The organism is Methanoregula sp., assembly GCF_041645475.1.
Lineage (GTDB): Archaea > Halobacteriota > Methanomicrobia > Methanomicrobiales > Methanospirillaceae > Methanoregula.
In genome coordinates this window covers 115,343-171,647 of the sequence record NZ_JBAZQA010000001.1, presented here as the reverse complement: position 1 = coordinate 171,647, position 56,305 = coordinate 115,343, and the positions used below count along the sequence as shown (strand labels likewise).

Genomic DNA, 56,305 nt, shown 5'->3' with positions numbered 1-56,305 from the left:
CGTTCAACAGGAAACTTGCATCAGCTATCGTAAAACTTGCGCCATCGGATTTTTCCCTTACGATGGTGCAGATCGGCGACCTTCCCCTGTACAACCAGGATGACGATGAGAACCCGGCTGAGCCCGTACGGAGGATGAAGCAGGAGATCCAGGCCGCTGACGGCATTCTCATTGTGACACCGGAGTACAACCGTTCGATCCCCGGTGTGCTCAAGAATGCCCTGGATCAGGGGTCACGACCTCCCGGTCAGAGCGTGTGGGCGGGAAAACCGGCCGGCATCCTCGGCATTTCTCCCGGTGCAGCCGGCACCGCCATGGCCCAGCAGCACCTGCGCAATGTCCTCTCGTTCCTGGATGTTTCCGTGCTCCGCCAGCCGGAAGCCTATCTCCAGGTCCGTGAAGGGATGTTCGATGATGCCGGAAATATCGGTGAGGCAAGCAGAAAGTTCCTGCAGAACTGGATGGATCACTATATCGCGTGGATAGAGAAGCACGGGGAACAATGAGCCGGTAGGGTATATTGCAAAAGCAAGGAGTCCGAATTGGAGAACCAGATACTTCGTCTTTTCTACCAGAGCGCCTGTTCTGCCATCTTTCATGGGGGGATACCGGCGACAATGACAACGACGCCGATACCCGCAAACACATAAAAAAACCCTGCGAAAACAAAGAAACGCTTATCCCCGACTGCTCCCTAGGGTCAAAAAGAGTATGGTGCAGAAGAAACGGATCGCAATCACGACCGCTGTTGGAATCCTGACCGGCGCCTGGTGTGCCGGCAGCCTGCTCATCGCTGCACCCCAGGGAATCGTGCCGGAGACGTGGTTCATGCTGATGATCTTCTATTCCCGGGTCCTCCAGGGCATAGTTATCGGCTTTGCCGATGGGATTTGCTTGCACCCGGTTCTCCGGGGAGCCGGGCTCGGCGCATTGTTCAGCCTCCTGCTCTGCATTGTCCCGGCATTTGCCCACAATTATTTCGGTGCAATAATGCTCTTTGTCTTCGGCATTATCTACGGGATTCTTGCCGATGGCATTGCCAGCTGGGCAGTCCGGCGGGAAGAGCGTTCCGTTACAAAAACGTAGTGTTCCCGGGGAGTACTGGAAAACCGGATGCGTGCAGGGCCCGGAACAATTCCGGATTCGGGGGATTTTTGGCAGGGACTTAATGTTCTTTAGAAAAAATTATCCCCGGCGCCGGTTCCAGACAACAATTCCCATGATCAGAACAAGTGCTCCGACTGGAGCATACTGGAGCGGGGCCGACTGGGTCGGATGTTGAACCGGCGTGGTTGCGGCTGGCGATGTTACGGGTGTTGAAAAGCCAGCATCGACAACCCTGAACGGGATTACGGTATATGTGTCATCGCCCGTAGTGTGGTCACGGATCGCAGCAATGATAGCCTCTGCCGCGTCATTGCCCTGCAGGCTTCCTGTACCCCGGAACCTGAAGAGATTCGTGGCGTCCGTCAGATTTCCATCGGCGTGTCTGAGCATTTTTACCCAGTCCCCGCTGGTAAGGATATCAATCTGGGTATTCTGCATCGGGTGCTGGGCGATGAGATAGCATTGTCCTTCCGGAAGTTGCCCGGAGAGTCTGGTATCCCCATAATACATAAATGACGAATCCGGATTTGTCGAAACCATCGTATTATACAGGAAGTTGTCGCCGACAATCCAAACCTGGACCGTCCGCGGATTTCCTTCCGCAGATCCATTGACCCAAAACGGCTGTCCTTTTAAAACGGGTGAGGGTGAGATCGCTGCTGTTATGAAGGGTCTTTTGAGGATTAGGCTGGTCGTGCCATAGATTGTCAGATTATCGAACTGGTCTTTTGATTTTGGCTGGCTTGCGGCATAGATGGTATACATCCCGGCATCCAGCAGAACACCGGAAGTATACAGGGTGTATTCCCAGGTGTTACCCGGTTTTGTTTTCACCACGGTGAATGAACCGGGATCCCCGCCTACAGGATGTTGAAACGGAAGAGTCAGGTTTCCGCCGGCATCGGGAAGGTTGGGCCCGGTCATGAAGAGATACGTGGTGTCTGAAGCGTTGTTCATACCGGAGAAGACTACTTTTTCCCCCCAGTAATAGGATGGATTTCCACTCGTGGCAATAGTAACCTCTGCATTTGCCAAAACGGGAGCTACCAGAAATAATGCTGCACTGATAATGAAAAGCGGTAGGATGATCTTACCAATCCCGAACCGGTTGTCGTTTACTGGTTTTACCATATGTCAATTTATTTATGTTTACAATATAAAACTTTTGACATTTGTTTCCGGGCAGGTGGTTTTTGTTGCACCGGATAATACTGCCCCGACAACGCATCACGCCGGCTCCCGGCGAAACAGCGGCGGTGGAATCGTTCCGCGGAATGATCCCAAATGTATTGATGCCGAATGTGCCGGTGCAGGGTTTCTCGCACCAGATGATCGCCTTATCCTTTTTTCGTTGCACCGGAGCATACAGGTACCGGTCGAGAATCCGGTTATCGGGTTGAAGGGGGCAGAGCAAGTACCGGAATGTCCTGATGGGGGTAATTTTTCCGGCTGCGATCCGGATAGGCTGCCGGGCGATGCACGAAGAGGGGGTGGGAATCAGATGTATCTTTTACAACACGTGTCCGGACAATGCGAGGTTCTGCCACGATAGTCCACTCACCCTGAAAGACTAATACGATCCCGGGCTTGTAACTGCACGGTTTGGCAATCCGGACAATTGTTTTTGCTGTACAGGAAATAATGTCCACGTCCCTGCAGAAGCCCACGTTTTTACATATTTTCAAGAACGGGGTTTGTTATGGCTCTATCAAACCTGCAAAACAGCGGACGTCCGGCACCCCCCGGTTTTGGATCGTGCATAAGGCCCGACACATGAAATGAAGCCCTCTTTTGCGGGGCCCGTATCCGGGGTACTCCCGGGGGGGAAGGAAAAAACGATATCGGCATCAAGGCTCAGGAAAAATCAACCGCAAAAATGAATGCAACTCAAATCCTGCCAGTATAATTTATTTTATATCTCACATTTGCCATAATATATTTATACAACATATAGCAATTCCGTAACATGGAACTGACAGTCATCCAGAGTTCTGTTACGCTTTTTGAGATCCTCTGCGTGATTATCGTCTTTGCTTCTATTTTCATGAGAAGCAGGTTTTTTAATGAGGTTTTCGAGAAACATCCGGCGTGGACCACACAGATACTCCTCATGGTTTTTTTCGGCATCCTGTCGATCTTCGGAACACTCAGCGGGCTCTCAATCTATGGCGCTGTCGTGAATGTCCGGGATCTCGGCCCCATGGCCGCGGGTCTGGTCTGTGGGCCGTATATCGGGATTGGTGCCGGGATTATCGGGGGTCTGTTCCGGTTTGCGCAGGGCGGGGTGTACATGTGGACCGGGTTATCCGCCCCCATCCTCTCGGGCATTCTTGGTGGCATCATATATTGCCAACAAACGAAAGTTCGTTCCCACGTGGGTCGCCGTGCTCCTGATTGGACTTTCTGAGACGCTCGTCTCCTGCTACACCCTCATTCTCGTGACAAAACCGTCCGAATTTTTCAATGTCGTCACAACTGTTGCAATCCCCATGATTGTCTTCAATGTTATCGGCATGGCCATTTTTGCAATGGTTGTCAACAACATCCTTGACGAAAAAAACATCCAGAGGAAGATCCAGTTACTTGAAGTCGAAGTGGAATCCAAGAGGAACCTTTCAGCAATCATCAACACCATTTCTCACCCGGTCTACGTCCTCGACCGCGATCAAAGATTTGTTCTCGTAAACGACAGCTTCTGCAGGTTTATCGGCAGGTTAAGGGAAGACATTCTCAAAAAAACGCCTCGTGATTTTTTCCCTGAGGGGGATTTGCTGTTCTACCAGGATATGACTGATGAGGATATCCAAAACCAGACGAGCCGGGAAAGGGAGGTGACGATAACGATACCGGATGGGCAAAAATGCACTATCATCTCGACATCTACCGTTTTTACAGATGCACCATGCCCGGGTTTTGTTGTCGGCGTTATCCAGGATATAACCGAACGCAAACGAATTGAAATGGCGCTGCGGGAGACAAACGAGAATCTCAAGGAGGAAAATGCCCAACGCCTTGAAGCGGAAGGAAAACTCCAGAAGTCCTATGACGAGAAAGTAATCCTTTTGCAGGAGGTTCACCACAGGGTCAAGAACAATCTCCAGATAATTATCAGCCTCCTCAATCTCCAGTCACGGTACATCAAGGATGAACCAACGCTTGCAGCAATAAAGGACAGCCAGAACCGGGTCCGGGCCATGGCACTTGTCCATGAAAAACTGTACCGGTCGGAAGATATCTCCTTTATCAGCCTCGAGGACTACGTCAAATTTCTCGGTACGGGTCTCTTTCAGACCTATGATGCCAGGAGCCGGGGGATCCTGTTCACCATGGAAATCCACAATGTCGATGTTGATATCGATGTTGCCATCCCGCTCGGACTCCTCATCAACGAACTGATCGCAAACTCGCTCAAATATGCATTCCCGGATGACCGGAAAGGTGAGATCTTCGTTGGCGTGAAAAAGGAGGGCAATACGCTGACCATCCTGTTCCGGGATACCGGTATCGGCATACCAGCGGATCTTGACTGGAGAAACGTCCCGTCGCTTGGCCTGCGACTGGTCACGACACTTGTCGACCAGATGGACGGGACGGTGGAACTGGACCGGAGTGCCGGGACATCATTTACCATTGTTGTGAAGGAAAGGAAGTGAGCCGGACTCAACTGAGATCAGAGGGAACGGGGATTCTTTGGACTTCTGTTCCGGGGGTATCGACAAACGGTCAATGAAAAACGACAATCGCTGCCGCTCCGGATAAAAGCCCCCGCGGCGGAATAATGAACGGGAAAACCGGATAGGGTAATTTGCCCGGTGAGGATTTGCTGAGGTGCCCGGCTCCCCCGATGCGTTTGCGGAGAGTTGGAATCGGAAAAAATAGTGCTGGTTGTTATTTTTAATCATATTTCCGGAACAGTGACGGGTTCTGCTTCCGGATCCACCAGCGCCGGATCAGGAAACCGGCACCGATAAGCACCAGAATGACCAGCACACCTGCCGCGATAGCGGGAAGAGGAAGACCTGGTGCCGGCGTTGATGCCGGTACAGTTGTCATCTGCTGCACGGCATGTGCCGGGGTCGCGGGTGAGGAGATTTTTACCGGCGTTGAAACCGGTGCCGGATTCCCGATTGTTGCCGTTGAAGCGGATGCTGTCTGGTTCCCAGCGGTCCCGGGTTGTGCGCTGATTGCATACAGGGAAAACCCGGTACTCGTTGATGTGAAGGTAACCTGCCCCTGGGTTGTGATCCCGTAAGTTGTCGGCAGGGCAGTCCATGCACCACCGGTGTAATGGTACAACACGACATTCTGCGGAGACAGGTGGTGGTCCGCAAAGGAGTCGAAAGGTGGCAGTCACAGGCAGTTTTTTCACGTGTATTTCCCACATGTAAACCTCCACGCCCCGTCCGGCACGGTGATTATAAACCGGGCGCCGGAGCCCGGCCTGCTGTTCTCCGCGATCATAATCCCTGTTATAAGCAGGATCTCCCGGGACAGATACAATCCCAGACCGGTGTGTTTCCCAAATCCCCGCTGGAACAGACGTTTTTTATCAGCATCCGAAATCCCTGCGCCATCATCTTCGCAGTCGATCACAAGGCCGGCCTCAGACTCGTAAGAGATGATGCGGATTGCTGTCAGTTTGTCGCCGCCATACCTGAGAGCATTGTCGATAAGGTTGTAGAATACCTTGTCAAAGAGAGGATCTGCGTACACTTCCAGATCGGTCCGGTCGAGTGTGACCTCAACGGTCCCCAGGTTAAGTATCCCTTTTGCCCGGATGATACTTAAGTTCACATTCTGCCATGCCGGTGCTTTCACGCCGATGTCCTGGTATTCCCGGGTGAACAGGATCTGGTGTTCGATAGTGTCTGCATTCTTCTGTTCCTGTGCAATGTACTTCCGCAGGGTTTCAGGATCGTGAACCGCGTCTACTGATAGTTCAAGATAGCCTTTGAGTACCGTGAGCTGATTCAGGATATCATGCCGGGTGATCGAACTGAGCAGATTGAGTTTTGTATTTGCCTGCCGGTATGCATCCTGTGCCCGGCGGAGCTCGGCAGTCCGTTCCAGAACCCGTTGCTCCAGTTCGGTATAAAGCCGGTGCAGTTCCTCTTCGGAGGCTTTTCTTTCGGTTATATCCCAGAAGATTCCCTGGATGCCGGTGATAGTCCCGTCGATATCTTTTACCGGCGTTTTGATGACATTGACCCAGCGCACCACTCCCTTCACCAGGTTCTGCTCGACAAACTCTTCAGCCTGGCCGGTTGTCATCACCCGTTTATCGTCATTCTGGTATTTTTCTGCCAGTTCGCGGGGATAGAGATCAAAATCCGTCTTTCCGGTAATGTCTTCGGGCCTGAGGTCCAGGGAAGCGGCAAAATTCTCGTTGCAGGAGACGAACACGGAATTAAGATCCTTCCGGATAATATTCAGCGGGATATTCTCAAGAAGGGTCCGGTATTTGTGTTCTGATTTCTGCAGGGCGAAATCCCGCTCTTTGAGTTCATTCAGGTTCGTTTCAAGACCTTCAAGGGTCTGTCGCAGTTTTCCGGTCATGTCATTGAAGGCAGCTGCAAGGAGGCCGACTTCATCTTCCGTCAGAACCGGGGCCTGCCGGCTGAGATCCCCTGCAGTGACCCGGGCAGCAGTATCGGCAATTTCCAGGATTGGCCGGGTTATCTGGCGGGCCAGCAGGTACATTCCTGCTGCAAGGATTACGGACAGGATAATGCCGGCATACAGTATGGTCAGGGCAAGCTCGCGTGCAGACGCAAATGCCTCGTCCTGGCTCATCTCCGCAAGCAGGGCCATATCATGGTTATCCAGCCAGCGGTAGACCCCGACCACGGGAACACCGGCATAATTCCGGTAAAAGCCGGAACCATCTTTGCCCCGGAGGGCAGCATCGATCCCTTCAGACTGCACGGATAGCAAAGATGTCCCGTTCATCATGAGAGGAGTTTCTGCAACAATCCTGTGGGACGGGTCAACCAGATAGGTTTCCCCACTGGTTCCAAGACCGGTACGTTCAAGGATGATGCGATCGATATGGGCAAGGGAAAGCCGTGAAGCCATTACGCCGATGCGTTTTCCCTGCATATCGAATAACGGAGTTGCGATTATGATGACCGGTTTTTCGTCTGGATTTGAAGAATAGACGGTTATTGCAAGCGTTTTCGATCTGCCCTGCAGGAAATACGGATCCGTGGCAACCGACTGCCCTTCACGAGTCCGGTCACTTGAGACCGCTATCGTGCCATTCATGCCGATAATGGATATCTCATCTGTGTAGGTTGTCCGTGAAACCACCTGCGGGAGGAATCCTGAGAGCTCCGCATAGGCCTGTTTTCGTTCCGGAGAAGTACCTGGCGATGAGAAGAGGATGCCGGATTGTTTGCGGATTCCCGGGATCCCCGCTATCATGACCACATTCTGCGTCTGGTCGTCAACCCAGTTGTTCAGCACGTCAGCTTTTAAGGTGGCGACTGCATCGAGCCGGTCATCCACCGAACGGGCAAGGGACGCTGTGGCCTGGAAATAGGCGATGAGTCCTACAAGACTTACGATTAAGAGGGATAAGAAGAGAAATGAACAGACCAGCCTCGCTGTCAGATTCCGACGCCAGAACCAGGTGTTCTTCATAGAGAGTCCTAACCGGGGATCTGCCCGAGTTCACTGGTATTGAACCGGGCGGTCTCCGTGACAAAATCCCGCCCATAGTATTTTTGTGAGAACTCAAGCAGCGTGCCGTCCTGGTTCATCTTCTGGATAATACCGGTCACGTTCCTGACAAACGAAGCCGGATCCCTGCCGCACTTTTTATCGACGGCTGCTCCGTCATAGTCATAAAAAACGGGCCCGCCCAGTTGCCGGATGGACATACCGTTTTTCATTGCGTCCTCGCCAAGGGGCTGGTTGGTGAGAACGGCGTCCAGCTTCACACCATCCCCGAGAGCAAGATCACTCAGGGCAACTGCTTCATTCTCGTAGGCAACAATTGTCGCATTTTTGATAGCAAAATCAATCTTCTGGCCGGGCAGGTTGAGCGTTCCGTCCAGGTAATGCTCAAGAATGCAGCCGGCGCATACACCGACTTTCTTTCCGGACAGGTCGCCGGGGTTTACATAGGCCGTGTTGTTCCTGTTCACAAAAAGGCTGACCGGGCCGGCATAATACGGCGGGGTGAAGTACATCACCTTCATGCGTTCCGGGGTAATCGCGAGCGACCCGACATGGATATCCCACCGGTCGGACCAGCTTCCGCTGATGATCTCGGTCCTTGTCGGCGTGACAAAACAGGGTTCAACACCGAGCCTCCGGGCGATCTCCACCGCGACGGCTACATTGTAACCGCTGAATTCATCGGCAGTATATTCGTTCCGGGTGCATTTCGTACCCGCGGTGCGGAGGGCCCCGGGTTTTAATTCCGAGTTGGGTGGATAATTGATGTCCGTTGCGATAACAAGCGTACCGCGTGCCAGAATTTCAGCCAGCTTGTCATCGGGTGTGGCGGGTCCCGGGGTTGTCTGCCGGGGCTGGAGGTAGGAACCCACAAAGAGGACGAACAAAAACAGGGCAATGATTATTCCTGCAAGAGCGATGCGCCGGTAAGACATGATAATTCCATGAGGATTTTTCTTGCCCGGCTCCAGATCCTGTCCAGTAAATAAACCGGGAATTACTCAACCTCACGTATGACAGGTTATTATTTTATTATATCTATTTATGATCCGGGTGGATCGCTGCGTCGGCGATTGCAAAGAAGGGAAATAAAACCGCAGGGAATTTCCCAAAACCAATAAGGATGAGCGATGAACGATCATTGCCCCAAAGACTACCCCGGGGCCGGGACGTTTTTTTGCCCGGCCTGCCGTTCGAAGAGGTACTGGTTCCCGTCCCGCCCGGATAATTTGATCAGGTTTAAATCGCTGCTCGAAAAACAGGTGGAGATCATTATGAAGAAAATTATTGGAATCATTCTCGCCGGTATCGTCTGCGCCATGCTGCTCGCTGCCGGATGCACGAGCTCGCCTGCAACCACACCAACAACACCCGCTGTCACTACCACGGCAGCACAGATCACCCTTGCGCCAACGTCCGCTGCAGCCATTCCTGCCAACGAGACGCCGTCCTGGACCGGGACCTGGAACACGTCTTACAGCATGGCGGGATCCGCTGATGTGATCGAGAAGCTCGTACTCAACCAGTCCGGTTCGTCCGTAACCGGAACCTATGGCAAGAGCAACTACCCGATCACCGGCAGCGTCAAGGAAGGAACGATCACCGGCACCTGGAACGAGACCGACACAACCGGTGCCTATTCCGGGTTCTTCGTGTTCAGGACGTCTGCCGATGGCAAGTCTTTTGAGGGCAAGTGGGTATACACAGCCGACGGTGCAGATGCCTTAAAGAACACCACCCAGTACTGGAACGGCGTCCGGGCCTGATTTCCCGGCTATATTCGTATCTTTTTTTTGGCCCAATGCTCAGTGTTAACCAGGGAGACAATAGACAGGGGACTCTGTAGTATACCACGATTAATGGTCAGACCGGCTGGCAGGTTACGACAAGTGATCTCACGAAAGGAACGTCTTCCTTTTACTTCTCTAACTACCTCTCAACGAATACGAATCTGGAGATTGTAAACACGCTGGAACAGGCTCAGGGAACAAATTCCAATCCGTATAATATGTGCGGATATATCGTATTCAACAATGTCAATATTCCTGCGGTAACACTCTCTTCAGGAACTATTACGAACCCCTCAGACTGGGCCGGGTTATTCAGTGTATATTTCAGTCCGAACCCGACACAGGTGACAATTTACACCCCCTAATCGGTTCGAATTCAAAACATGAGGAGGAACAATCATTTATTCCTCCTTTATCTGATATAGACAAACGAGCATATATCCGTGAAGACGAAGAGTGGATTTGTGAAAAACCAAGACGAATCTTCATGAACGAAAGCGTGAATGAAATGAGCCCCCAAAAATTATTTTTCCGGAATTGTACCCTATTCTTGACAGCTGTACTGATAATCTCCGGGGTATCTGCAATAAACCCGGACATTTCACCTGCTGCAACCCCATTTATTGCAATTGATCCTTGCGGAATCCACACTACCGGTGAGGAATTCGTTATTAATGGAACAACGAATCTGGCTGTTTCGAACGAATCCCTTCTCCTCCAGATTGGCACTGCCGAATTCAATCCCGGGGGATTTGGATCGTCGTTTTACATGGCAAATGTTTCTGTACAGCGGGGAAATAATGGCGAAAATGTCTGGTCTGCCGAGGTTCTGCCATCCCGCTGGCAGATGTATACCAAACCGCCGAATTATTATCCGGCGCCCACATTTGAGCCCGCAGGACCGGGAAATTATCAGGTCGTGGTTTCTTCCAAAAATCCATTCGGACCGGATATTATCGCAACGCAACAGCTTATTCTCGTATCATCAGAGACCGGGAACAATTCTGACTTTGTTCAACCGGTAGTGCCGTCGAAAAATGTTACCGGTATACCAGAGTTTTCCGATACGACACCGCATCCGTCGACCGCACGATCAGCGTCTGATATAGTAGTTCCGGGGATCGCCATTTGCATCGGAGTTGTTGCAACTGCAGGTTTGCTGAAAAAGAAGGATCTTTGATTTTTTTTAAAACGGTGAAGAAAAAATGAACTGGAACGTAATAACCGGGATAATAATTCTGGGGATAATTCTTGGTCTTTGTATTCTGGTCCCTCCGTATATGAAACAAAACGGGGATCCGAAGATGACCAATAATAAGTCACAACCTCATGTGTCACCATCCCTGGAGGCACCACATGTTCCAGATGAATGGGTCATTGCATCATTCGGTCTGGACGAAAAAAATCCGGGGCGAACGGTTTTTTTGAAAAATCCGGCCCTAATGGATGTATTCATCAATGCGTCCAAAGCTGATACCGGATCCGATAAATACCCGAAAGGACTGGTTCTCGGCTTTGCAAAGGACCGGGACGGTTCAATCGTCGTCCTGATGAACCCGAATGAAAGGGTTAACCAAACCGTTGTCGATGAGGTATATAGCAATATATCAGCACTGGGAAGGACATTCAACATAACGAGTGTTCCCTGCAAATTTATCCGAATGGATATTGTTGATGTTGAAGTTCTTAAGGATACAACACCCTGATTGCACACAATTCTGATAACGGTCAAAGGAATGACGGTTATTATAATGATATATAGTGATCGGGAAAGACAAAAACTCAAACTTACCGTACTCGCAGTTCTCTTTGTCGTATATTTCGTTTCAATTCTGGCCAGAACCACGTTGTCGGGAAGGATGCCAGAATTGTACCCGGCAAGGGTGTTGCACTTCTCATACGTGGTGCCGACCGATTTGGCATCCCATCCTCGTAGAAGAACTTCGCCGTGTAGGATTCGCGGGTCTTCTCAACGGCCGGGTGGTTCTTGCCGCGGAATTCCATTGATTGATTTTTACAGTTTTCTCGATACGATTGTTCTCGTGCAACTACTGGACAATGTGCGAAATGAGAGCCCCGGTCAGGTAATTGTTGATAATCCGGGGATTTTATTGCGTGTGTAAACTGACCTGTTCTTTCCTGAGAACACAATACGCAATGTCCATACCGGCTGGTGCGATTCTTTTAAGTTTTTGATAAATGCTTATAAAAAATAGTCCTGGAAATTTTCAGGGCCTCACCGATAAAGACTGGGAATAGGTGAGACCCCGGAATACCACGTTGGTATTCTCTTTGTTTTTAGCGAACTCCAGATTTAGATTCTCTGTCCACATTTTCAAACTGCCAGTTTGATGATGTGGACATGAATAATAAATAATCCAATTATAAAACGATCAGTGTGGACAGCCGGAGGTTGTCCCGGAAAAAGAGGACAGGTTCACGAAGCAACGAAACTCTGTTGAACCCGGTTCCGCCCGTAGGCATGAGATTTTTATCTTTGGTCCATATGAAGATTTTCCCATGTCTTTCGAGCAGAGCGATGCAAAAACGCGAAAGGAGTTGAAAAAGAATGGAACTACCTAAAACCTGGTTTGTCCTGCTGGCATTCCTGTTGGCAGCGATGGTCATAGTGCCAATAGTGAGCGCTCAAAGCAGCGAGTCTGGAGTAGTAACGCGACAACTATCCCCGACAGAAGGGGCAGCATTTACTGGTGCTAATCCTGAAGAGGATATTGGTGTTGGTGGAATGCTGAAAATCAAAACTGCAGTCCAGACTATGCCGTCAACCTTTGCAGCAACTGATGATGCACCTCACTGGAGCGCATATACCGATCTCTGGGAACCGTTCTATCCCCCGGACAAGCATTGTGATTCGTATTCCCGGTCAAGAACCAGTTCCGGTTCAGCATATGATATTGACAAAATCGCCTTACGCCAACGCGTCTGGAGAGACGGCGCAATTTATAATGACCAGCCTGATACAAAGTACAATTCGGCAGATGCACAAGTGAATTATGTGTATTCGGCCTTTTACACTGGGGGCACCTGGACTGCCCAGTCTGATCATACCTTCGAACTTTCAGGATATACCTCATGGTATCCGGTTACAACCGATTCCCTGACCTAACCCTTTTTATTCCCGAGGAAAAACGCATGAATACTATGAAACTATTTTCCTTTTTGGCTTTTTTGGGTTTTCTTATCATCCTTATCATCATCAGTATCGCAGGTATTCCCCACACGGACCCCCCCCCCTTTGGGAAATGTCAATTAATCAATCAGACAATGGCACGACATATTCGACAACCTATGACAAGAACCGAGTCATGGAAAGTTTCGGTGTCAGTATTTACCCGGGGCCGGTAAAGCAGAAAGAAACGACACGTACTGCGTTAATGAGAACTGGTCCTGATAACTCATTTGAAGCATACCTGTGGGTAAATAACCAGATGACAAAAAATAGTGATTTTCTTATTATCGGCCTCCTGGATTATCAGCAGATCCCGTTTGAATTCAATAACTCAGGCAAAAACATCCATCATGTCATTCATATGGCCCCGTTCGAAGAGGCATTCTACCGGTTCAGGCTTCCGCCAATGCCTGATGGTAGCCATGACTTTGAACTATTCCTCATCATGAAGCCGGATGAACACACCCTGAACAATTCATTCAGATTCAGTACAGACCAGGCACTTCTCGGGAGCCGGCGGGTGAACATAATCGTGGGAAATGCTACAGAATTTTCAGCACCGCGTATAACGACATATAACGGGCCTACGTGGTCCTGTGGTTCCGATTATGTCCTCAATGACGGATTACTTGTTACAACAAAACCCTGTGATAACAGGGCGCTGCTTTCATCAAACGTCACGCCGGACAAATTATACGATTATTCCATAAATATTGCAGCGGACAGTAAATACCCGATCTCTGTTGCGATCGTTCCCCTTCTCGATTATTACCAGGTTCCTCTCACAAAAAATATGAACGAGAATGTAGCTTTCTTCAATCTCAGTGCTGGTGAAAAAATATCTGTTCCCGCAAATATTGGTATCCCGCACGATACCGGCGTTCACGAACTTATGGTACTCTGGATTCCCCGGCCGTATTATTCAATCGATGATGATACACAGAATGCCCGGCAATATCACCAGTGGCCATGGTCTGAACCAAGTATCCGTGTCGGCCTGAACGTAAAATCCGATCTTCAGGAAGGGAGTTCCGATTCATTATGAGCGGATTTTCAACATTAGCTGCTACAAGAATCCCTTTTATCAGTAACTCCCGTACACCCCCAAGCGGCGATGCATGTTTGTGAATGACCCCCATTTTATGAGGATAATCATGGTACGGAATCACCTTATCTTATTACTTATCGTTGGAATTATCATTGTCATTTACACTTTTTTGACAATGCAATGGATTTTGGGAATTATAATTGCTGCTATCATAATCATTGCAATCATGATTGCTCCCCCTGTTGAACAATGGATAAAAACCCATTGACCTTTTTTTTCTATTGAGTGCCGATCCCGCTGACATCAGGATTACCATCGACCATGCAGATTCAAAGAATGAACCCTGTATCCCGTCCGCCGATTTCATCATGGGAGCATTGCATTACTACAACCGGACCGATGACGATATATTTCTGTAATTGTTCCGGGAAAAATCGCAATGGCATTTGATTATTTCAGAGGCCCAAAAAAGTAAATAGTTAACCCTTCCCTGCGGGGAGTGGGGGGGTTTCGCCCCGTGGGGAGTGTTCTCCATTATTGCGTTGCTGGCAACTATCATCACCCCTGTTGCATACGGCTGGCCTGTGGGCCATCGCTTTTCTATCAGGAATTAACTAAATTATTTCCCGGAACAATCATTTTTCTGGAGCGAGCATCCGTGCTGAATACCTTTAAAGTATCGCGGGGTGGTTTTGCGACCCGGCACTTAATCTTTCTAGCCGAGTCGTCTACCGATTCAGAAAATCAGTAGATGAGTTGGCTAAAAGGTTTATAATTCCCGTAAATAATTCGATCCGTGTGGATGGCCGGAGGTTGTCCCGAAAAGAAGTGAACGGATTCACCAAGCGACGAACTTTGTGTTGAATCCGGTCCCACCCGTAGGCATGAGAATATTATCTTCTGTCCATATGAAGGTTTTCCTCATGCCTCCGAGTGTAACAACCGAAAGGAGGTACGAAAAAATGAAACAATTCAAATGGGGTATCGTCCTGTTGGCACTGCTGCTGGCAGGGATTGTGATACCGATGGTGAGTGCTTCGGGGAATATTGATTATTCCTCAATAAAAGATGTAAGAGAATTTCGAATAACCCCACCGGAAGTACTTTATCTTATAACTCCGAACCAACGGTATGGAATCTCTTGTTGACTTTGCGTTACAGGAGCGATACAAGCAGGTAAAAGATCTCGGAGATCGATTGGGAGACCTTGCAACCCTCATTGAATGGGAACCATTATGCTCAACAATGAATGAACAAAGATTTGTGAAAATGCATTGATAAAAAGGATATTTTTAATGCAGGAATGAAGGAGCGTGAAATTCGATGCAAAAAATAAAAATGAACGCTTATTATCTGGGGGTTCTGGTTTGCCTGGTTATCCTGGTAATTGCCGGAAGTTATGTTGTTTACGATACGTATCTCCCCCCATATCTTCTTAATCAGAACCAATCGCAAGACCCCGGACGTCCGCTTCTGCCAACACCCTTTAATACAGCACCGGTTCAGCCAGTAACTTCAGCCGTACCGGTCAGTCCTACGCAGGAAATGGGATCGGTATGCAATCCTCAGGCCGCTTTACGGTTTCCGGTACCGGTCGATACCTCCATTCCAATCCAGGACCCGATGCCCGGAATCCGGTACACTCTGAACGAGAGCGCATCCGGTAGGACTATTGTGCTCGGGAAGGGAGATATTTTTGAGATCAACCTCATGTTTGCTCCGGGACTCCCCTTTCACTGGATCTTTTCGGTCTCCGGGTGTGGGCTCGAGATGGTGAATGACGGCAAATATATCAGTGGTGACGATTATTGGAATGCCTCCGGTCATTACCGTGCCCGGTACCGGGCGGTCAGCCCCGGGAATTCGATCCTTAACGGAAAATTAGTCATCACTCCCGAGGAAGAATCCGGGTATCCCCGGTTCAATCTTACCGTGATCGTGAAGTAGACCGGGTAGAACAAAAGCCGGTCTGGATGGCCCCGATGATGTAATCCGGTTCCCCCGGATCTATGAGACCGGGTGCAGCAACGGGACAAAGGATCAGGAAAAAATCCTGGAGACAGACCCGGATAAAATCATCAAAAACATCATGGAGAAAGGGAAAAAGGTTCCTGCTCCATGAGGCCCGGGCGCTCAAGAGTAATCAGGGTGCAGATTCGGTAATGCTGATGTTCACCACGCATGATGTAAACCGTTCATATGCGGTAGGTCCCGATCAGGGATACGCGGACAATACGGCGATAGGATACTGGGGGGTTGGATCTGGAGGTGTCTATTATTTCTCACAGCCTTTTGACTATGAACATGAGGCACTGCACCTTTGCGGGGCCTGGATGAATATACAGGATCACGTTCATGCAATACAGTAAGTATTCTTGCAGTTGATCCGATGCAGCAGTTCTGCGTAAACACCAACCATCTGTCCTGGGGTCCCGGATCAACAACCAGCGTAATGCGGGATCCGGGCGAAACCGTGATAAGCCTGTCAACAAAACGATTCATTGGATGGGGAGATCATGACAATGATGGAACGCTTGATCCATTTGACAGTTCCCCATAATTTTATATTTTTTTCCCGGGATTTCAGGTGCCCGCTTCTGGTTCTTATCACATTAATGCTGATAATCACCGGAACCAGCGCTCAATCTGAGGGCGTCACTTCGACTACCCCGGCCAATGATTCCACCCTCATTATCAACATCATTACTCCCCAGGAAAATGAGTTCATCTTATTGGATGTCGTTCCACACCATGTCCGTGTGACCGGCGAGGTGAACCGTCCAGCATTATTACGATCAATAATTATCAGTTCCAGCGAGGGATCGGCCAGTTGTGGCAACCAATCCCCGTTCGGTTGTGACATTGTTGTAGCAAAAGGTTCGGAAATAATCGTTGTCACCGCCACGGACAGAGACGGGAACCGTGTTTTCCGTACACGGAGTATTAAAGTCGAAACCGGGATGCCCTCCCTCCCCCCGAGGATAACCATTTCCGGGAAGATTACAACACCGGATGGCCGACCGGTAGAAGGTGCAACAGTCCGAACGGAATTTCCCCGGGCTTATGATACAAAATCGGTTACCGTGCAATCAGAAACCGATGGCACGTATCGTATCAATAACGCACATGGATTCAGCCAGAAGATCAGTGTGGAAAAAAACGGGTATGCAAATGTTACAAAAGAGATGACCTTCAACCAGAATCTCAATACCGCTGATTTCATACTCGAACCAACAACAAAACCCGCACCCGGATTTACAACGGTCTTCTGCCTTGGTGCGATAACCGGAACTCTTCTGATCATTTCCCGGAAAAAACCGGACGGGTAAACACCTATCAGAGAAATCGTTTATTTTCAGGTATCACATCACCACCTGTGGATAATCCGGGGTTATCCCGAAAAGAAATGGATATGAAACAAAGGGTAGCCATATCGCACAGGCTCCCGCCGGGTATTGGCCCCCATCACAGACATTCTTTACAGAAACCGGCTCTTTATCCATTTATTATTTTTTTTGCGTTCATGTATTCCGGTTTCGATATATGTCCACATGGATTCGGTCATAAGCCTATGTGCCCGGGGAAACCGGAACGGGAATAAAAACCATATTCGATGTCATGAGATAGGCTGTCAGCAGAATGACGGGAATGAGCATGGTGATGATGGCAATCGTGACGGCAAGGACCGCGTTACGGGTGCTGATTTCCTGTAGCTCGCGGATTCCCAGTACACCCAGTACCAGTGACCAGAGTGTGAAGATGATCCCGATGAACGGTATCCACCCGAGCAGAAGATTTGGGGTATCCCCATAGAGAATCGCTTTGAAGGTCTGCATGATTCCCTTGCGCCCGCCAAAAAGATACACCCAGAGGTGAATCCATGCGGTGAGGAGGAGGATAAAAATTACACTGTACATCATAATAATGAAAAAACCCGTGAGCATGGCCGTAGATCCGAGGGACATTCCAGACGGCAACAGTATATTCCGAATCCCGAAAAATAATCCGATACGTGCTGACAGGATTGCATTGAGCAGGAAAAGTGCGCCAAAATAGAAGAAGAGGACACGCGAGTCATCATCACGGCTCTTCCGGAAGGTTTCAACAGGATCAAGAAGAAAACCCTTCAGTCGTGCAATCAGGAGATCGATCATCGTGATTAATGGTTGTTACAAGCGGAATAAAAAAGAAGGAGTCTGGCCGGTTGGTGATTCCCCGGGGTGTGCGTATCGCTCTGTTGTCAATCGCGGCGATGTAAGCCGGTAATTTCCGGGAGGAATCTTATTCGAAGAAGAGTACTCATTCCCGGGAGGCCGCACGAGAGGATACCCCCCACCCCACCTTCCCGGAGGGACACTACTCCCTCATCGTCCAGCACCCGATGCAGAATTTGAACTTTGACCTCTTCCCCCTCGGGGAATGGGTGCAGATTAATGTTTCCAGTAGCGGAAGTCCGGCTGGCATGAACCTCTTCAAAATCACGGGGCGGGAAGCCTTCAGGGTCGTAACGCAGCAGAAGCGCTCATCGCAGCCTTCAACTCCCCCGGTGTGGATGACACCTACATAGTGATTCCCGTCACCGTCAGTGAGGCGGGTATGAACCTCGGGGCAACGGGCAATGCATCGCCCACCTCGCCAACACTCCCGGCACAGTCACCAAAGGCCACGCCGGTCCAGCACCAGACCCCGGCATCCCCCCTCCTGTATGCTCCCATTGGAGCGCTTATCCTTGTAATGGGAATTTGTGTTTTGAACCGTCGTTAGAATTCACTTTTTTATTTAGAAAAAAATCCGGTGAAAATGTATTGCCGGGCATATGGTTTCATTACGAATTTTTTTTACTGGGATCTTTTTCCGTGAAAACAATCTTGTAAAAAAAACCGCATGAAGTCAAAGACTTCGCACCAAAGCGATGAAAATTTTGCTTGCTAAACTCAATTTCCATTTGTCAGATTTATCGTCGGAAGATTTCAAAATTTTCATGACAAAAATTGATAGTGTGAGGTTGGGTTAATTGAAAAATTTCTGAAAAGAAAATGATTGCGATCTTCATTGTGTTGGGTTTTGATCCGGATCGATGAACGACTGCCGGACCGATGGGCGCCCCACCGTGAAGAAATTGCCGGAAACCCGGATGAGGGTGATCGGCCAGAGGGAATGTCAGGAGAAGATCGGGCGACCCTCACGCGGGGAAGAGAGAATCGCAACAACATCATAACCATTTATAATCCATTCCCGCCAAAGAAAAAAGATATTTCAGATTTGCAGGGATGGTTTTTAAATGTCAAAGACACGATCGCCGCTTGCACGGCTCATGATCGTTATGATCTTCCTGGCACTTGCCGGAAGCATAACTGGAGGCCTGCATTATTATGCTGTGGATCTTCCGCACCAGAACACCATACAGCCTCCGACCAACAGCAAATCCTGCACTGATCCGGAGAGAGGGTGTGGTCAGGTATGTTATCCTCTGGCACTCAATAGCCGTGAGAGTTACTATGACTGCCTGAGAGACCTTGGTTGTTGCTGATCCGGCAACCAGGAGAACCACGAAAATGGGGGAGGAGCCGGTTGTATCTTCTGACTATCGTTTCGGAACAATGCCGGGTTCGGCTATCGTAATCCCCCCGGAAAGACCATTACTATTCCGGGCCCGTAAATTGCCCGGTTTGGCAATCCGGGCAATCGCATTTTTTCTGCACAGGAAATGATGTCCACGACCCTGCAAAAGTTCACGATTTTAACGTATTTTAAAGAAAGAAGGCCATTATGGCGAAATCAGACCTGCTAAACAGCGGGCTTCCGGCACCCGCCTGTTTTTGGCCGTACATAAGGTCCGGTAAATGAAAGGAGGGCCTGTTTTGGGATCTGGCCGAAGGGGGGGTACCCCCCACTCCCCCTTCCGGTTATTTCCGACCCGGGGGGTACCCCCCTGCCAGGATCAAAGTGACCGGGGGGTGCATCCCCGCCTGATTTTGGGAAAATACTGCGAGCAACTCATTTCTGATAACCCCCTTCTCCACCCGGCAGCCGGTGATAATCCCCCGCGAAACATCGATCACTCCCTTAAAAAAACCCGCACGTTACTCATGGTTGCGGAGGGGGGACTGCCCCCCACCCCCCCTGCCAATTATTTCTGATCAGGGGGCTACCCCCCTCGCGGGATCAAAGGGACCGGGGGGCAGGAGGGGTGCCGGGAGAATCGGGTTTACGCAACTGTACCGGTCATGGAATCAATAATGAATGCACGAAAAGTTATGGTTTGACAGACACTATGTCGTTGTATGTCCCCGGCATTCGTCCCTCCGTCCGGCCCGGTTACGCGGGAGTCCATCCTTGCCAGCACGAAGCCCCGGTCCCTCTGGCGAAAAATACGGCTGGCGCTCTTCGATCTGGGCATTGGCAGGAACGGACATGGATTTCCCTGGGTGATGTGGGTATGGAGTAAGAAATAGTGAGAAGTGCAGGATGCATATCGTCCCCGACGGCGCGATGCACGGCTGCCGCTCCCAAAGGGCAGCTCCGCGGCGGTATCAATACCTGGAGATAATGACCGCTGCCGGGTAAACCTTCCGTAAATCCCGTACCGATTCTCAAGGTTTATACCGTGCCGGATACCATGGAAGATCAAAACCGGATGGACCTTCCGGGCCGGAGTCTCGTATGTCTCAATCCACCCCATCAACGCTAGCACGACTTGTGCTGTTCATGGTCTGCTTATCGATTGCCGGTAGTATCCTTGCCGGGGTCTATTGGTATTCTGTGGATCTCCCGCAGCAGAAAACGGTGTTTGCGCCAAAAAATTACGCTGTCACTCAACACCGGGACAACCCCACGCAAATCCCTATCGGTACACCTCTTTGTATGATAAGTATCGGTACTTGCTCAATTTCAACACCGGGAATTGTGAAATGAGCTGACGGGTCCGGTCCATGAATCTCCCTCAACCAGGTGGGGCTATCTCCCACCCGGCCCCCTGTCATGCCCGGTAGGCGCCCCGCGACGGATCAATTTCACGATCACGGAGCCCCACCCGGTTCCGGAATTCGCAGGGTAACGATCCCAAACAATGTTTTCAAATCATTTTCACGCCGTGCAACGATAATATAAAAATCCAAATGTCCTGGTAGAAATAAAGGACAGTTACCAGGAAGATCGCATGAAAATCTACATGGATGTCTGTTGCCTGTGCAGGCCGTTTGATGATCTCCAGAACAGGAAAATCCGGCTGGAGGCAGCAGCAATCCTCACCATCCTTGACCGGTGCAGTCAGGACTGGGAACTATTTGGCAGTGTAGTTATTGATGATGAAATCTCACGTCTCGCAGATAGGGAAAAACGGCTGAAAGTTGAGCAGAAATGTGCGCTCATCAGCGAATACATCGAACTGGATGAAACAATTTTTTTGATGGTTCAGGATTACCAGAAAGCCGGACTTAAACTGTTCGACGCTCTCCATCTCGCATGTGCCGTGAGCAGAAAAACTATTTTCCTCACAACCGACAATAGAATTATTACCCTGGCAGGAAAAATCCCTGCAATAACCATAACGGTACAGAACCCGGTACACTGGCTCATGGAGGTGTCAGCCGATGAAAACAATCAGTGAAGTGCGAAAGGAAGGCATTCAGGCGCTCACAAAGACGCTCGGCCCGGTGGATATGGCCCGGTTTATCCAGAGCTTCGAGACCGGCTCTGGAGATTACACCAAAGAGCGGCAGGAATGGTTGCCGGATAATCTTGATGCGGTCAAGAGCGATCTGCTTGAACGGCAGAAAAAACCAAAGACAAAGAAACAGGATTAATCGTACCATTCCTATGACGTGCGTCATCTGCAAACACGGCAAGACCAGAGTGGGCACGACAACCGTCACCTTTGACAGGGACGGTCTGACCCTTGTCGTGAAAGATGGTCTCGCCAGGGTCTGCACAAACTGCGGCGAGGATTTTAGTGGACGAGCATATTGCCCACGAGAGATTCTTGTTATTGCCGAACGGATGGCGAAGAGCGGGGTACATGTCGATGTACGAAGGTACGCTTCCGGCACTGCCATGCCGTGTTGATTATCTCTCTTTTTTTCATTGCGATTACCGGAGATCTGCCCCGTGGGGATTTGGTGGAGAGGCAAGAGACACTGGTCGCAGGAGAATTGAAAACCGGTATAAGTACCAGTCAGCCATCGAAAAAGAGAAAGGAAATAATCAGGTAAATTATCCCGTTGCCAATCCACCGGATTCCTGCACATATTTTAAGAGACGATCCGTGTTTCCCCCGAAATTGGAGAACTGTTTCTCGCATATATCGGAGAACTTCGCCAGTGTTTTCCTGTTGATCTCTTCCTGGTCTTCAAAGATACCGATGGATCGGAATTTCAGGCCCCATTTTTCAAACATGAGAAGATTGATGGTTGCTTCTCTCACCCGGTCGTCATTTGCCAGAGCATAGATAAGAATCGGCCCGGAGGGGGTCTCGATCATGTAATCAGCCGTATACCGGCTGTCAGGATCATGTGATGGATCGTGCCATTCAACCTGAAACCGATTCCTGGGAATCTTCTCTTCAAAAAACTCCCGGACATCATCCATGAACGTTGTACGGACCCGCTCCCGCGAGAGGTAGGATACATCTGAAATTTTCAGCAAGGCCTGGATATAACTGTAGAGTGCATCCCCGTACTTTTCGTTGCTTATCGAAAGGATCAACTCTCCATTCCGGTCCTGAACTGAGAATGCAGAGAGAGCATTCGAGATGATCTTCTGCCGTCCCCCGTTTCGCAGATCCTTATCGTCAAGATCATATGTCAGGTGCATGAAGGTATGACCCTCATCGGACAAGAGCCAGTTTCCGTTTTCCTGTTTCAGGATAACAACAAGGTGATCGCCGTCTTCAAAGAGGAAGGGGGTGAATACATGGTATCGATCGACACCTTCGGCTTCTACGCGAACCTGATCGCATACTTTCTGCCGGAAATTCCGGGTGATTGATTTGATCGACATTACTTCAGCCCCCATTGGGAAAGGTTATGGTTTTTCGCAGAGAGGGTAAATCCGCAATCGTTCAACATGCATTCGATTGCCCCGCGATAATCTGCGTACCGGTCTGTCTCTTCAGCATAGGTATCTTCCCGGTAACCGGATTGCTGATAGCGCTCTGTTGCAGTATGTATATGAAATTCATAGAATTTGTTTTTCTCGATATGATTGCCATGTTCGTGGCTTTTTCCGTTATATCTGCGGAGACGAAACTGCTGGTTTGATCCTTTCGGGACATAGACAAGGATAACAGAAAAATCCAGTGGATTCAGATCACTTTGCCGGAAGATTAACCGGAAATCCGATCCATTTTCTCCGGTGATATCTCTCTCGTATTCTTTATGGCCGTGTTTGGTTTTTAGTTTCTGGGGTGAGAAAAAATCTTCAGGAAGTATTTTTTTCTCAGCCAGTAACGATCCGATTTTCTCATCAGTCAGCTGGATCGTCATAATTGTAAATTTAACTCCGGATATAATAATACTGATTGTAAATCATTGGGCTCATCATTTTGCTTATGAGGGAAAAACAAGAAGCAGAAGCGGAAAGAAAATTATCTTTCCTTTTTCACACCCTTAAACGGCGTCCCGTCTTGTTTTACATCCATAAATCGACCGGTGTTTGTATCGCGTTTCACACACGGGTCGATCCTTGGATTGAGAACCAGACTTCGATCATCTACTGCTCCTCTTCGAAAACCTTTGTCTCTTGTTCTTTGCCATTTCATTTCTCCGTGGCAACAATCTTTGTGAGAATTTCAGAAAAATGTTGTCGAAAGATAATTATTCGTGGATAAAATGAAGTGTCGGTATATGGTGTGAAAGTAGATACAATTGCAATAACAACTGCCGCCCCGAAGAAGGGTACCCCGCGGCGGATCAATTACCGGGAATTTCTCATCACGGAGTGCCACCCGGTTCCGGAATACAGCTGGTAACGATCCTGGACCGTGGTCTCAAATCATTTTCACACCGTGCAACGATAATATAAAAATCCGAATATCCTGATGTGAATAAAGGACCGTTACCAGGAAGAACACATGAAAATCTACATGGACGTCTGTTGCCTGTGCAGACCGTTTGATGACCAGACATCAGGACGAATCCGTCTGGAGGTAACTGCCGTCCAGGAGATAATCCGTCGTTGTGCAATGCAGGAATTCTCGATGGTTACGAGTGAAGTTATCGATGAAGAACTTTCAAAAATTCCGAATATCAGGAAACGGTTGCGTGTCGGGAAGATCCTCTCCGTGGCAGAAGAATCCATACTCATAGATGAGAGAATAATCTCACGGATGCACGGATTGATTACTCTTGGTGGAGACGCAATGGACTCGCTGCACATTGCCTGTGCCGAACGGGCCGGCGCGGTGCTCCTCACTACGGATGATGGTCTGATAACATTTTTTAAGTCAAACCGGGACATACAAGTACATATAGAAAACCCTGTCATCTGGTTAAAGGAGGGAAGACAATGAGCGCCAAAACATTGCATCAGGTTCAGCAGGAAGGCCTCGATGTACTGGTGGAGAAACTGGGTCCGGATGATGCGATCCGGTTCCTCCAGATCTATGAGACCGGGAGCGGCGACTGGACGGTGGACCGTAAAAAAATCCTGGAGAAGGACCCGGATAAAATCATCACGAGCATCATGGAGAAAAGGAAAAACGTTCCCGCTCCGTGAGGCCCGGACAACTTTTTTTTACGATAATTTTTTGGGATTCTTGGTTTTTTGATTGAATATCCAATGAATCAATCCCCATTCGCCTCCGGGAAAATACCGGGTCGGTAATCTGTACAACGAGACGGATCCGGCAAGTTGAGTAGGGGACTCTGATTGGGGTCCCCCGGAAAAAACGACCTTCATATTCGCGTTCTGTTCGCGTTTCTCAGCCCGGATTGGCAAAACCCAATACCCAAAAAACCCCCTGCCGGAACACCATTAAAGGCCATTGTATGAGGTATATTTTAGCTGATTTCCGGCAATCCGGGCATTTTCCTTGAGAATTCTCCCCGCGAAACAAATCCGGGCCCGATTTGCTGTCCACCACGGGCGCCGGAAATCACCGGAACGGAAACGGAGCCCGTATATGGCGTATTTCGGCAGGGGGGAGATGAGGTAGCAGAACGGGCGGGCGCCGGGGTATGATGGAGGGGGGGAACCCGGGACATACCCTCCCGCCACACCCGTTCTCCGTCGGAGACCCCCCTTGCTATCAGGGCCCGGATGCACCATACCAGCACTGTTTCGCGGAAAACCGACACTGTTTCTCCCAAATTTGTTATTTTTCACGCCGGAGATGCATGACAGCATTTAGCACTATTTGGCGGGGCGATCAGTTTCCGGATCGACCCCTGTTAGCGGAAAATGAAAGGAGGGGCGGTTTTGGGATCGGGTTTACACCCGCGAAGAGACATGCAATGTTGGAGAATCCGGATCCCATGAACCTGCCCGGGTGCGATATGGAGAGGCGTCACGCGGACTTCCTGCGGTGCAGAGTGGGGGTGGAGTTGACACCAGATCCTGATGGATGATAGTTGTTATACGAGCAGACCGGCCCACGATTAACATGACCGCACGTACGGTGACTGGCACAACCCGGGCGCAAATATCCACCACACAAATATCCTCGTGTACCTGAAACGGTACGATTAGTTTCACCCTGCACCGTTACATTATATGTGCCGGTAATTCCGGTATATCTATTGTAAAAAGTATATTCTCAAACATGGAACCACACCATGAAACCAGCGATTATCCAACGCCTTCACAAAAATTTTGAGGATTTCGTTCACGTACAGGATGGCGTTGAATTCTGGTTTGCCCGGGATTTGCAGAAACTTCTCGGTTATGAGGACTGGAGAAATTTTTTAAAAATTATTGAAAAAGCAAAAGAATCCTGTAAGATATCTGACAATAAGGTTCCGGACCATTTCGTTGACGCCAACAAAATGGTCCTTATCGGTTCGGGTGCGGAACGGAACATAGAGGATCTCCTCCTGACCCGCTATGCCTGTTATCTTATCGCCCAGAACGGGGATCCCCGGAAGGAAGAGATCGCATTTGCCCAGAGTTATTTTGCGGTGCAGACCCGGAAGCAGGAGATCATCGAAGATCATATCCGGCTTGCCGAGCGGCTGAAAGCGAGAAAACACCTAAAAGATTCCGAGAAAGAATTGTCCCGGAATATTTACGAGCGGGGCGTTGATGAACAGGGTTTTGCCCGTATCCGGAGCAAAGGGGACGTGGCACTTTTCGGGGGTTATTCCACCCATATGATGAAAGAACGTCTGGAAGTTCCGGACAGCCGGCCGCTCGCGGATTTTCTCCCCACCGTTACTATCACGGCCAAGAATCTCGCAACAGAGATCACGAACTTCAATGTTACCAAGGAAGATATGCAGGGTGAAGATCCGATCACGGTCGAACATGTCCAGAATAACCAGGACGTTCGCGACCTGCTCCTGAAGCGGGGAATCCGGCCCGAAACCCTTCCGCCCGAAGAAGATCTCATTAAACTTGAGCGGCGGGTAAAGACACAGGAGAAGGAGATCGCGGGGCGAGCGGGAAAGAGTACTCTGTCGCCAGGTGAGAGTAAGAAGAAGCGGGAAGATCCGCAATAATGATGACTCCTCCTACCCCCGCCATTCCCGGGGGAAGGAGATGCAGAGACATCCACTCACGCTCCATTGCATCCTTCACTTTATCGAGCAGGGCGATGTGGTGGTACCAGGTAATTTGTGCAAGCCGCTCTTGCACAATTGTTCTTTCGCGATACACGTCTGCGAATTTCCTCATATATTTCAGGTTCCGGACCGAGAACCCTTTCATATCCGGAAACTCTGGATTGAGATCATGGGAGAGGCGATCGATCACCTTCGCCCCCCCGAAGGGTTCCCCCATTTTCACCACCATTCCCCGGAAAAAACGACCTTCATATTCGCGTTCTGTTCGCAGTTCTCAGCCCGGATGGAGAAAACCCAATGCCCAAAAAAACCCCTGCCGGACCACCATTAAGGGCCATTGTATGAGGTGCATTTCAGCCGATTTCTGGCAATCCGGGCAATTTCCTTGCGAATTCCCCCCGCGAAACGAATCCGGGCCCGATTTGCTGTCCACCACGGGCGCCGGAAATCATTGGAAAGGAAACGGAGCCCTTATAGGGCGTATTTCGGCAGGGGGGAGATGAGCTCGCAGTACGGGCGGGCGCCGGGGAATGGTGGAGGGGGGAACCCGGGACATACTCTCCCGTTACATCAGTTCTCCGTCGGAGACCCCCTTGCCATCCGGACCCGGATGCACTATACCAGCACTGTTTCGCGGAAAACCGACACTGTTTCCCCCAAATTTGTCATTTTTCACGTCGGAGATTCATGACAGCATTTAGCACGATTTGGCGGGGCGATCTGTTTCCGGATCGACCATGAGTTGCGGAAAATGAAAGGAGGGGCGGTTTTGGGGGTCGTGTTCACATCGGAGAATGGGCAGACTCCGTCGGAGAGAACCTGCATTTTTGACTCGTACCGACGTGAGACTATCATCCGGACCCCCTGTTGGTGAAAATACTTCAGGACTTTTGCACAAAACAGGGGGTCGGCGGATCCAAATCCGGGCACGTATGGGGCTCCGTTCTGGAAAAATGGGGAATCGGGGCACGTCCAGGGGCCGGATTGGGATCGCTCTGAACCGCAAAAAAGGGAGGTCCGCAAGGGGGGTTTTGGGAGGGGTTTACGGCGTGAAAGGGGTGGCCGGATTTTTCTGAGAGGGCTTGAACTTTTTGCGGGAATTGTTCGTGAAAAGTTTTTATGAAAAGTTTTGTGCGAAGGAAATTATTTTGAAAAAATTCCGGTAAAATGTTTTGCCGGGCACATGGTTTCGTTATGGAATTTTTTGGCGGATATCGGTCTGATCGTTCTGGATTTTTTCTGTGAATGCGATTCTGCCCAAATAATTTGAGAGCGGGGCGTTGGGGGGTTTGAAAAATTTCTGAAATGAAAACGATTACGATCATATTGTGTTAGGCTTTGATCCGAAGCGATGGACGACTACCGGACCGTAGGACGCCACGCAGTGAGGCGAGTGTCGGGAAATCCTTTGTGCAGATGATGTGCCCAGCGGGGATGCGGGCGAGGGACCGCGTGCCGATTATCATAACTGGAATTATTACCGGGATATTGCTGTTACCATGTCTATTCATATTTTTTTTCTTGAATGAAAAATATCACTAAAATTCGATCTTGAATGAAATCGCACTGAAAAACATGAGTGATAGGGAAATAAATTAAATATTAATTTTTTTAGTTTATGTTTAAGAATGGCAATAAAGAAAATTACATTTATTTTGAATTTTGCTTTTTTAAATCTACAACAATTTCTTTTGGTATGTACATATTTGCAACCTCTTGTTTAATATCAGAATCCTCTGTTCCCCAAGGTGCTGTCTTGGCCGGAGGATTTTTTTGGGGGGTGTCATCATCGATCATTTTTCACTACTCCATTTCACAACACCCAGAAATTCGCACTCTGTTCTCATCATTTCCCCATTCATTAGTTTCTTTTTCATGATTATCTTCATTATTTTTTATTAAGGGATTAATTTTTCCAACTAATTCATCATTTACTGAATTATTTTTTCTGATCGCTTTCACGCAATTCCCTCTTTTTCTTTTCCGGTTCACTAAGACAAATTGTTTTTCGAAGAAGATTATCATTAGTTCCCCAAGAAGCAGTTTCTACTTTTTCTAGTGGTTTTGGCTCCTCTTGAATTGTCTTTTCTTTCTCTTTCTTCATATTCTCACCTCAAATGGTCAATAAACCGCAAATAAAAACAATGATCAAACCCATCCCCGCCCCGAATGCAATTTGACTGTATTTTATCCATTTAGCCTTATCATCATCGATATCTTTATTTTTTACGATGGTATTAGACATCTCTTGAGCAACGATTCTAAGAACCGTGAGATAATTTTCATCTTTTTTTGCGTAATTTTTGATCAAATGATCAGTTTCAGGAACAATTTCGTATTGTTTAATAAAAAAAGCTATCAAACTGCAAATAATAGATACTGTTAAAAAGATTATTCCGATAAGAAGAATGGCACGAAAGTTAGTGTAATATAAGAAAATCTTTGGATCTTTATAGATCTTGTCGAAAATAAATGAAATCGTGGTTCCAAGTAGGCCAATAATAATACCAACAAAACCGATTAGATTGCTGGCTTTATTATCAAGATTTGTACTTCTTTGAAACTCGGCTCCATTTCTATTTACAATCAATTCAAAAATTAATCGATCTCGCTCTTTTTCCCGCGCTTCCGAATAATCTGATTCTCCATTTGTCATGCTAGATAATTTTCTCCGAATTTACTTTGTAGATATAATAAATTAAAGACTATCAATCATTAAGTTTTACAAGGTAGCTTTTGACCGTCTAATCCGTTTATGCTAAAGAGAACGTGTTTGGCAGTTGCTCTATGAGTGTGTTTAGAAAATTGAACCGTCGGTGTTAATGTGCTGCTAGGGAGAATTGAACTATCAAAAAAAAGAAGCGTAGCGCCTTGAACTTCAAGGCAGTATGCGCCGAGCGACTTCCAGCAAAGGGGGGTAGACTCGCAATAGTGATATTTCCGAACCCGACCTCATCCCGCTGCGATGCTTGAGCAAATTTAGGTTAGTATTTTGCTCCAAAATTACTTGAACTCTCAATTTCCGATATACATTCTAAAATATCTTCACAAGTTGGATCCCTCTGAAAAGGAATTGGTTGTGATCGAACGTCAATAGCAAAGAATAGAGATAATATTGCAAAAAAAAGTGGGAACATTACTAAAAATATAGTTAGAATTGTGGGATTAATCACTTGGTGGAGATTAATAACAAAAAGAATTTGAAAACAATATGTTGCAGCAAAAATATCGACTACTAAAAAATCCCACAATATATGATATCGAGATCCAATTCTATTTTTAATAATTAATTTCTGAAATATCAAATATTTTCGTTCAGGGGTTTGTTTTTTGATTATATTCCTAATCCCCGCTTTTTGGGATACACCGTTTTCTAAAGACGATAATAACGAAATCTCCTGTGGGATATTCAATCTATATTCGCAGTGTAAGATTTTCTTATAAGAATTTACAATATCCCTGTCAATTATATGTGAGTAAAATCGCCAAATATACAAAGAAGCTATTAAAATCGTTGGTGTGATGATTAACGATAGATAACTCTCTGGATTTGTTGAAGTAAAATAGACCGCCCCCAAAAAGGTCAATGCACCAATGAATATTGCGGCAACAATACCGATCAATTGTTGATTTAAATTTATCAGTTGATGACTTCGCTCATAGGAAATCTGCAAACTCAGTCTAATATTTCCTATCATATCGTTGTTCGTTTGATAAAATGCTTCAATTTCGGGGACACAGTTATTATCATGAATTTCAGGTTCTTCAGGTTCGGGTGAACCTGATTTATTGTATTTAAGAGAATCTTTAATCTTTTTTAATTCAGTTAGAATTTCCTTTTGTGAATTTCGAGAATCAATAATTGAGTCGACCGCATAAAAAACGGCAATTGAAATTCCTAATAATGCCAGTACAAGATCCAAATTGGGTAATGTTACAATTATTTTATCGTAAATATTCCTTGCAGCATAAAGTAAGGCAATCAATGAAAAACATATGCCTAAGTACAATCCCGCCATGATACAAATCAAAACATGTTTTGAAAATTGCTCTTGCGATTTTTTATATAGAAGATAGGTTGCTATTGCGGCCCCTAATAATGGAGCAAGAAAAATTAATAACAAAAAAACTATCCAAATTATAAGAATTGTAATATCAATAAGTGACATTTATTTTTTATTAGGTTTATTTTGACATTAACACTTTTGTATGTTAAACAATGAATAACATTATTAATGAATCTTTCAAAATTACGCAATATCAAAATTCATATTGGAAATGGGTATGAAATAAATTCAATAGTTTTAATCTCCCTCAAACCCGCCTTTTTTTACTCACTCCATTCTCCAGCCCAAACCCTCCAGACCATGCTACACCCTAGCACACAACATTAAATACAAATACACCCAACAATGGAGTATGCAGGACGAGTGCTACAGCATTCATGAGGGTTTTTTTGCCCGTGAAGGCCGTTATCTCTACTAGTTCACCCGCCCGTTGCATCAGTGAAACCGTTTCTGAACAGTCAAACGCTATGACCGCATGGTATCGCGTTTTTGCTTTTTATTTCAGCCAGTTTAGCCAGTATTTCTGGTATCGTTAAGCCCCTTGGTTTGCACGAAATTTGTGTGTGAATGCAGGGGGAGGAGTTGTTGTTACTATGAGAGGAAAGGAAATTCGTCTTGAAAGAATCATGAACCGGAATACGAAGAAAACGATCATCGTGCCGATGGATCACGGCGTGAGTAACGGCCCGATTGCGGGCCTCATCGATATGGGCCAGGCAGTCAACCTGGTTGCGGAGGGCGGGGCAAATGCGGTGATCGGGCACGTGGGGCTCGCGCTCCACGGCCACCGGCAGGGCGGCCGGGACATCGGGCTTATCCTGCACCTGTCCGCAAGCACGATGCTTGCGCCGGACCCGAACGAGAAGGTGCTCGTCAATACCGTGCAGAATGCGCTCAAGATGGGCGCCGATGCCGTCTCGATGCACGTCAACATCGGGGCCGAGTCGGAAGCCAAGATGCTCCAGGACTTAGGCATGGTTGCGGTCGAGTGCATGGAATGGGGCATGCCGCTCCTTGCGATGATGTACCCGCGGGGCAAGAACATCGCGTCTGCAAACGATCTCGAACAGGTCAAGCTCGCGGCCCGGGTGGCAGCCGAGCTCGGGGCCGATATCGTCAAGACCGTGTACACCGGGGACCCGGAATCGTTCCGGGAAGTGACCCGGGGCTGCCCGGTGCCGGTGGTCGTGGCCGGAGGTAGTAAGACCGATGACCGCACAACATTGGAATTAATCGAAGGCGCAATGGCGGGCGGGGCAGCCGGTATCTCGATTGGCAGGAACGCCTTCCAGCACCGGACGCCGGGAAAGTTCGTCCGGGCCGCGGCCTGTATCGTGCATGCGAACAAGAGCGTGGAAGAGGCGCTTGAAATCCTCAAAGACTAACGGGGCGGAAAGATGATTGGAAAGGATATTCGGATCGAACGGATCATGGACCGGAACACGGGACGGGCAGTCATCGTGCCGATGGACCACGGGTTCTCGATGGGACAGATTGACGGGCTTCTCGACATGACAAACGTCATCTCGGACGTAAGCAACGGCGGGGCAAACGCAATTGTCCTCCACAAGGGCTTGGTCAAGCGCGGCCACCGGAAGCACGGCCGTGACATCGGCCTCTTCATCCACCTCTCGGGCAGCACCTCGTTAAACCCGGACCCGAACGACAAGGTCCAGGTCTGCTCTGTGGAAGAGGCAATCGCTCTCGGGGCCGACGGGGTCTCGATCCACATCAACCTGGGCTCGCCGAGCGAGTCCAAGATGCTGGAGATAGGAGCAAATGTTGCACGCGACTGCAACCGCTGGGGCATGCCGCTCCTCATCATGAGCTACCCCCGGGGCAAGGGAATCGACTCCTTCTCGGCCCAGTCCATAGGCCACGCCGTCCGGGTGGCAGAAGAGTTGGGCGCGGATATGATCAAGACCAACTACCCGGGCGATCCCGAGACATTCCGGAGAATAGTCAGGGCCTGTTCGGTACCGGTATTCATTGCCGGAGGCGAGAAGACCGGGGATCTCGAATCCCTCGAGATCATAAGGGACTCGGTCAATGCCGGAGGCGCCGGGGTCTGCGTTGGCAGGAACGCCTTCCAGCGCAAGGACACCAAAGCCTTTGTCCAGGCCCTCTGCAATGTGGTGCACCACAACGTGGACCCGGCCAAGGCGCTGGAGCAGCACAAATGAAACAGTTCTGGGTCGACATCCGCCCCTGGAACAAGGATATCGCAACAACCGCCATCGAGAGCGGCGCGGATGCGCTGCTCGTTGACAAGGCCGAGAACGTAAAGCGGCTCGGCAGGATCGCAACCATTGCGCCGGACGGGGACATGAAACCCGGCACCGATGTCCTGGAGATCACGATCACCGATAAGGCAAGCGAGAACAAAGCCGCAGAGCTCGGGAAGCACAAGCCGGTCATCGTCACCACGAGCGACTGGACGGTCATCCCGCTCGAAAACCTTGTTGCCCAGTCGGACCGGATCATCGCAACCGTGAAGGACGCAAAGGAAGCGGCAATGGCAATCCATGTTCTTGAGAAAGGCGTGTACGGCATTCTCCTGAAAACCTCCGACCCGGCGGTTGTCAAAGAGGTTGCCGCGCTCCTCAAGTCAACAACCGCAAATGTCGGCCTCATCCCGTTCACGGTCACAAAGATCCAGCCTGTTGGTATGGGCGACCGGGTCTGCGTGGACACGTGCTCGATCCTCTCGGACGGCGAAGGCATGCTGATGGGAAACACCTCGTCGGCCATGCTCCTTGTCCATGCCGAGACCTTAGAGAACCCGTACGTTGCCCCCCGCCCGTTCCGGGTGAATGCCGGGGCAGTCCACGCCTACATCCTCCTCCCGGACGGAAAGACCGCGTACCTCGCGGACCTTGCCATTGGCGGCGAGGTGATGGTGACGGACGGGAAGGGAAAGGCCCATTCCGCGATCATAGGCCGGACCAAGATCGAGCGGCGCCCGCTCCTGCTGGTGGAAGCAATCGCCGGAAAAGCAAAAGTCAGCCTCATCCTCCAGAACGCCGAGACGATCCGGCTCGTGAAAGAGGGTGGAGGCGCAGTCTCGGTGGTCACCCTAGCAGTTGGCGACAAGGTGCTCGGCTGTTCGCTTGAAGGCGGCAGGCACTTTGGCATGGCCGTCAAAGAGACGATCCGCGAGAAGTGATCATGAAGGCAGGCATCATTGGCGGCACCGGGAAGATGGGCCGGCTCTTTACCCGGGTATTCGAAGACGCCGGGTATGACGTAGTAGTGTCGGGAAGGAAGACCGCCATCACGGGTGCCGGTATAGCAAAGACGTGCGATATCGTCATCGTCTCGGTCCCGATCCGCGAGACGGTAAGGGTGATAGAGGAGATAGCGCCGCTCCTGAACGAGGGCCAGCTCCTCTGCGACTTCACCTCGCTCAAAGTGAAACCGGTTGAGGCAATGCTCAAATCAAAGGCGGACGTGATAGGTCTCCACCCGATGTTCGGGCCAACGGTGAAGACCATCCGGAACCAGACCATCATCGTCTGCCCGGCCCGGGCGGACAGGAGCCGGGTTGAAGCGCTCGTTAAGATCTTCGGGAAACAGGGAGCCGTCTGCACGATAACCACGCCCGAAGAGCATGACCGGACGGTAGCCGTTGTCCAGGGGCTCACCCATTTCGTTACGCTCTGCGTTGCCGATACGGTGCGCCGGCTCGGTGTGGATCTCCACAAGACCGAACAGTTCGAGAGCCCCGTGTACCAGATCGAGCTCTCGCTCGTGGGCCGGCTCCTCTCGCAGGACCCGGCGCTCTATGCCGACATCCTCCAGCAGAACCCGCATGTTCCCGAGGTTCTTCGGGCCTGCCGGAGCTCGGCAGCCGATCTCTCGGCAATTGTCGAGGCAAAAGACCCGGAACAGTTCCGGGCATTCTTCGAGAAAAACAGCCGCCATCTCGGCACGTACTGTGACGAAGGCCAGAAGACCACGGATGCGCTGATCGAATGCATGGTGAACCGATGAACCTCATAACGCTCGGACCCGAGGGAACCTTCTCGCACCAGCTCGCGCTGAAGCTGGTGCCCGGAACAAAGGAGACGATCCGCCTCGTCCCTACCATCCACGGGATCCTCTCGGCAGTTGCGCGGGGCGAGGGGGACGGGATCGTTCCCATGGAGAACTCCGAGGCGGGCAGTGTGGGGGAGACGCTCGACGGCCTCACCCGCTTCCCGCTCTCGATCACGGCCGAGATGTACATGCCGATCCACCACAACCTCGCATCCGCAGGCCCGCTCGAATCGCTCCGGGTGATCTATGCCCACCCGCAGACCCACGAGCAGTGCAGCGAGTGTATCGAACAGTGGGGGATTCCGATCATCCACACGAGCAGCAATGCGTCGAGCGCACTTGAAGCCAGGAAGACACCGCACGCCGGGGCAATCCTCTCCGAATCGGCTGCATCCATCTACGGAATACCAATTATTGTCCGCAACACCGAGAACAACCCGAACAACACAACCCGCTTTGTCCGGATCTCAACCGTACCGGCCCGGGACACCCGGCCGGAGAAGTGCAGTATCTTAATTGACCCGAGCACGGACCGCGCCGGTCTGCTCCACGATCTGCTGCACGTCTTTGCCGAGCGCGGGATCAACCTCACCCGGATCGAGTCCCGGCCCTCGAAACGGGGGATCGGGAACTATGTCTTCTTCCTCGACTACGCGTGGTCGAAGGAGACGGCAGAAGCGCTTTCCGAACTCCGGAAGATCACGGACGTAAAAGAGCTGGGCTGCTACCGCAGGGTGGAGGCCGGGCCATGAACAAAACCCCGCCAAAAACGTCGGGCGTTGATCTCATCTTCGGGGCCCCGCCCTCCAAGAGTTACACGCACCGGGCGCTCATTGCCGCGGCCCTTGCCAGCGGAAAGAGCACGATATTCCGCCCGCTGGATGCCGAAGATACGAAGCTGACCGCAAGCGCACTCCGGGTCCTGGGTGTAATCGTGGAAGAACAGGGAAGACGGTATATCGTTTCCGGCTGCAACGGGGATATCCCGAACCGGGACACGACAACCCTTGAGCTCGAAAACTCGGGCACCAGCCTCCGGCTCTTAACGAGCCTCGCCCTCCTCTGCCGGCACCCGGTCATCCTGACCGGCAGCGCCCGGATGCAGGAGCGGCCCATCGGGCCCCTTGCAGGAGCGCTTCCGGCCCTTGGCGGCACGGTTGAGTTCTTAAAAAATCCCGGCTTTCCGCCAGTCAGAGTGAGCGGGAAGCTGCTCGGGGGACCGGTCACGATTGACGGTTCCATGAGCAGCCAGTTCATCTCCTCGATCCTGATGGCCGCACCCTATGCGAAAGCAGACGTGGAAGTAATCATCCCGGCCCCGCCGGCCTCGGCCTCCTACCTCGACATCACGCTCGATGTCATGGAATCGTTCGGGGCAAAAGTCACCCGGGAGGGGTACGAGCGGTTCGTGGTGAGCCACGCAAGCCGGTACTCCGCACGGAGATACACGGTCGAGGGCGATTACTCGTCCGCCTCCTACTTCTTTGCCATCGCCGCAGTCTGCGGGGGCAGGGTGCGGGTCAAGAACCTAACAGAGCACTCGGTCCAGGGCGACCGGCGATTCCTCGATGCCCTCGCGGCAATGGGATGCCGGGTCACCTACAGTAAAGAGTTCGTCACGGTCGAACGGTCCGGGGATCTCTCGGGCATCACGTTTGACATGTCCTCCTCGCCCGACACCGTCCAGACCCTCTGCATGGTGGCGGCAATGGCAAAAAGCCCGACCACCATAACGGGAATAAGTCATTTAAAGTTCAAGGAGAGCGACCGTATCAATGGTACAGCGGATCGCCTGCGGGCGCTGGGCGGGCGGGTTGATGTGAACGATGACAGCCTCACCCTCCACCCGTCGCCCCTCCACGGGGGAGAAATCGATCCGGCAAACGATCACCGCACCGCCATGAGCTTTGCGGTGCTGGGGCTGGGTACCGGGGGTATAACGATTACCAATGCAGCATGCGTAAACAAATCCTTCCCGGGGTTCTGGGAAAGCCTTAAGGGAGTTATCCCGTGAAGCGGATTGTTCTTACCGGTTTCCGGGGAACCGGCAAGACCGAGATCGGGAAGATCCTGGCAGAGCAGTGCAGGGTTCCTCTCGTTGACACGGACACGCTCATCGAGCAGCGGACCGGCCGCTCCATCCCGAGCATCTTCCACGAGGACGGGGAGGAGCGGTTCCGAACGATCGAGCGCGAGGTTGTCGCCTCCCTTCCGGCAGACAACGTCATTGTCAGCACGGGCGGGGGAGTAGTCATGGACCCCGAGAATATGATGCACTTGCGAAAGGCAAGCACGCTCATTCTCCTCTCGGCCGATCTCGACACCATCGAGCAGCGGATCTCCCGCTCCCCCCGGCCGCCGCTCACGAACCTGCCGCTAAGAGAAGAGATTGCCGAGATGCTGGACCGGCGCCGCCAGAATTACTATGCGGCAGCGGACCTCTGCATTGATACAAGTGAAACTACGAGTGTATCAGCGGCAGAAAAAATTCTGCACCTCATCAGGACCGGAGTGGCCGGCCCAAAAGAGAGAAAGGCGGCCCTCGCGTTCTTCCGTACCGGGCGGATACCGGCGCCGGGCATGCAGAAACTCGAATCCATTCTTTCGGATATCCAACAGGACCCGCTGACCCGGATTCTCGGTGTTGCCGGCTACCCCTGCGCCCACAGCAAGGGGCCCCGGCTCTTCAACAACCTCTTTTCGGATTACCGGCTCGACTGCCATTACACGCTCTTCGAGGACCCGGAGCTCGACGAGATCCTGCGCATTGCGCGGGGGATCGATGCAAAGGGGCTCTCGGTCACAATCCCGTTCAAGCAGGAGATAATCCCGCTTCTGGACGAGGTTGACGATCACGCGGCCCGACCGATCGGGGCCGTGAACACAGTGGTCTTTGCCTGCGGCTCGGCCATCGGCTACAACACGGACTGGCTCGGCGTAAGAAAACCGCTCGTCTCCTTGAAAGGCGCAAAAGCCGTTTTGCTCGGGGCGGGGGGCGTGGCAGCTGCCGCAGCCTATGCCCTCATGGATCTCGACATGGACGTTACCATCCTCAACCGGACGCCGGCAAACGCGAAGAGTCTTGCAGAGCGATCCGGCTGCCGGTGGGCGGCGTGGGATGCATTTGACGGCATCCGCCCGGATCTCGTGGTGAACGCAACCCCGCTCGGCATGGAACCGGATACAAGGAGCCCGCTCCGGCCGGACCAGCTCCGGAAAGAGATGACGGTCTTTGACCTGGTGTACACCCCGCCGATAACCCCCTTCATCGAGATGGCCCGGGCTGTTGGCTGCCCGACCATCACCGGTACTGACCTCTTCATCGAGCAGGCAAAGGAGCAGTTCTGGCTCTGGTTCGGGATCGATGTCCCCACGGAAACCATAAGGAAGTATGTCTCATGAACACTTTCGGCACAAATTTCAGGATTACAACGTTTGGCGAAAGCCACGGCAAGGCAGTCGGCGCGGTCATCGACGGGTGCCCCGCGGGGCTCGCGCTATCAGAAGAGGACATCCAGCCCCTGCTTGACCGGAGAAAACCAGGTACCTCCCCGTTAACCTCGCCCCGCAGGGAAGCCGACCGGGCCGAGATCCTCTCCGGGACTTTCGAAGGCCGGACCACCGGCACGCCGATTGCGGTCATTGTCCGGAACGAGGACAAACACTCTGCTGATTACGATGCACTCCGGGAAGTCTACCGGCCCGGCCATGCCGACTTCACGTACCAGGAAAAGTACGGGATCCGGGACCACCGTGGCGGGGGAAGGAGCTCGGGCCGCGAGACGGTTGGAAGAGTTGCAGCCGGCGCCGTTGCAATGAAAGTCCTTTCTGGAAAAGGTATCACGGTCACCGGGCGGATCCTGTCCGTTCACGGGAAAACGATGCCCGCAGAAATCGAGCAGGAGATCCTTGCTGCAAAAAATGCTGGCGACTCGGTTGGCGGGATGGTGGAGATCCTTGCCCGGGGCTGCCCGGCCGGGCTTGGCGACCCGGTCTTTGGGAAGCTCGATGCAGCGATTGCCGGTGCCATGATGGGCATCGGGGCCGTTAAAGGCGTGGAGATCGGCGACGGGTTCGCGGTTGCCGGCCGGTGCGGAAGCGAGAATAATGATCCCATGACAAAAGACGGATTCGCGAGCAACCATGCCGGCGGGATCCTTGGCGGGATCTCCTCCGGCCAGGATATTGTTGTGCGCATTGCCGTCAAACCCACACCTTCCATAGCAAAGCTCCAGAAGACGCGGGATATCCATGGCAATGTCGTGGAGATCTCGGTTGGCGGCAGGCACGATCCCTGCATCGTGCCCCGTATTGTCCCGGTGGCCGAGGCCATGCTCGCGCTCGTGCTCGTGGATTGTGTGCTCGAACAGGAAAAGTACCGGGCGTGATTTGACGGCAGCCCGGATCGTTCCCGGCATGCCGGCCACTCTTTTTTCTTAGAGACGCACGAGAACCGGACCGGTTCGCACCCGCACCATGAAAATTCCTGGCGGGAATGCGCCCAGCCCCGGGGTCTCTCCGGAAAACAGTGTGGTCCGGAAGGATTTGTTTCCCATAACCAGACAGGTGTTCTTACACGCCCAGGTTGTGATTCACGTTGACCATGACCGCCGTGGCCGGGGTAGTGTGGGGTGTTTCGGTATAACCGGGACAGCTGCAATAACAGGTGATCCGTGATTCGGTTCCAGACAGGGTTTCATCAAATGATTCCATTGCTTCCACAACGATCCATTACCGGAGAAAAAAGAACCTTGCACGGATCAAAGGCCGCCTTTCTCCTCCTGCCGGGCAGATGGGGTTAATTTCCGGTGGAAAGGGCATTAAACCTGGCTGCATTAAAAATTTGTTTTATCCTAAATACCAGTTACTATTCAAAACCCGGGGCTGCCTGCACTTTCGGGAATTCAGGTGGATGCCGGGGATCTGAAGCGTGAAGGGAGCTACCATTTCTTCCTCGTGATTCCGCATATAGCCAGGACCGCGAGCACCAGGACTTCGGCTCCGGCACCCGCTGCCGGTTGCGCCGGTGACGGAGGGGAAGAAACGTTCAGGGAAGCGGTCGTCTCTGCCGGAGGCGTGGACGGGGCGGGCACCGGTGTCGCCTTCGTATTTACCGGCCGGAGGTTTTCAATCCGGTACACGCCGAACACCCGTTTATCGCCATGGATCTCTTCAATCAGGAACCGGCCATTGGAATACGCATGGATACGGCGGTCGTACTCGTAATCGCTGTTCATATCCCGGCCATTCTGCAATACGGGAAATTCCATGACTGCGCCGGTCAGGATATCGAAGATCCTGGAATCGCAGGTTTGCTTGAAGGCAGACTTCCCGGTGGGAGTGAAACATTCGGTATATACTACATAATCCCCGGCAAGAAGGGGAGAGGACTGGCGCATGGTTGTTGTCGGAATTTTCCGGGTTGTTCCCGCTGATATATTGTAAACCGTGACCTGGGGGAGTGGTGTCGGATACATCAGGGGATCGCGGGCATCTATCCAGGCAGCATACGTACCGGACAGGGTTGTCTGCACCTTCTGGCCGGGTTCCGGAGCAATAACGGTCTCTTTTCCCGTCAGGAGGTCGTAAAGACAGATTCTGGAATTGGTTTTGTCGATGGGCGTATACCAGAGAACACGATTGCCGTTCAGGCTTAATCCGCCATGTGCAAGAGGAGATTCTTCGACCGGGATCATCCCGTTGGTCGTAAGGTTGAGGAGAAAGATATCGGAATCGCCATAGGTATTAGGTGCATGTCCCTGCAACAGGGCAACACGATCGCCATCAGCTGACGGCATCCATCTGGCAACATCCGTATCTCCAATTCCAGCACGGGCATAGGTCTTACTGGCGCCGGTTGTTGCAGCATCCGGTAATACCCGTTCTTCTCCGGAGGAAATGTTGTATACATGAATCTCGCCGGGATACTGGTACCATGCGATACTATCGCCCGATAGTGTCGGCCAATATATCCATTTGCCTTCTTTTTTAATCGCAACAGGCCGGGTGGAATTATCCCTGAGGGAATAGAGAGAAAGACCCCCGTCATAACAGAGGATATAATCACCGGAAAAAAGGAAAAGACTCGATTGTTCAGTAATATTGTCAGGAGAAATATGTCGAACGAGCGTTGCGCTGATATGTTCCGGGTCAGCTGCGGAAGATAATGGTATTAAGAATGCGCAAAATAACAAACAGGCAGTAATAATCCACAGTAAATTGATGTGATTAGAGTTTTTCATCAGTATTCCTCGCACGATAATATATTATAATGCATAAAAGAAAAAAAGGTTTTAAGGCCACGATACACTCGTGGAATAATGCGGCGCTGCATCATAACTCGGGTTTAGTGAGAACGCAGTTGTATGGGTGTGATATGATCCTGAAACATCTGGTTGCCAATAATTGTCACTATTCAAATAATTGACACTCTATCCTGAATCCGTTGTAGAGGATTTTACTTGATCCGCAGAATTTACCAGATATGTAGAAACGGCCATGTACCCCGGGGCGCCCCCAGAATATTGAGCCATTCCGGCAAAATGGATATAATTCGGGTGAGACTGAAGCTGACCCTGACAAGTAATTGGAACACTCCGTAAAGAATTGGTTTGAGTTTTTATTTTCAATTCATGAGAATCGGGCCAGATCCATTTCTTCTTAAAGAGTTTTTCCCTGATATCATCAGGCATATCAACAAGTAATTGGGGGTGAATCTGCTGGAAATATTCTCCTGCGGTAATATCCTTACCCCACAATTCGTTAACCTTATCCACCTGCTCTTTAGTTGCAGTTGCACTGATGGTCTTGCCGGTCATATTTTTTTCGGCACTTACCATTGGTACCATCACAATCGCGGCTAGCAACAGGAGAATCAAGACAAAGCCAGTGTTTCGTTGTGTCATGAGTTTTTCTCCAAATTGACTTACATCGCGCTCGAAGGCATGTGAAATCTTCATAAGAGCAGAAGATAGCAATCACATGCCTTCGGGCAGACTCGGGTTCGTCATTTGTGCAAATTCATGTGAACCCGGTATTGTTATAATTAATTTAGAGATATACATTAATTCCTACGAATAATATTCACCCGGCTGATGCACGTTCATTTAAGCGATACATATTCATCTGCTGGATGAACAGGGAATGAGATCTGATATATAATACAAAATGGTGGATTTTGGACCAGATGTAAGAATAATTAAAATTTCATCGGCGTTGAACGGTCCTGATAGTATTGGAACACCTTTTTCCCCCAGGCAATGGCATGGAGATCATGACTGAATATATTGGTTGTCACATCATAGGTGATCCGATCGTTCTTGTAGAGTCCCAATGAGAGAGAACTATCAGTAATCGCTAGCCCGAGATGGAGAGGATCAGGAAAAACTCTCACGGAAAAATTGTTGAACGATGAAAGAGCAATCATTTTTTCCAGATATGGCTCTTCCCGCATCTTGGTGGAAACTTCCCTGTTTACGATAAGTTCCATTGGTGTACCCCCCCTTGCCTTTTCAACGAGAGCGTTGGCATGCTCAACACTCATAATTGAAAAGACACCCTGGAACTGTCGGGCATCATTAACCATTTTTAAAAAATTCCTGTACACACAGAATACATCAGCATTTAATTTATAACATGCAAAGTATTTAAAAAAATAGAATTGATTTTTTAATGTGATTGATATTTTTAATATTAAAATAAAATAATAGTTGTTTTACCTGTATATTAGAGTTCAGTATTTCCCTAATTTTTGGCCCGGACTAAAGAAAAGCGTAAGATCTAACCAGATAGCGTGCGCCGGATACGGTCACTATGCGGTAAAACCCCAGCTGAATACTAAGCATCATCCGGAAACGTTGCGATCCGGAACCTGCTGGCCATCATTTTGTTCCTGCCCGGGAATATCCGGGTATCGCTTCAATGGATTTTCCTGGTCCGTATTCTACGTGGTCCCAGAATGATTGACAAAGATGTGTTCCGGCTCTTCGAAGTTTCAGATGGATTGGATGTGATGTGAGTTGCTGGCTATCCGCTATGTACGGAGGAAATTGTAGAAACGTGCCATGTTCGTACGATTTGATGGGATTAAGGTATTCTCCAGAACAAATTTTTTCAGGGAGACCCTGCTGAAAAATTTTCAATCGCGATCATGAGGTGTTAGTTGGTGAGGCTATAATTGGATAATTATGCTATAAAATGCATGTACATGCTACAAAATTTCCAGTTCTCCGGCGTGAGCGGCCGGGCTGATCAACCAGTCCCTGCCTGAAAAAAAGTGAGCGGGGGGTCAGGGGGTGGTTGAAAAATTTTTTTGCCGGCGATCGATTGCGATGCTGATAATTGTGGAACTATTCACGTCAGGCTTTTGTCAGGGACCCGGCCGGGTCCGTCATGCGCATATCTGGCATAAACCGGGCCCGGCCCGGATCAGCAGGAACGGTACAGGTCAGCGAGGAATGGCCGCGATCCCGCGTCCGCATGGCAGGGCGAATCGCACCCGGCCGAGCAGAAGCGGTTGCGGGATGCTGCCGATATGCCCGGCAGGGATCCCACAGGTGTTGGCTGATGCGGGGATGCGGGCCAGTTCCACCTCTTCTGAAAGATCGCCTCCCGGACATCATCCGGCATATCGATGAGGAGCTGCGGGTGGATCTGCATGAAATACTCCCCTGCCGAGAGATCCGTTCCCCACAACGCGTTGATCCGGTCTACCTGTTCCTGCGTTGCCGTGGCACTGATGATCCTGCCGGTCATATTCTTTTCAGCGCTCACTACGGGCACGAGCACCATTGCTGCCAGCAACAATCCGAGCAGGATGACACCGGTGTTTGGCGGCTTCATTTTTCCTCCATCTGTGAATCATCATCCCGGTTCTTAATCCGATACTTTCTCAAGGATCGGTTCGAGGTGACTGATTTTTTTCTGCATGACATCAAGGGCCTGACCGATCCGGGAAAGTTCGCACTGGATATCCGCCATCTCAGTTTTAATGTCTGTTACAGACCCAACCAGCTTCTCCACCCATTCCTGTATCCCGCGGGTGTCTCTCTCGTTAATTATCCCGGTGATTTTTGTGTCCATACCCGCTACTCCGCCACATTCTCAAGGATGCGCTCGATCTTCTCGAGTTTCTTCTCCATCCCGTCCACTTTCCCGTTCATGATCGCAAGCTGTGCGCCGGCATCTTCCCGGCCGGCTTTCTGCTCGGCAAGCGTGTCCAGCTTAGCAAGCATTGCATCGAGGTACTTCTCGATCCAGGTCCTGATCCGGGTTACGGCCATGTAAACCACCATGATGATGAGGATGAGAAGGAACACCTGGGGGAGGATCCCCGCAAGGGCCAATGTCATGGCCCCGAGACCCTGGCCGGCATTGAATGCTGCCTGGTCATTCTGGTTTGACATCGCATACATCTGCACAATCGCCACTACCATGATCATTGCAATGAGCAGGATGGTCAATGCCATCACGGTCTTGGTGATCCAGTGAAATCCCCTGATCGTTTTCATACACTCCATTTCAGACATCTCCCGTTTTTGTAAGTACATCCAGGTTCACTACCAGTTCAAAGGGCATTGCCCGGTAATACCGCCGGAGGTACGGCGGCTCTTCGGCAACCCGGTTGGTGCCGGTGACGAGCCCGGCTTTTTCCAGCTGCTTTAAGTAGATATTCACGAGAGGGCGGGAGATCCCGACCTCTTCAGATATCTCCCTTGCAAACTTTTCGTTCTGGATTATCGCCCTGAGTATGTTGAGCCGCTGCTCGTTTCCCAGAAATCCCAGGATTTGCGCCAGTTCGGGAAGCGTGACCGGGTCCAACATGCTATGTGTTTAATTATTTTTACACATGATAAATATTTTGTATCGGGCCGGTAAACCCGGGAATATCTTCCAGCGCTGCGGGAGACGCAGGTTCAGCTGCGGAAAAATCCTGCGATACTATCGCACAGCGGGAAAATGGCCGGGCCGGAAGAGACGGAAAGCTTCAGGGCCAAAAAAAGAGAAAGGGGATCCGCAATTATCTCATTGACTGGATTGTCTGGTCCATGACCTTGTACCGGACACCGGAAGAGGTGATAAAGACCTCGACCCGGTCGGCGTTCTTGGTTCCGGGAGCAACGATCTCCATGCCGGCAGCAAGTTTCTTGCCATCGTTCATGGTGTATTCCTTGAACTCGGTTGCCGAGGTGTAGACCCGCATGGTGATGGTATTGGTGTACAGGTTACCCGGGCCGCCTTCGTACAGGAGATGGATCTCGGAGGTGGGGCGGTCTTTTGTTAAGGAGATGCTTACGGACTGAGCCGCTGGCAGCGTCTGGACGGCTTCGCCACCCACGGAGGTTGTTGCAACCGCAGCCGGAACCGTTGTGGGAACCGGGGTGGAATCCGGAGTCGGGGTCGGTGTTGCCACGGGTGTAGGTGCAGGCGAAGTGCAGCCGGCAGCAAGTACGCACAGGATTACCGCAAACGCGGTGATGAGGATTGCCAGATGTTTCATAGGAGAAGCCTTGATCGCAATCCGTATATCTCCTTTGTGTTTCAAAGGAAGCCGGGACAAATAAGAAAAAACGCGGGGGGTGATGCAGTTTCTTTTAGCGGGGTTTTTCTAAAAAAATTTCTGAAGCGTTATCTGAAGCGTCCAATGAACTTCAGGTAACGTGGGAACCGGGCAACATTCGGGCCGGGTGCGGGAAATCTGTAATTATCCAACAAGCATCTTCCGGAGCCTTACAAACTCCTCGACCGAGTACTGCCCCTCGGCCGTTGCCGGGCCGACATTGCAGTACACGAGCTCCGAGCCAAAGAGCGGCAGCACTGCCCGGGCAAAGCGGAAGGTGCTTCCCATGACACCGGTGCAGATCGGGAGTTTGATCTCGTTTGTGAACGCGATGAGCTCGATGATGTCGCTCTCGCTCCTGGGCGTAACAATGATCTTCACGATATCCCCGTACGAGCGGAGCTCGCGTTCCAGCACAAAGAGGACATGGAGGGGCATCATGATGGGAGCGTGGTGGGACGCGATGATCTTCTTTTTCGCTTCCTTTACGCAGACCGCGTTCCGGGCAAAACCCTGTTCAACGTCAACAACGTCCACGAGCGGGAGAAGCGGCCGGATCCGGTCCTCCCACTCTTCAGCAGTCCCGAAATAACGGCCGCCTTCCTGTGCCGAACGGAACGTGGCAATGATCGGAAGGGACGAGAGGTTCCTGCACTGCCGCACCGCTTCTGCCGGATCGGTCTCCATCAGGTCAAACCTGAGCTCGATGATATCTGCTCCCTGCTGTTCGGCAAGGGACGCATTGGCCGGGTCCGTGAGCGCTGCAACAATCTTCATGTACCCGGTGTTTGGCGGCGGGTTACAAAAAAGATGCGTACCGGTTTCCGGAATCGGGCCGCGAAGGTTGGCGCATGCCCGGCCGGAATGTTAAGGACCCATGAAGATACCTGTTTATTTCCCCGAAAGCAAACACTATTCCACGGCTATGGAACCAGCAACCGTCTCCCTGTTCTTCAAAAAAAGTGTCCGGGCACTGGCGCGTTTTATTCTTGTCGCACTCATCCTTCCGCTCCTTCCGGTCCTGTTTTTGAATGTTCCCCTGCCCCAGACCCTCGCGGTCCTGACAAGCGGCCTAATCATCGAGTACGGCGCAGCACCGGTCGGGCTTGCGCTGGGCTTATCCCCATGGATTGTCTTCTATATCCTCATGTGCACCGAGACCGGCCTCTTCCTCGGGCTCTATGATATCTTCAATACCATAGGTGAGACCTCGGCCCCGGTTGGCCGCTTCCTCAAAACAACGCACCAGTACGCCCACTCGTCGGCCAACGTGGAACGGTACGGGATCTTAAGCCTGGTTCCCTGCGAGATCCTTCTCGGGGTCTATATCTGTGCGCCGCTCTCGTGGGTGCTCGGGTGGCAGGAGAACCGTGCGCTTCTCGTGACCATGGCAGGATATGTTCTTTCGCTTGTCATCACCATTCTTCTTACCATGGGACTCTTCCGGGTGTTTCTGCCATGACCACACCCTCCAGCCAGCAGCCATCGCGGGCTCATGATGAAAAGCCAGTACCGGAACTCCTTGCCCCGGCCGGATCTCCCGAAGCGTTCCGGGCGGCAGTGGCTGCCGGGGCCGATGCAGTTTACTTAAGCGGGAAACGGTTCGGGGCCCGGAAATTCGCCTCGAACTTTGATGATGACGAGATACGGGAGGCGATCCGCTATGCGCACACCCGCGGGGTTCTGGTCTATGTCACGGTCAACACGCTCATCCATGACCGCGAACTTGGCGGGGTGGCAGAGTACCTCATCTGGTTGTACGGGATCGGGGCAGACGCGGTGCTTGTCCAGGACCTTGGCGTTGCCGCACTGGCGCGGGAGATTGTCCCCGGCCTTACGCTCCATGCTTCGACCCAGATGACCATCCACAACACGGATGGCGTTCTGTGGGCCGCTGAGCACGGGTTCTCGCGGGTTGTGCTTGCCCGCGAACTTTCGCTTGCGGAGGTGCAGAGGATTGCGGAGGCAACCCGCGAGACCGGTATCGGTCTTGAGGTCTTTGCCCACGGGGCACTCTGTTACGGCTACTCCGGCCAGTGCCTTCTCTCATCGGTCATCGGGGGGCGGAGCGGCAACCGGGGCACGTGCGCCCAGCCCTGCCGGAAACCCTATGTCCTCGTCACCGGCAATGCCGATGAGTATGGCCTTCCACAGAACCTCCGGGAAATCAAGGTTCCGGAGAACTATCTCCTCTCGCCAAAAGATCTCTGTACCTATCCCCGGCTCCCGGAACTTGCCGGCACGGTCGCATCCGTCAAGATCGAGGGCCGGATGAAATCCCCCCAGTACGTTGCAATCGTTGTTGCGGCCTACCGCAGGGCGCTTGACGCGATAGCGGCAGGAACCTGGCACGAATCCCCGGACGTAATCCGTGATCTCGGCCTTGCCTTCTCCCGGGGATTCACCCGCGGCTATCTCTTTGGGGACCGGCACGATGCCCTCATGGCCCGCGATGCACCGGACAACCGGGGCATGGAGGTGGGAACCGTTACGAAGTTCGATCAGAAGGGCGGGAGTGCCACGATCCGGCTCAGGGGCACGTACATCCCCGCACCCGGTGACGGAATCCGGTTCTCCGGTTCCAACGGGCAGGAGGAGTGGGGCTTTTCCCTTAATACCATACCTTCAAAAACCCGTGACGGCATAATCATGGCAATCCCCCGAGAAGTCCGGCCCGGGACGGGTGTTGCCGTCACCTTCTCGCGGGAGCTCGAGAACCGGGCAAACCGGATCGTATCCGATCCAACTCCGGATCTGCTCCGGCCCGTGCCGCTCGATCTTGCCCTTGCCATCCGGGATGATGGCTCCATGACTGTTGAAGGCATCATCCGGATTCCGGGAAAGGACGCTGTCCCATTTGATATGAGCCCGGAACTGCGCATGGAACCGGCCCGCTCGCAGCCACTTGGCCGGGAGCAGCTGGCACAGCAGCTGAGAAAGACCGGCGGTTCGCCCTTTGCAATCCGGAACCTTTCCCTGGAATATGCCGGGAACCTTTTTGCGCCGGTCGGGAAGATCAACCATGTACGCCGGGAGATCCTCGCAAAGGCCGAAGAGGCACTGGTCCGTTCCTCCCTCCCGGCACCGGAAGACGTGGCGCAGGCACGCAGGCGATGGGAAACCGTCCGTGACCGGTGCCCTGCATCCGGTTCCGCATCCCAGGGCCCTCCCCTCTCCACCCCCCTCACGTTAGCTGTGTACGCTGATTCGGTTGAAGGAGTCCGGGCAGCTGCAGAATCCGGTGCAGACAGCATCTGCTTTGAGCCGGATATCGTCATGCCCGGACATACCTGCAACCTGAATTCTTCCAGGAAACCGGTAGCCGAAGAGGTACTGGACGCAATGAAGATATGCCATCAGGCGGGCACCCGCTTCATCCTGAAGTTTCCCCGGATCACGCGGGATGTGTACCTTGATGCGGTGCTCCCCCATCTGTCCCGGCTCACCGGGGAAGGCCTTGCTGAATGCATGGTGGAGCATCCCGGCACGGCTCATGCCCTGCTCCGGTCCGCTCCCGCACTCACGCTCTCGGGCGCTTCCGGTCTCAACATCTTCAACAGCACAGCCGCAGCAGCGGCCGGGACATCCTGTCATCTCCTCACGCTCTCGCCCGAACTCTCCGGCCAGGAGATCGCAGCACTCATTCAGCAGGCAAGGAAGGCCGGAGGTGCACAGGCACCGGCATTCGCGCTGATTGTCCAGGGAACAAGCGAGGCGATGGTCACAGAGGACTGCATCATACGGATTCCATCGCATACCTGCAGCGGACCCCATGAGACCCGCGGCAAAACCGGTACCGGGTTCCTTGGCCTGCGCGACGAGACCGGCCGCATCTTTCCGGTCCGGGCGGACGGATCGTGCCGGACCCGGATCGGCAACTCCGCTGAACTCTGCCTCATCGACCATCTCCCTGCAATCCGGCAGGCGGGAATTAATGAAGTTGTGATCGATGCACGCGGCAGGCCGGCCCGGTATACGCAGGAGATGACCCGGATCTACCGCGCCGCGGTCGATTATACCAACACGACAAAAGCCTCCCACAACGACCGGCACCTCTCTCTCTGGAAGGAAGAGGCAAAGAAGATCTCCTGCGGCGGGATCACGACAGGTCACTTCCTCCGGGGCCTGAAGGAATAACAGGGGCAAGAATTTTCTTCCAGCCCGGGCCAGATATATAATTATCACCCGATGTCCCGAAAAGCGGGACTGGCGGGTAAGGAGACGGAGAATGAGTTCCCCTCTGGTTCTGGTAAACTTAAAGACATACAAGGAAGGCATGGGCAACCGGGCCCACCTGATAGCAAACGAGGCCCAGCGCGTGATGCAGGAGAGCGGGGTCACCATTGGCCTTGCCCCGTCGTACATAGACCTCCACCCGCTCGCCCACCACTTCGCGATACCGGTCTATGCCCAGCACGTTGACGGCTGCGAACCGGGGGCAAACACCGGCCATATAACGGTCGAGGCGATCCGTGTAGCAGGAGCGGCCGGGTCCCTCATCAACCACTCCGAGCGGCGGCTGACCCTCGCGGAGATCGAGTCCTCGGTGCGTGGCCTCATGGCCCAGAAGCTCATCTCGGTTGTCTGCACGAACAACGTGAACACAAGCGCTGCAGCAGCGGCACTAGGCCCGGACTATGTAGCAATCGAACCCCCTGAACTCATCGGGAGTGGAGTCTCCGTCTCGAAAGCAAATCCGGATATCATCAAAAATTCCGTTGCAGCGGTCCACGCGGTGAATCCGAAGGTAAAAGTCCTCACCGGTGCCGGTATCCAGACCGGGGAATGCGTCAGGATTGCCGTTGATCTCGGGACGGATGGCGTCCTGCTTGCGTCAAGTGTGGTAAAATCAAAAGAGCCGGGAAATGTGCTGCGGGATCTGGTATCAAAACTCTGACACCGCAGAATTATCAAAAAACAGGAAAATTCTTTTTTTATTTCAGGAACAGGTACCAGATTGCCACGATGATGATGAAGAGAACAACGCCGATACCAATCACTGTCATGCTGCTGACTTCGGTGGATTCTTCTGCCATAGTAATACCTCGCGTGGCAACCGGCCACGACAAGTATTCCTCGGGCATTGACACTATATAAATATATTTGGCCCGGCGCCCGCACGATAAAAAACAGAACGGTTAATCCAGAAGTATCCGGTTAGTTTCAAAAAGAATACTGTCATTTTTATTACTCTTTGCCGGTAATTCTTTTCCGGAGAAGACAGCAATGGTTGCACTGACAACGGAGATCCGTGAGTCGCTCGCCGGGACAAAGACGGTGTTCCTGGCAACATCCTCGAAGAACAGCGTGCCAAACGTAGTCCCGATCGGGGCATTCAAACTCATCGACGAAGAAACCCTGCTCATATCGGACCAGTACTTCCACAAGACCCTGCAGAACCTGGCGGAGAACCCGGTGGTTGCCCTCTCCTGGTGGGGAGAGAAGGGCGGCTTCCAGATCAAGGGGCCGGTGACGCTCCACAAAAACGACGAGATCTTCCGGCAGGATGTGGCGTGGATGAAGGAAGTCAGGCCCAACCTCGCCCCGAAGTCCGCAGTTGTCATGAAGATTGCCGAGGCCTACCACGTGAAGCCCGGTGCCGATGCCGGCAAAAAAATACTCTGAACAAGTTTTTATTTTATCAGTCAAATTTTCTTTTTTTAATGAATCCGCAGTCAGTAAGGTGTAAAAAAAACCTGCGGCTCCCGGATCAGACGATGAGGGAGATCAGGTCGTGCTTGGTGATAACACCCCGGACCAGCCGGCCTTCAACAACCAGCACGGCATGGTTCTGCTGGAGGATGTTTATCACGGTCTCGACATCCATGTCCGGAGGAACGGTTGGAAAGCCGGTCTCCATGAAATCCCTCACCGAGAACTGGTGGGATTTGTGCAGCCGCTGCTGCTCTATTGCTTTTACGATCACCGACTCGGAGATGCACCCGACCGGTATCCCGCGCTCGATCACCGGCAGCTGGGAGATGTTGTTCTTCTCGATGATCTCGACCGCCCGGCTGATCGCATCTTCCGGCTGCACGGAGAGGACGGGGGTATGCATGATCTGGGACGCGTGGATCTTCCGGGGCTCTGAGCTGTTCAGGACAACCAGGATCTTGTTGAGTGTACTGACCCGGGGGTCCACGTTGCCGGCCTCGATCCGGGCAACCATGGACTGGCTGATCCCTGCGCGTTTGGCAAGTTCAGTCTGTTTCATGCCGAGTGTCTCACGGCGTGAACGGAGTTCTTCGGGAGTTGGGATATGCATCGTTGATTACTAGTGGTGATATGACCACATCAATGTTCCGGCAGATCCACAATCCTGAAAAAGGATGGGTGGTATGACGACAGTCATGGATAAAATGATAACCGGAGGTGCCGGCCGGAAGCACCTGCCGGTTATGCATATCAGTCATTTTTTAGCCGCGGCGCAACATTCTTTAAAGGGGACAGGATTATAGCTGTTATCGATAGGTGATCCAATGCAAGTGAAGCTGGATCAGTGTTCAGCATGAACGAATGTCCCGACAGCGATGATGATGACGATGGGAACCAACGGTGGTTCTCTTCCCTTTTTATCCTGCGGCCCCGAAAAGAGGCCCGCGGGATCTCTCCAACCGGAGAACAGATTCCTGACCATCTCACGGTATTGTACCGGTACGGCACGATCCCCGTACGCGGCCACTGCGGGATGATCGCACCATGAACAATAGACCGGGGGCATATCCCCAGGTCCCCCTGGCCGGCAGCCTGACACATGGTGAATGCGCCCCCTCCTGTGTCCCGCTTGTCCCCCACATGGCGTGCGGGCCGGTGATGACCGATCACGCATGTCTCCTGCCAAAGAAGCACGGCACAAAGCCGCAGCAAAAAAAGGAGCAGGCTCTGGTAAAAGACGGACAGTACACGGTCCTGCGGGATGGTACGATCCACGTTATCAGCGAGAGTTACGTGTACAAGACCGAATCCTATTATGCCCTCCTCCAGCATGAACTTGAGGGAAGAGCGGTCCGTCCCGCAAGCAGTGCAGTCATCGATGCCTATGTTGTACCCGTCTGCCTTGAGCGTGCAAGCCAGGCAAAAATCCCGGTCTGCGAGTGGGAGATCTCGCAGGGCTACTTCCCCATCCCGTCCATCCTGTACGGCCTCAACTACTTTGCCACCGCGTCGGACTTCTTCGTAGTCGACGACAATGAACGGGCAAAAGAGGTGGTAAAACACATAACGAACAAGGGCAAATACCCGTTCTGTTACCAGAAACTCCCGGATCATGCCGCGATCCGGCGCAGCGTTGCCATCTTTGGCAGGACCATGGCACAATCCGGCCCCATCAATGCCATCGCTGAAAAGGTGTACGAGGTCTTTGGCATCCCGCTCGTGACCATCGTGATGGTGCAGGAGGGGGATTTACTTAAGCTCTCGTCCCTCACCCCGACAAAATATTCGCAGCTCTCGCACGAGGAGCGATCGCTCCTTTCGGCGTACATCACCCACCAGGAGTTCCTATGAGCAGGCTGGGCATTTTCGTTGACCGCAAGACGCTCTCGAACGCCGAGCAGCTGGGCGCACTCATCCGGTGCCGGGACGTGGCCGAGAACCTGGGCCACAACGTGGACTTCCTCTTTCCCGTTGACATCAACAAGATCAAAAAGATGGATGCCCTCTTCATCCGGGCCCGGACCGACCCGATGAACGTCACGTACGTTGCTGCACGGATGGCAAGTTCCCACAACATCCCGGTCATCGATGACCCGCAGTCCATCCAGATCTGCGGGGACAAGATCAACATGTACTCGCACCTGATCAAAAATCACGTTGCGCTCCCAAAGACTGTCTTCTTGTCCCGGCACGACCTCAACGCAGAGTGCGTAACAAACCTCTTTGCAGAACTCGGGACACCGCTCATTGTCAAGGAGCCGTCCACCTCGTTCTCGCTCCGGGTCGAGAAAGTGAACGATGTTGAGAGCTTTATCCGTGTTGCCCGGCGGTTCAACCGGCTCTCGGACTGGATTGTTGTCCAGCAGTACATCGAGAGCAAGTACGACTGGAGAGTTGGCGTGCTTGACGGGAAGCTCCTCTACATCTGCAAGTACACCATCCCCTCGGTCACGTTCAAGATCCAGGCTTCGGTTAACGGGCATATCGTGTACTGCGGGGTCGAGAGCGTTCCTCCCGAAGCGGTTCCCCCTCACGTGATCCAGCTCGGGATCGATGCTGCCAATGCTATCGGTCACGGCCTCTATGGCGTGGACATTAAGAACAACAACGGCGATGCGTGCGTCATCGAAGTGAACGACAACCCGTCCATCGAGAGCGGGGAAGATGACTGCTATCCCAGGGTTTTCGAGCAGATCGTACATCACCTGCTGCCGGCGTGAGTGCCATGACGGAAGACTGGCTGAAAAAAGCAGAGGATATCTGCGAGACCTGCGGGGGACACTGCTGTACGGGCGCATGCCCGCCGCTGAGCCCCGAGCGTATCGTAATTATCCTTGATCAGGGCAATTATGCAGACCGGATCAAAAAGGATGGCTACCATTTTATCCGGACAAAAGAGAACGGCGAATGTTCGATGATCCAGGACGGCAGGTGCGCCATCCATGCCGTGAAGCCCGAGACCTGCCGTGCAGGTCCGTTCACGTTCGATGTGAAAGGGGACATCATTGAGATCTTCCTGAAGTACGAGAGCATCTGCCCGATGGTCCGGCTCCTCAAGGAGGTGCCCGAAGCCTATGAACAGCAGTACAACCATGCGCTCCGGCACATCCCGCACCTTATCTCCCGCCTCCCGCAAGAGGAGCTTGACGTGATCTGCCGGATCGAAGAGCCGGAGACCGAGAAGGTTGCAGAAATCAAACGGCAGTACCTCTGATCCCATGACCATCGGAACCGAGCACGAATACTCGATCAGCGATAACACCTTTTGTCCCCTGCCGGTCTCGGACCAGATCCTCAAGTCCATCTGCGGCCGGTTCGAGAGCGAGATCCTTTTCGGTGACGTGAAGCTGGGAAAGGAACTCCAGAAGACCGTGCTCGAGATCGTTCCCCGCAGCCCTGCGGACGAGATTTCCGGGCTTGAGACCCAGGTCTACCGGGGTGTCCGGAAATTCTACGATATGTTCCAGGATCGTTACCATCTCCTGGGTCTCGGGATGCACCCGACCCTCCGGCTCAGCGAGACCTCGGTCTGGGATCACGACGAGGGGGAGTACTACGAGGTCTATGACCGGCTCTTCAATATCCGGCAGCACGGGTGGCTGAACATCCAGGCCCTGCAGGTCAACCTCTCCTATAAAAATGAGAAAGACCTTGTTGGCACGTATAACCGGATCCGGTCCATCCTCCCGTTTCTCATCGCGGTCACTGCCGCGTCTCCCCTGGTGGAAAGCCGGCTCACCGGAACATGCGACAACCGGCTGGTCTATTACCGGGAGAACCAGAAGGAGATACCGGAGATTTGCAACAATATCCTCCCGCTGAAGATACGTACCGTTGCTGATTACCATACGGCACAGGAGAACGTGTTTGCTTCCCTGCGGGAACACGGGGCAGATATTCTCTGCGAAGAGTGGGTCAACTCCTCCGGGCTCATCATCCGCTTCTCCCGCAGGTGCCTTGAGATAAAAGCCCTGGACGAGCAGGAATCCGTGCACTCGGACATGGCGGTCTGTGCTTTTGTCAGGTCCCTCCTCCGGTGCAGCACCCTCCCCATCGATACGGACGAAGGGGCGCTTCTGGACTGCATGGAACTTGCGATAAAGAGCGGGACCGCAGGACTGAAACCGGAACTCAGGAACCTGTACACCGCTGCATGGCAGAAAGCAACTGCGGACGAACGCCGGTACCTGCCGGTTATTGAAGACCGGATCGAGAGGGGGAGCCTTGCGGAGCTCATGAGCAGGAGATTCTCCCGCGATTCAGCGATACAGCCGGTCCTGGCTGAACTTTCTGCCTGCCTCAAAGAGAACCGGAGCTGGACCGGCTGATCTCCCGGCCCGCCATTGTACTCCCTGCTGCGGATAACCGGAATACGGGTATTTCCCGGCCCTCTTTTTGCCTCCTCCCGCATTTTTTTTCAACTGCAGCGATCCCGTGGACCCTCGGTAAAACGTCTCTGCTGCTGCGGCAGTAGCATCTCCGGAGATGACGGGCATTCCGAGAAACCAGAATGAAACCCTGACGGGATAATCTGGGTTTTTGGTATTTGCCTCCCAAATTACCTCCCATCCGAAAGGAAGGGGGAGTTTCCCCTATCGTGAACAGAACACGGATGAAAACCTTGAAAATTATTACGGCAGGGCAAAATATGCCTAAGGGCGTGCCGGTTCATTTTTCATCAGGATACCGGATCACCGTGGCCGGCATTGTCCCCGCCAGCGCGGCTCCTGCAGTCGGGCAGGGAAAATGAGAACATTGCACCGGCCCCGACCTTGCTCTCCGCCCAGATCCGTCCGCCATGGCGATCGATAATCCGGTATACCGTAGCAACACCGATTCCGGTTCCCGGAAACTCAGACTCGGTGTGGAAGCGGGTGAAGGGCCGGAAGAGGTTTTCTGCTGAAGCTGCATCGAACCCGGCACCGTTGTCGCTGATGGAAATGACCGTTTGCCCGGCATCAGTTTTTTTCCGGATGGCAATCTCTGCCCCACTCGTTTTTCCGGTAAACTTCCAGGCATTATCCACCAGGTTCTGCATTGCCATCATGAGAAGGGTCCGGTCGCCGTATACCACCATCCTGTCATCAATCTCTACCGTCACATCCCGGCCCGGCTGCTGCTCCTTGAGAGTGGTGGTGATATCCCAGACAATCTTCGAGAGATCCACTTCCTGGCATTCGAGCGCGAGCCTTCCGGCCCGGGAAAATTTGAGCAGGCTCTCGATCATAACGTTCATCTTCACGCTTGACGCCCGGATGCCATGTAAGTAGTTCCTGACATTTGGGTCCAGATCCTTTTCCGCGATATTCTGGATAACGCCGCAATAGCCGTCAATCACCCGCAGCGGGGCCCGCAGGTCATGGGAGATGGAATAACAGAACGCTTCCAGTTCCTCATTTTTCAGACGGAGTTCAACTTCCTGGCGTTCAACCCGTTCCTTTGCCCGCTTCTTCTC

General features: G+C 51.9%; 60 protein-coding genes (2 of these 60 cut by a window edge). 37 read left to right on the top strand and 23 right to left on the bottom strand.

Annotated features, from left to right (window positions below):
* A protein-coding gene (locus tag WC598_RS00850; protein ID WP_372959570.1) for an NADPH-dependent FMN reductase crosses the window boundary here: on the top strand, window positions 1-506 show its 3' portion. It extends 49 nt beyond the left edge of the window; 506 of the gene's 555 nt are visible here — the last part of the coding sequence; the start codon falls outside the window, past its left edge; the stop codon is at window positions 504-506.
* 205 nt (window positions 507-711) lie between these two features.
* Complete coding sequence (locus WC598_RS00845; RefSeq protein ID WP_372959569.1) at window positions 712-1,086, top strand: hypothetical protein; 375 nt, start codon at window positions 712-714, stop codon at window positions 1,084-1,086.
* Between the two features lie 99 nt (window positions 1,087-1,185).
* On the opposite strand, the gene WC598_RS00840 is transcribed toward WC598_RS00845, so the two are convergent.
* Window positions 1,186-2,238, bottom strand: coding sequence for a hypothetical protein (locus WC598_RS00840; protein ID WP_372959568.1), 1,053 nt, complete (start codon window positions 2,236-2,238; stop codon window positions 1,186-1,188).
* Between the two features lie 835 nt (window positions 2,239-3,073).
* Here WC598_RS00840 and WC598_RS00835 point away from each other — a divergent pair.
* Together WC598_RS00835 and WC598_RS00830 are read left to right on the top strand one after the other, a co-directional pair.
* Window positions 3,074-3,514 (top strand): LytS/YhcK type 5TM receptor domain-containing protein, encoded by a 441-nt coding sequence (locus WC598_RS00835; protein WP_372959567.1) that lies wholly within the window; start codon window positions 3,074-3,076, stop codon window positions 3,512-3,514.
* Entirely contained in the window at window positions 3,441-4,760 is a 1,320-nt protein-coding gene (locus WC598_RS00830) for a histidine kinase dimerization/phosphoacceptor domain -containing protein (protein ID WP_372959566.1), read from the top strand. Before WC598_RS00835 ends, WC598_RS00830 begins: the two co-directional genes overlap by 74 nt.
* A 241-nt stretch (window positions 4,761-5,001) precedes the next feature.
* Here the strand turns inward: WC598_RS00830 and WC598_RS00825 are convergent, their stop codons facing one another.
* From WC598_RS00825 to WC598_RS00815, 3 genes are read right to left on the bottom strand one after another with little or no spacing between them, the layout of a single operon-like run.
* Window positions 5,002-5,424: a PGF-pre-PGF domain-containing protein gene (locus WC598_RS00825; RefSeq protein ID WP_372959770.1), complete on the bottom strand. Its 423-nt coding sequence runs from the start codon at window positions 5,422-5,424 to the stop codon at window positions 5,002-5,004.
* Between the two features lie 48 nt (window positions 5,425-5,472).
* Complete coding sequence (locus WC598_RS00820) at window positions 5,473-7,749, bottom strand: PAS domain-containing protein (RefSeq protein WP_372959565.1); 2,277 nt, start codon at window positions 7,747-7,749, stop codon at window positions 5,473-5,475.
* A gap of 8 nt (window positions 7,750-7,757) precedes the next feature.
* Window positions 7,758-8,723 (bottom strand): transporter substrate-binding domain-containing protein, encoded by a 966-nt coding sequence (locus WC598_RS00815; RefSeq protein WP_372959564.1) that lies wholly within the window; start codon window positions 8,721-8,723, stop codon window positions 7,758-7,760.
* 339 nt (window positions 8,724-9,062) lie between these two features.
* Between WC598_RS00815 and WC598_RS00810 the strand changes: the two genes are divergently transcribed.
* The 7 genes from WC598_RS00810 to WC598_RS00780 all read left to right on the top strand — a co-directional run bounded on the left by WC598_RS00810 (window position 9,063) and on the right by WC598_RS00780 (window position 17,145).
* Window positions 9,063-9,554 carry a hypothetical protein gene (locus WC598_RS00810; RefSeq protein WP_372959563.1) on the top strand — a complete coding sequence of 164 codons (492 nt, stop codon included), beginning with the start codon at window positions 9,063-9,065 and terminating at the stop codon, window positions 9,552-9,554.
* Window positions 9,555-9,798: 244 nt separating this feature from the next.
* Window positions 9,799-10,758 (top strand): hypothetical protein, encoded by a 960-nt coding sequence (locus WC598_RS00805; RefSeq protein ID WP_372959562.1) that lies wholly within the window; start codon window positions 9,799-9,801, stop codon window positions 10,756-10,758.
* Window positions 10,759-10,783: 25 nt separating this feature from the next.
* Entirely contained in the window at window positions 10,784-11,284 is a 501-nt protein-coding gene (locus tag WC598_RS00800) for a hypothetical protein (protein WP_372959561.1), read from the top strand.
* A gap of 863 nt (window positions 11,285-12,147) precedes the next feature.
* A complete protein-coding gene (locus tag WC598_RS00795) occupies window positions 12,148-12,705 on the top strand; it encodes a hypothetical protein (protein WP_372959560.1) in 558 nt (185 codons plus the stop codon).
* A 322-nt stretch (window positions 12,706-13,027) separates the two neighbouring features.
* Entirely contained in the window at window positions 13,028-13,813 is a 786-nt protein-coding gene (locus WC598_RS00790; RefSeq protein ID WP_372959559.1) for a hypothetical protein, read from the top strand.
* Window positions 13,814-15,439: 1,626 nt separating this feature from the next.
* Window positions 15,440-15,763, top strand: coding sequence for a hypothetical protein (locus tag WC598_RS00785; RefSeq protein ID WP_372959558.1), 324 nt, complete (start codon window positions 15,440-15,442; stop codon window positions 15,761-15,763).
* A 668-nt stretch (window positions 15,764-16,431) separates the two neighbouring features.
* The gene (locus WC598_RS00780) at window positions 16,432-17,145 is read left to right on the top strand and encodes a carboxypeptidase-like regulatory domain-containing protein (protein ID WP_372959557.1); all 714 of its coding nucleotides are present in this window, start codon (window positions 16,432-16,434) and stop codon (window positions 17,143-17,145) included.
* 240 nt (window positions 17,146-17,385) lie between these two features.
* Here WC598_RS00780 and WC598_RS00775 read toward each other — a convergent pair whose 3' ends face one another.
* Complete coding sequence (locus WC598_RS00775) at window positions 17,386-17,970, bottom strand: YIP1 family protein (RefSeq protein WP_372959556.1); 585 nt, start codon at window positions 17,968-17,970, stop codon at window positions 17,386-17,388.
* Window positions 17,971-18,364: 394 nt separating this feature from the next.
* Here WC598_RS00775 and WC598_RS00770 point away from each other — a divergent pair, with 394 nt between their 5' ends.
* From WC598_RS00770 to WC598_RS00745, 6 genes are all read left to right on the top strand, one after another.
* The gene (locus WC598_RS00770) at window positions 18,365-18,580 is read left to right on the top strand and encodes a hypothetical protein (protein ID WP_372959555.1); all 216 of its coding nucleotides are present in this window, start codon (window positions 18,365-18,367) and stop codon (window positions 18,578-18,580) included.
* Window positions 18,581-19,097: 517 nt separating this feature from the next.
* A complete protein-coding gene (locus WC598_RS00765) occupies window positions 19,098-19,346 on the top strand; it encodes a hypothetical protein (RefSeq protein WP_372959554.1) in 249 nt (82 codons plus the stop codon).
* 754 nt (window positions 19,347-20,100) lie between these two features.
* Window positions 20,101-20,271 carry a hypothetical protein gene (locus WC598_RS00760; RefSeq protein WP_372959553.1) on the top strand — a complete coding sequence of 57 codons (171 nt, stop codon included), beginning with the start codon at window positions 20,101-20,103 and terminating at the stop codon, window positions 20,269-20,271.
* Window positions 20,272-20,975: 704 nt separating this feature from the next.
* Window positions 20,976-21,425: a PIN domain-containing protein gene (locus WC598_RS00755; protein ID WP_372959552.1), complete on the top strand. Its 450-nt coding sequence runs from the start codon at window positions 20,976-20,978 to the stop codon at window positions 21,423-21,425.
* Window positions 21,409-21,621: a hypothetical protein gene (locus WC598_RS00750; RefSeq protein ID WP_372959551.1), complete on the top strand. Its 213-nt coding sequence runs from the start codon at window positions 21,409-21,411 to the stop codon at window positions 21,619-21,621. The genes WC598_RS00755 and WC598_RS00750 overlap by 17 nt, the downstream gene beginning before the upstream one ends.
* Before the next feature lie 13 nt (window positions 21,622-21,634).
* On the top strand, window positions 21,635-21,880 hold the full coding sequence (locus WC598_RS00745) for a YgiT-type zinc finger protein (protein ID WP_372959550.1): 246 nt from the start codon (window positions 21,635-21,637) through the stop codon (window positions 21,878-21,880).
* Window positions 21,881-22,027: 147 nt separating this feature from the next.
* Here the strand turns inward: WC598_RS00745 and WC598_RS00740 are convergent, their stop codons facing one another.
* Entirely contained in the window at window positions 22,028-22,813 is a 786-nt protein-coding gene (locus tag WC598_RS00740) for a DUF1828 domain-containing protein (RefSeq protein ID WP_372959549.1), read from the bottom strand.
* Window positions 22,813-23,298, bottom strand: coding sequence for a hypothetical protein (locus WC598_RS00735; RefSeq protein WP_372959548.1), 486 nt, complete (start codon window positions 23,296-23,298; stop codon window positions 22,813-22,815). The genes WC598_RS00740 and WC598_RS00735 overlap by 1 nt, the downstream gene beginning before the upstream one ends.
* A gap of 587 nt (window positions 23,299-23,885) precedes the next feature.
* Between WC598_RS00735 and WC598_RS00730 the strand changes: the two genes are divergently transcribed.
* The 3 genes from WC598_RS00730 to dinD all read left to right on the top strand — a co-directional run bounded on the left by WC598_RS00730 (window position 23,886) and on the right by dinD (window position 26,469).
* A complete protein-coding gene (locus WC598_RS00730) occupies window positions 23,886-24,323 on the top strand; it encodes a hypothetical protein (protein WP_372959547.1) in 438 nt (145 codons plus the stop codon).
* Entirely contained in the window at window positions 24,320-24,529 is a 210-nt protein-coding gene (locus tag WC598_RS00725; RefSeq protein ID WP_372959546.1) for a hypothetical protein, read from the top strand. The genes WC598_RS00730 and WC598_RS00725 overlap by 4 nt, the downstream gene beginning before the upstream one ends.
* A 1,058-nt stretch (window positions 24,530-25,587) precedes the next feature.
* Entirely contained in the window at window positions 25,588-26,469 is an 882-nt protein-coding gene (dinD, locus tag WC598_RS00720) for a DNA damage-inducible protein D (protein ID WP_372959545.1), read from the top strand.
* Here the strand turns inward: dinD and WC598_RS00715 are convergent.
* The 5 genes from WC598_RS00715 to WC598_RS00695 form a co-directional block, all read right to left on the bottom strand.
* The gene (locus WC598_RS00715; protein ID WP_372959544.1) at window positions 26,360-26,749 is read right to left on the bottom strand and encodes a DUF1016 N-terminal domain-containing protein; all 390 of its coding nucleotides are present in this window, start codon (window positions 26,747-26,749) and stop codon (window positions 26,360-26,362) included. The two genes, dinD and WC598_RS00715, sit on opposite strands and share 110 nt — an antisense overlap.
* A gap of 1,433 nt (window positions 26,750-28,182) precedes the next feature.
* Window positions 28,183-28,329, bottom strand: a complete 147-nt coding sequence (locus WC598_RS00710; protein ID WP_372959543.1) for a hypothetical protein — start codon at window positions 28,327-28,329, stop codon at window positions 28,183-28,185.
* A 142-nt stretch (window positions 28,330-28,471) separates the two neighbouring features.
* Window positions 28,472-28,636: a hypothetical protein gene (locus WC598_RS00705; RefSeq protein ID WP_372959542.1), complete on the bottom strand. Its 165-nt coding sequence runs from the start codon at window positions 28,634-28,636 to the stop codon at window positions 28,472-28,474.
* Window positions 28,637-28,645: 9 nt separating this feature from the next.
* On the bottom strand, window positions 28,646-29,188 hold the full coding sequence (locus tag WC598_RS00700; protein WP_372959541.1) for a hypothetical protein: 543 nt from the start codon (window positions 29,186-29,188) through the stop codon (window positions 28,646-28,648).
* 328 nt (window positions 29,189-29,516) lie between these two features.
* Entirely contained in the window at window positions 29,517-30,701 is a 1,185-nt protein-coding gene (locus WC598_RS00695) for a hypothetical protein (protein WP_372959540.1), read from the bottom strand.
* 491 nt (window positions 30,702-31,192) lie between these two features.
* Between WC598_RS00695 and WC598_RS00690 the strand changes: the two genes are divergently transcribed.
* The 8 genes from WC598_RS00690 to aroC are packed head-to-tail and all read left to right on the top strand — an operon-like array spanning window position 31,193 to window position 39,025.
* On the top strand, window positions 31,193-31,984 hold the full coding sequence (locus WC598_RS00690) for a 2-amino-3,7-dideoxy-D-threo-hept-6-ulosonate synthase (protein WP_372959539.1): 792 nt from the start codon (window positions 31,193-31,195) through the stop codon (window positions 31,982-31,984).
* Between the two features lie 12 nt (window positions 31,985-31,996).
* Entirely contained in the window at window positions 31,997-32,782 is a 786-nt protein-coding gene (locus WC598_RS00685) for a 2-amino-3,7-dideoxy-D-threo-hept-6-ulosonate synthase (protein WP_372959538.1), read from the top strand.
* Window positions 32,779-33,765, top strand: coding sequence for a 3-dehydroquinate synthase II (locus WC598_RS00680; protein ID WP_372959537.1), 987 nt, complete (start codon window positions 32,779-32,781; stop codon window positions 33,763-33,765). The genes WC598_RS00685 and WC598_RS00680 overlap by 4 nt, the downstream gene beginning before the upstream one ends.
* Before the next feature lie 2 nt (window positions 33,766-33,767).
* The gene (locus tag WC598_RS00675) at window positions 33,768-34,592 is read left to right on the top strand and encodes a prephenate dehydrogenase/arogenate dehydrogenase family protein (RefSeq protein WP_372959536.1); all 825 of its coding nucleotides are present in this window, start codon (window positions 33,768-33,770) and stop codon (window positions 34,590-34,592) included.
* Window positions 34,589-35,389 carry a prephenate dehydratase gene (locus WC598_RS00670; protein WP_372959535.1) on the top strand — a complete coding sequence of 267 codons (801 nt, stop codon included), beginning with the start codon at window positions 34,589-34,591 and terminating at the stop codon, window positions 35,387-35,389. The genes WC598_RS00675 and WC598_RS00670 overlap by 4 nt, the downstream gene beginning before the upstream one ends.
* Window positions 35,386-36,651 carry a 3-phosphoshikimate 1-carboxyvinyltransferase gene (gene aroA / locus WC598_RS00665; protein ID WP_372959534.1) on the top strand — a complete coding sequence of 422 codons (1,266 nt, stop codon included), beginning with the start codon at window positions 35,386-35,388 and terminating at the stop codon, window positions 36,649-36,651. Before WC598_RS00670 ends, aroA begins: the two co-directional genes overlap by 4 nt.
* The gene (gene aroE, locus WC598_RS00660; protein WP_372959533.1) at window positions 36,648-38,039 is read left to right on the top strand and encodes a shikimate dehydrogenase; all 1,392 of its coding nucleotides are present in this window, start codon (window positions 36,648-36,650) and stop codon (window positions 38,037-38,039) included. The genes aroA and aroE overlap by 4 nt, the downstream gene beginning before the upstream one ends.
* A complete protein-coding gene (gene aroC, locus WC598_RS00655) occupies window positions 38,036-39,025 on the top strand; it encodes a chorismate synthase (protein ID WP_372959532.1) in 990 nt (329 codons plus the stop codon). The genes aroE and aroC overlap by 4 nt, the downstream gene beginning before the upstream one ends.
* Before the next feature lie 552 nt (window positions 39,026-39,577).
* Here aroC and WC598_RS00650 read toward each other — a convergent pair.
* The 9 genes from WC598_RS00650 to WC598_RS00610 form a co-directional block, all read right to left on the bottom strand.
* Complete coding sequence (locus tag WC598_RS00650) at window positions 39,578-40,879, bottom strand: hypothetical protein (protein ID WP_372959531.1); 1,302 nt, start codon at window positions 40,877-40,879, stop codon at window positions 39,578-39,580.
* A 189-nt stretch (window positions 40,880-41,068) separates the two neighbouring features.
* Window positions 41,069-41,542, bottom strand: coding sequence for a hypothetical protein (locus tag WC598_RS00645; RefSeq protein ID WP_372959530.1), 474 nt, complete (start codon window positions 41,540-41,542; stop codon window positions 41,069-41,071).
* 293 nt (window positions 41,543-41,835) lie between these two features.
* Window positions 41,836-42,222 (bottom strand): transcriptional regulator FilR1 domain-containing protein, encoded by a 387-nt coding sequence (locus tag WC598_RS00640; RefSeq protein WP_372959529.1) that lies wholly within the window; start codon window positions 42,220-42,222, stop codon window positions 41,836-41,838.
* Between the two features lie 842 nt (window positions 42,223-43,064).
* A complete protein-coding gene (locus WC598_RS00635; RefSeq protein ID WP_372959528.1) occupies window positions 43,065-43,478 on the bottom strand; it encodes a hypothetical protein in 414 nt (137 codons plus the stop codon).
* A 33-nt stretch (window positions 43,479-43,511) separates the two neighbouring features.
* Complete coding sequence (locus tag WC598_RS00630; RefSeq protein ID WP_372959527.1) at window positions 43,512-43,718, bottom strand: hypothetical protein; 207 nt, start codon at window positions 43,716-43,718, stop codon at window positions 43,512-43,514.
* 5 nt (window positions 43,719-43,723) lie between these two features.
* On the bottom strand, window positions 43,724-44,155 hold the full coding sequence (locus WC598_RS00625) for a hypothetical protein (RefSeq protein ID WP_372959526.1): 432 nt from the start codon (window positions 44,153-44,155) through the stop codon (window positions 43,724-43,726).
* Between the two features lies 1 nt (window position 44,156).
* Window positions 44,157-44,459, bottom strand: a complete 303-nt coding sequence (locus WC598_RS00620; protein ID WP_372959525.1) for an ArsR/SmtB family transcription factor — start codon at window positions 44,457-44,459, stop codon at window positions 44,157-44,159.
* A 196-nt stretch (window positions 44,460-44,655) separates the two neighbouring features.
* Window positions 44,656-45,135 carry a hypothetical protein gene (locus tag WC598_RS00615; protein WP_372959524.1) on the bottom strand — a complete coding sequence of 160 codons (480 nt, stop codon included), beginning with the start codon at window positions 45,133-45,135 and terminating at the stop codon, window positions 44,656-44,658.
* A gap of 204 nt (window positions 45,136-45,339) precedes the next feature.
* On the bottom strand, window positions 45,340-45,972 hold the full coding sequence (locus WC598_RS00610; protein ID WP_372959523.1) for a type I 3-dehydroquinate dehydratase: 633 nt from the start codon (window positions 45,970-45,972) through the stop codon (window positions 45,340-45,342).
* A gap of 148 nt (window positions 45,973-46,120) precedes the next feature.
* Between WC598_RS00610 and WC598_RS00605 the strand changes: the two genes are divergently transcribed.
* The 4 genes from WC598_RS00605 to WC598_RS00590 all read left to right on the top strand — a co-directional run bounded on the left by WC598_RS00605 (window position 46,121) and on the right by WC598_RS00590 (window position 50,820).
* Entirely contained in the window at window positions 46,121-46,657 is a 537-nt protein-coding gene (locus tag WC598_RS00605) for a hypothetical protein (RefSeq protein ID WP_372959522.1), read from the top strand.
* The gene (locus WC598_RS00600) at window positions 46,654-49,332 is read left to right on the top strand and encodes a DUF3656 domain-containing protein (RefSeq protein ID WP_372959521.1); all 2,679 of its coding nucleotides are present in this window, start codon (window positions 46,654-46,656) and stop codon (window positions 49,330-49,332) included. Before WC598_RS00605 ends, WC598_RS00600 begins: the two co-directional genes overlap by 4 nt.
* Window positions 49,333-49,423: 91 nt before the next feature.
* Window positions 49,424-50,092, top strand: a complete 669-nt coding sequence (tpiA, locus tag WC598_RS00595) for a triose-phosphate isomerase (protein ID WP_372959520.1) — start codon at window positions 49,424-49,426, stop codon at window positions 50,090-50,092.
* A gap of 329 nt (window positions 50,093-50,421) precedes the next feature.
* Entirely contained in the window at window positions 50,422-50,820 is a 399-nt protein-coding gene (locus tag WC598_RS00590; protein WP_372959519.1) for a pyridoxamine 5'-phosphate oxidase family protein, read from the top strand.
* 85 nt (window positions 50,821-50,905) lie between these two features.
* Here the strand turns inward: WC598_RS00590 and WC598_RS00585 are convergent, their stop codons facing one another.
* Window positions 50,906-51,460: a CBS domain-containing protein gene (locus WC598_RS00585; RefSeq protein WP_372959518.1), complete on the bottom strand. Its 555-nt coding sequence runs from the start codon at window positions 51,458-51,460 to the stop codon at window positions 50,906-50,908.
* A 243-nt stretch (window positions 51,461-51,703) separates the two neighbouring features.
* On the opposite strand from WC598_RS00585, the gene WC598_RS00580 reads away from it, so the two are divergent.
* Genes WC598_RS00580 through WC598_RS00560 form a run of 5 tightly spaced genes read left to right on the top strand, consistent with a single transcriptional unit; the run spans window position 51,704 to window position 55,178 of the window.
* Window positions 51,704-51,898: a hypothetical protein gene (locus WC598_RS00580; RefSeq protein WP_372959517.1), complete on the top strand. Its 195-nt coding sequence runs from the start codon at window positions 51,704-51,706 to the stop codon at window positions 51,896-51,898.
* Window positions 51,895-52,701 carry a hypothetical protein gene (locus tag WC598_RS00575; RefSeq protein ID WP_372959516.1) on the top strand — a complete coding sequence of 269 codons (807 nt, stop codon included), beginning with the start codon at window positions 51,895-51,897 and terminating at the stop codon, window positions 52,699-52,701. Before WC598_RS00580 ends, WC598_RS00575 begins: the two co-directional genes overlap by 4 nt.
* A complete protein-coding gene (locus WC598_RS00570) occupies window positions 52,698-53,570 on the top strand; it encodes a RimK family alpha-L-glutamate ligase (protein WP_372959515.1) in 873 nt (290 codons plus the stop codon). Before WC598_RS00575 ends, WC598_RS00570 begins: the two co-directional genes overlap by 4 nt.
* A gap of 5 nt (window positions 53,571-53,575) precedes the next feature.
* Window positions 53,576-54,064, top strand: coding sequence for a YkgJ family cysteine cluster protein (locus WC598_RS00565; RefSeq protein ID WP_372959514.1), 489 nt, complete (start codon window positions 53,576-53,578; stop codon window positions 54,062-54,064).
* Between the two features lie 4 nt (window positions 54,065-54,068).
* The gene (locus WC598_RS00560) at window positions 54,069-55,178 is read left to right on the top strand and encodes a glutamate-cysteine ligase family protein (protein WP_372959513.1); all 1,110 of its coding nucleotides are present in this window, start codon (window positions 54,069-54,071) and stop codon (window positions 55,176-55,178) included.
* A 350-nt stretch (window positions 55,179-55,528) separates the two neighbouring features.
* On the opposite strand, the gene WC598_RS00555 is transcribed toward WC598_RS00560, so the two are convergent.
* Window positions 55,529-56,305, bottom strand: the 3' portion of a protein-coding gene (locus tag WC598_RS00555; protein WP_372959512.1) for an ATP-binding protein. 378 nt of this gene lie beyond the right edge of the window; 777 of the gene's 1,155 nt are visible here — the last part of the coding sequence; its start codon lies beyond the right edge, outside the window — the gene reads right to left on this strand; the stop codon is at window positions 55,529-55,531.

What these genes read in the sequence shown, in the direction of transcription:
- WC598_RS00845 (WP_372959569.1), top strand. Translation starts at nt 712, where the DNA reads ATGGTGCAGAAGAAACGGATCGCAATCACGACCGCTGTTGGAATCCTG.
- WC598_RS00840 (WP_372959568.1), bottom strand. Translation starts at nt 2,238, where the DNA reads ATGGTAAAACCAGTAAACGACAACCGGTTCGGGATTGGTAAGATCATC.
- WC598_RS00835 (WP_372959567.1), top strand. Translation starts at nt 3,074, where the DNA reads ATGGAACTGACAGTCATCCAGAGTTCTGTTACGCTTTTTGAGATCCTC.
- WC598_RS00820 (WP_372959565.1), bottom strand. Translation starts at nt 7,749, where the DNA reads ATGAAGAACACCTGGTTCTGGCGTCGGAATCTGACAGCGAGGCTGGTC.
- WC598_RS00815 (WP_372959564.1), bottom strand. Translation starts at nt 8,723, where the DNA reads ATGTCTTACCGGCGCATCGCTCTTGCAGGAATAATCATTGCCCTGTTT.
- WC598_RS00810 (WP_372959563.1), top strand. Translation starts at nt 9,063, where the DNA reads ATGAAGAAAATTATTGGAATCATTCTCGCCGGTATCGTCTGCGCCATG.
- WC598_RS00800 (WP_372959561.1), top strand. Translation starts at nt 10,784, where the DNA reads ATGAACTGGAACGTAATAACCGGGATAATAATTCTGGGGATAATTCTT.
- WC598_RS00795 (WP_372959560.1), top strand. Translation starts at nt 12,148, where the DNA reads ATGGAACTACCTAAAACCTGGTTTGTCCTGCTGGCATTCCTGTTGGCA.
- WC598_RS00790 (WP_372959559.1), top strand. Translation starts at nt 13,028, where the DNA reads ATGACAAAAAATAGTGATTTTCTTATTATCGGCCTCCTGGATTATCAG.
- WC598_RS00785 (WP_372959558.1), top strand. Translation starts at nt 15,440, where the DNA reads ATGCCCGGAATCCGGTACACTCTGAACGAGAGCGCATCCGGTAGGACT.
- WC598_RS00780 (WP_372959557.1), top strand. Translation starts at nt 16,432, where the DNA reads ATGCTGATAATCACCGGAACCAGCGCTCAATCTGAGGGCGTCACTTCG.
- WC598_RS00775 (WP_372959556.1), bottom strand. Translation starts at nt 17,970, where the DNA reads ATGATCGATCTCCTGATTGCACGACTGAAGGGTTTTCTTCTTGATCCT.
- WC598_RS00765 (WP_372959554.1), top strand. Translation starts at nt 19,098, where the DNA reads ATGTCAAAGACACGATCGCCGCTTGCACGGCTCATGATCGTTATGATC.
- WC598_RS00760 (WP_372959553.1), top strand. Translation starts at nt 20,101, where the DNA reads ATGTCCCCGGCATTCGTCCCTCCGTCCGGCCCGGTTACGCGGGAGTCC.
- WC598_RS00755 (WP_372959552.1), top strand. Translation starts at nt 20,976, where the DNA reads ATGAAAATCTACATGGATGTCTGTTGCCTGTGCAGGCCGTTTGATGAT.
- WC598_RS00750 (WP_372959551.1), top strand. Translation starts at nt 21,409, where the DNA reads ATGAAAACAATCAGTGAAGTGCGAAAGGAAGGCATTCAGGCGCTCACA.
- WC598_RS00745 (WP_372959550.1), top strand. Translation starts at nt 21,635, where the DNA reads ATGACGTGCGTCATCTGCAAACACGGCAAGACCAGAGTGGGCACGACA.
- WC598_RS00740 (WP_372959549.1), bottom strand. Translation starts at nt 22,813, where the DNA reads ATGTCGATCAAATCAATCACCCGGAATTTCCGGCAGAAAGTATGCGAT.
- WC598_RS00735 (WP_372959548.1), bottom strand. Translation starts at nt 23,298, where the DNA reads ATGACGATCCAGCTGACTGATGAGAAAATCGGATCGTTACTGGCTGAG.
- WC598_RS00730 (WP_372959547.1), top strand. Translation starts at nt 23,886, where the DNA reads ATGAAAATCTACATGGACGTCTGTTGCCTGTGCAGACCGTTTGATGAC.
- WC598_RS00725 (WP_372959546.1), top strand. Translation starts at nt 24,320, where the DNA reads ATGAGCGCCAAAACATTGCATCAGGTTCAGCAGGAAGGCCTCGATGTA.
- dinD (WP_372959545.1), top strand. Translation starts at nt 25,588, where the DNA reads ATGAAACCAGCGATTATCCAACGCCTTCACAAAAATTTTGAGGATTTC.
- WC598_RS00715 (WP_372959544.1), bottom strand. Translation starts at nt 26,749, where the DNA reads ATGGGGGAACCCTTCGGGGGGGCGAAGGTGATCGATCGCCTCTCCCAT.
- WC598_RS00710 (WP_372959543.1), bottom strand. Translation starts at nt 28,329, where the DNA reads ATGATCGATGATGACACCCCCCAAAAAAATCCTCCGGCCAAGACAGCA.
- WC598_RS00705 (WP_372959542.1), bottom strand. Translation starts at nt 28,636, where the DNA reads ATGAAGAAAGAGAAAGAAAAGACAATTCAAGAGGAGCCAAAACCACTA.
- WC598_RS00700 (WP_372959541.1), bottom strand. Translation starts at nt 29,188, where the DNA reads ATGACAAATGGAGAATCAGATTATTCGGAAGCGCGGGAAAAAGAGCGA.
- WC598_RS00695 (WP_372959540.1), bottom strand. Translation starts at nt 30,701, where the DNA reads ATGTCACTTATTGATATTACAATTCTTATAATTTGGATAGTTTTTTTG.
- WC598_RS00690 (WP_372959539.1), top strand. Translation starts at nt 31,193, where the DNA reads ATGAGAGGAAAGGAAATTCGTCTTGAAAGAATCATGAACCGGAATACG.
- WC598_RS00685 (WP_372959538.1), top strand. Translation starts at nt 31,997, where the DNA reads ATGATTGGAAAGGATATTCGGATCGAACGGATCATGGACCGGAACACG.
- WC598_RS00680 (WP_372959537.1), top strand. Translation starts at nt 32,779, where the DNA reads ATGAAACAGTTCTGGGTCGACATCCGCCCCTGGAACAAGGATATCGCA.
- WC598_RS00675 (WP_372959536.1), top strand. Translation starts at nt 33,768, where the DNA reads ATGAAGGCAGGCATCATTGGCGGCACCGGGAAGATGGGCCGGCTCTTT.
- WC598_RS00670 (WP_372959535.1), top strand. Translation starts at nt 34,589, where the DNA reads ATGAACCTCATAACGCTCGGACCCGAGGGAACCTTCTCGCACCAGCTC.
- aroA (WP_372959534.1), top strand. Translation starts at nt 35,386, where the DNA reads ATGAACAAAACCCCGCCAAAAACGTCGGGCGTTGATCTCATCTTCGGG.
- aroC (WP_372959532.1), top strand. Translation starts at nt 38,036, where the DNA reads ATGAACACTTTCGGCACAAATTTCAGGATTACAACGTTTGGCGAAAGC.
- WC598_RS00650 (WP_372959531.1), bottom strand. Translation starts at nt 40,879, where the DNA reads ATGAAAAACTCTAATCACATCAATTTACTGTGGATTATTACTGCCTGT.
- WC598_RS00645 (WP_372959530.1), bottom strand. Translation starts at nt 41,542, where the DNA reads ATGACACAACGAAACACTGGCTTTGTCTTGATTCTCCTGTTGCTAGCC.
- WC598_RS00640 (WP_372959529.1), bottom strand. Translation starts at nt 42,222, where the DNA reads ATGGTTAATGATGCCCGACAGTTCCAGGGTGTCTTTTCAATTATGAGT.
- WC598_RS00635 (WP_372959528.1), bottom strand. Translation starts at nt 43,478, where the DNA reads ATGAAGCCGCCAAACACCGGTGTCATCCTGCTCGGATTGTTGCTGGCA.
- WC598_RS00630 (WP_372959527.1), bottom strand. Translation starts at nt 43,718, where the DNA reads ATGGACACAAAAATCACCGGGATAATTAACGAGAGAGACACCCGCGGG.
- WC598_RS00625 (WP_372959526.1), bottom strand. Translation starts at nt 44,155, where the DNA reads ATGGAGTGTATGAAAACGATCAGGGGATTTCACTGGATCACCAAGACC.
- WC598_RS00620 (WP_372959525.1), bottom strand. Translation starts at nt 44,459, where the DNA reads ATGTTGGACCCGGTCACGCTTCCCGAACTGGCGCAAATCCTGGGATTT.
- WC598_RS00615 (WP_372959524.1), bottom strand. Translation starts at nt 45,135, where the DNA reads ATGAAACATCTGGCAATCCTCATCACCGCGTTTGCGGTAATCCTGTGC.
- WC598_RS00610 (WP_372959523.1), bottom strand. Translation starts at nt 45,972, where the DNA reads ATGAAGATTGTTGCAGCGCTCACGGACCCGGCCAATGCGTCCCTTGCC.
- WC598_RS00605 (WP_372959522.1), top strand. Translation starts at nt 46,121, where the DNA reads ATGGAACCAGCAACCGTCTCCCTGTTCTTCAAAAAAAGTGTCCGGGCA.
- WC598_RS00600 (WP_372959521.1), top strand. Translation starts at nt 46,654, where the DNA reads ATGACCACACCCTCCAGCCAGCAGCCATCGCGGGCTCATGATGAAAAG.
- tpiA (WP_372959520.1), top strand. Translation starts at nt 49,424, where the DNA reads ATGAGTTCCCCTCTGGTTCTGGTAAACTTAAAGACATACAAGGAAGGC.
- WC598_RS00590 (WP_372959519.1), top strand. Translation starts at nt 50,422, where the DNA reads ATGGTTGCACTGACAACGGAGATCCGTGAGTCGCTCGCCGGGACAAAG.
- WC598_RS00585 (WP_372959518.1), bottom strand. Translation starts at nt 51,460, where the DNA reads ATGCATATCCCAACTCCCGAAGAACTCCGTTCACGCCGTGAGACACTC.
- WC598_RS00580 (WP_372959517.1), top strand. Translation starts at nt 51,704, where the DNA reads ATGAACGAATGTCCCGACAGCGATGATGATGACGATGGGAACCAACGG.
- WC598_RS00575 (WP_372959516.1), top strand. Translation starts at nt 51,895, where the DNA reads ATGAACAATAGACCGGGGGCATATCCCCAGGTCCCCCTGGCCGGCAGC.
- WC598_RS00570 (WP_372959515.1), top strand. Translation starts at nt 52,698, where the DNA reads ATGAGCAGGCTGGGCATTTTCGTTGACCGCAAGACGCTCTCGAACGCC.
- WC598_RS00565 (WP_372959514.1), top strand. Translation starts at nt 53,576, where the DNA reads ATGACGGAAGACTGGCTGAAAAAAGCAGAGGATATCTGCGAGACCTGC.
- WC598_RS00560 (WP_372959513.1), top strand. Translation starts at nt 54,069, where the DNA reads ATGACCATCGGAACCGAGCACGAATACTCGATCAGCGATAACACCTTT.